We start from the raw sequence: 55,914 nt of genomic DNA, 5'->3' as shown, positions 1-55,914 counted from the left end.
CAGGGCTTTGCCGAGCCGCTGCCCGCAACCGGCTTCGGCCCGGTCTCTTGGGCGACGATGGCCAGGAGCATCGATGCTTTCGATGTGGACGGCTTGTCCGCCGCCATTGCCGGGATGCGCTCCGGGCTCGAGCAACTGAACGATGGGGCCGGCTTGCTGATCGATGGCGATGCGTCGAGCAGCCGTTTGCTGGGTGTGCTCACCGGCTACTACGGTTCGCTCGTCCATGCGACCGGCGTTACCGCCGAAATAGGGGCGATGACGCTGAGCAGGAAAAGTCTGCGCGGCAGCCGTCGCAGCGAACTGACGATGCAGCGCGGCAACTTCAATGTGCTGGTGCAGTGGAGCATGGAGGCCTTGCAGAAGGTCGGGCAGGAGCATCCCGCGCAGGCGGCGATCCTGGAAAAAGCCGGTGGCCGCCTGAACACCGCGTACCTGGCGATCCAGGAAGCGCTGACGACGAAGATGCTCGATACGACCGATTTCGGCATGGAGCCGGCGGCCTTCCTCGCGCTGACCGAGGCGGCCTTCGATGAAACCCTGGGCATCGGCAGCGAGATCGTCGCCGCAACCGACCGGCTGCTCGCCGACCGCCTCGCCGCCAGGCAACTGCAGCGCAACGGCCTCATCCTCGCCATGTTGGCGATCTTCGCGCTCGTCGTGGCGGGCTTCGTCGCCGCCTACATCTCGATCATGCGGGCGGTGAACGGTCTGTCCGATGCGGTCAACACGATGGCGGCCGGCGATCTCGGCGCGCGTGTCGAGGTCACGACCCGGGACGAGCTCGGCAATGTCGGCGAGCAGTTCAACGCCATGGCCAAGAGCCTTGCCGAGCGTAGCGCCCAGTTGCGCGAGAAGACCAACGATATCCACACCATGCTGCAGAACATGCCGCAGGGGGTGTTGACGGTGGTCGATGGCGGCCTGATCCATCCTGAATACTCGGTGTATCTCGAAACGATTTTCGAGACCGACGAGGTGGCCGGGCAACGCGCCATGAGCTTCCTGCTCGGTCACGATGGCATCGGCTCCGACGTCTTGTCGCAGGTCGAAGCAACGCTGGCCGCCTGCATCGGCGAAGAGCGGATGAACTTCGAGTTCAACGCTCACCTGCTGGTCGGCGAAATCAAGCGGACCTTGGCGAACGGGCGGGTAAAGACGCTCGAATTGGGCTGGTCGCCGATCTGCGACGAGAACGATGTGGTCGAAAAAATCATGGTCTGCGTGCGCGATGTGACCGAACTGCGCGAGCTTGAAGCCGAGGCCGGGCAGCAGAAGCGCGAACTTGAAATGATCGGCCAGATTCTCGGGGTCCAGCAGGAAAAGTTCACCGAATTCGTCGATAGCGCGCGGAATTTCGTCGGTGAAAACGAAGCCTTGCTGCTTTCGGCCGATGCGGCGGACGATTCCCATCCGGAACTGGTGACGCAGCTCTTCCGCAACATGCATACGATCAAGGGTAACGCCCGGACCTACGGTCTGTTGCACCTGGCCAACATCGTGCATGAGGCCGAGCAGGCTTACGATGAATTGCGCAGGAACGCGACCGTGATCCTGGACAAGGAAAAACTGCTCGAGCAGCTGCAGGCGGTGATGGGCAGTATCGAGCAGTACGTGTCGTTGAACGACGTCAAGCTCGGTCGCCGCGGGCCGGGTCGCCGGGGACGTGAAGACAAATACCTGATGGTGCCGCGTGCCCGGATCGAGCAGATCGGCGCCGGCCTGGAGGGGCTCGATCTGGCGTCGATCCCGCAGGAAACGCTGGCGGCGATCCTGCAGGGAATCCGTCACGACCTGCGCCTGATCGGCACCGCGCCGATGCGCGAGGTGCTCGCCGGCGTCTTCGCCTCGCTGCCGTCGCTGGCCGCGGAACTCGGCAAGGAGGCACCGACGCTGGTATTGAACGACCACGGAATCCATGTCCGCAACCAGGCTTGTGATCTGCTGCGCAACGTGTTCATGCACCTGTACCGGAATTCGCTCGATCACGGCATCGAGCCGATGGCCGAACGCCTGGTCAATGGCAAGTCGGCCGCGGGCCGGATTGTGCTCGATATGGCGCTCGCCGGCGGTCGTCTGTCGATGCGTCTGCGCGATGACGGCAAGGGGCTGGCGCTCGCTCATATTCGCCGGAAGGGGCTGGAAAAAGGGCTGCTTACGGAGGGCGCACCGGTTTCGGATGAGGACATCGCCAAGCTCGTTTTTGCCCCCGGTTTCTCCACCGCCAGCGCCGTGACCGAGGTGTCGGGGCGCGGCGTCGGCATGGATGCGGTGCGCGATTTCGTCAAGCGCGAAGGGGGCGAGATCGAGTTGCGCTTTACCGACGGCAAGGTCGGCGCCGGCTTCCGCGCCTTCGAGACGCTCATCACGCTACCGGGAACATGCGCGGTGCAGGTGAGCGCCGCCCGCATCCCGGTGCAGGCCAGGCTTTCGCCTGGCAGCGAATCGACGCCGGCCCCTTGCGGAATCATGGGGACGCTGCTCAATCTCGAAGGCAAACTTTCGGCGACCTGATCGATGATCCCAACCGAATTCATGATGATGGCCGGCGTGCTGTCGATGGTCGTCTGGCTGGCCGAATATTTCCGCGCAGGGCGTGTTTCGCGCCGGGCCGTGGCGACAATCAAGGCTGCGCATCGTGAAGAGTTGCATCTGTTGCGCTCCGACCATCATCTGGCGGTGGGCGAAAAGGCGGTGCTGGAAGGCTCGCTGGTCCGGCTCGCCGCTGAAAACGCCGGCCTGGAGGTGGAGCGCGAGGCCCTGGCGCAGCGCCTGGAAAGCCTCGAGCAGGAACTTCGCCAAATACGGGGCGTGGCCAGTGGTGGAGAGGACGCGTCGCGGCGGGAGCGCCGCAGCTTGAAAGCCGATTTGTCGGAGCAGGTCGAACAGCTGGCCGGCGAGGCGGCGCAGCTGCGGAAGCTGGCCGTGACCTTCGAGCACTGGCACGACGAGATGAACTCGCTGATGGCGCAGAACCGGGAGATGCACCGGCAGAACGACGAATTTTCGTCGATCGTCAGGCAGGTGGTCATCCTCTCCCTGAATGCGGCGATCGAAGCGGCGCGGGCGGGCGAATCCGGACGCGGCTTCGCCGTCGTCGCCAACGAAGTGCGGGCACTGGCGATCCGTTCCGAGGCGCTTTCGAAGGACTACAGCCTGAGCCTGCACAAGAATGATCTGACGACGACGGCGACCTTTCAGGAAATCCAGGCCGACGGCAAGATGATCATGTCCGCGATCAGCAGCCTGGATGCACTGATCGGCCGGCTGCAGAAGCGCCTCGGGGAGATCGCATGATCAGCGAGCAGGCCCGGCAGGGTGTCGACCTGCTGTTTACCCGGGCGGTGCGCGCCAATCTCGTCATGAATCCGTCCGATACGATCGATATTGCGCTGCTGCCGCCCTCGCATCGATTCGAGCCGCCGGAAAGCCGGATCGTCGTGTTCACCATCGCGTCCTACCTTTTTCGCCTGCTGACGATCTTTCATGTCGATGCCGGCAAGGCGAGCGTGGATTACTTCGCGCGGGGCGACTCGGGCCGCCCGTTTTTCGAGGTCTTCGGTGAAATCGGCAACATGTGCTGCGGCGCGATGAATCGCGAGCTCGGCCGGTTTTTCCCCCACATGGGCATGTCCACGCCTTCCGTCCTCGACCGGAAATGCCTGCCGTTCATTGCGGCGCTCGACCCGGCCTACCTGGCGCACTACCGGATCGAAATCAACCGCACGGCCTCGCTGCACGCCACGCTGTGCCTGTGCGCGTATGGGGATATCGATTTCCGCATCGATCCGGCGCTCGCCGAGGAAGAGGGCGGGGCGCTCGAATTGTTCTGAGCGAACGTATCAAGGACATCCATATGGCGAAAATTCTGGTGGTGGACGATTCGCGCACCGTCCGCGAGGACGTGGCGGCTTTCCTGAAAGGCAACGGGCTCGACGTCGCAACGGCGGTCGATGGCAAGGACGGGCTGGCCAGGATGAAGTCCGACCCCGGCATCCGGCTGGTCCTGAGCGACGTCAACATGCCGAACATGGACGGGCTGACAATGGTCGAAAAGATCCGCGGCGAGCTGGGCAACACGTCGGTCAACGTCATCATGCTGACGACCGAAAGCAGTCCGGGGATGAAGGAACGCGGCAAGGCGGCCGGGATCAAGGGCTGGATCGTCAAACCGTTCAACGGTGCGGCGGTGCTCGAAACCTTGAAGAAGCTGGTGGCTTGAGGCCATCCCGAGAGGCACTGGCGCCGTATCCGGCGGTGCCGGCGCCCCTCGGGGGCCCCGATGCGGCGCGTCCTGCCCGGCCCGCGGGCGGTGCCGGGAGGCGTGCCCTGCCGCGCCCTTGTCGGGTATGCTCGCGGCAATGTCGGCGTTCACCTCCACGTTTTCCGATGCGCTGTCGCTGCTGTCCGGCTTCGATGCCGCAGTGGCGGAGATCGTCTTGCTGTCGCTGCAGGTCAGCGGCGGCGCGGTCGTGCTCGGCACCCTGATCGGACTGCCGCTGGGCGCGTGCATCGCGGTCGGGCGTTTTCCCGGCAAGAACCTGCTGTCGGTGCTGGTCAATGCGCTGATGGGGCTGCCCTCGGTGGTGGTGGGGGTGGTCGTGTATCTGCTGCTGTCGCGCTCCGGGCCTTTCGGCAGCGCCGGCCTGCTGTACACGCCGGCGGCGATGGTCGTCGCCCAGACCCTGCTGGTGGTGCCGCTGATGGCGGCGATCACCCGCCAGGTGGTCGAGGACAGCTGGCAGCGCTATGCCGAGGAGCTGGAGGTGATGGGCTTTTCGTGGTGGGACAGCGTCACCACCTTGCTCCACGACTGCCGCCATTCCCTGGTGGTGGCCCTGCTCGCCGGCCTGGGGCGGGCGATGAGCGAGGTCGGGGCGGTGATGATCGTCGGCGGCAACATCGACCGCGCCACCCGGGTCATGACCACGGCGATCGCCCTCGAAACCAGCAAGGGCGATCTGCCGCTGGCGATCGCGCTCGGCATCGTGCTGATCGTGATCATCCTCCTGCTCAACGCCTTCGCCGCTGCGCTGCGCCACTGGGCGATGCGCCGTTTCGGCTAGCGCAGTGGCGATGCTGACCATGGCGGACGACATCCTTCCCTTGCGCATCCGCGACCTGCGCTATGCGCCCGGTGGCCGCGAAGTCCTGGCCGGCGTCGATCTGGAACTCGGTCCGGAAGGGATCACCCTGGTGCTGGGGCCGAACGGCGCCGGCAAGTCGGTGCTGCTGCGCACGATTTGCGGCCTGATCCGGCCCGGTGGCGGGGACATCGAGTGGGGCGGTGCGGGACAGGTGGGGGGCGTTCCGCCCGGGCACCGGGTGAAGATGGTGTTCCAGCACCCGATGGTGCTGCGCGCCAGCGTGCTCGACAACGTCGCCCTCGGCCTGAAGCCGCTCGGGGTGATGCGGGGCGAGCGCCGGCGGCGGGCGCAGGCGGTGCTGGCGCGGGTGGGGCTGGCGCACCGCGCCGAAGACAGCGCGCGCCAGCTCTCCGGTGGCGAGCAGCAGCGCCTGGCGCTGGCGCGCGCGTGGCTGACCCGGCCCCGGCTGCTGCTGCTCGACGAACCCACCGCCAGCCTCGACCCCTCGGCCAGCGCCGAGGTCGAGCGCATCATCCGCGAGATCCGTACCGATGGCACGCGTATCCTGATGGTCACCCACAACCTCGGCCAGGCCACCCGCCTCGGCGACGACATCGTCTTCATGGCGGCCGGCCGGGTGTGCGAGCAGACCCCGGTGCAGCGCTTTTTCGCCCGCCCGCAGTCGGAGGCGGCACGGCTTTTCATCCAGGGAGAGTTGCCATGGAAGCTGGCGTTCTGATCCGACCCGCGTGGGGGACGGCATGGTGCCGCGTTTGCGCGGCGTGTGCCGCGCTGCTTGTGCTACTACTGCTCCCGGTGTCGGCGGTGGCCGACCACAGCCTGCGGGTCGGGGTCTACCAGAACAGCCCGAAAGTGGGGCTCAACGCGGAGGGCGAGGCCGAAGGCATCTTCGTCGATGTGCTCGAGGCGATCGCCCGCGCCGAAGGCTGGCGCATCGAATATGTCCCCGGTTCGTGGAACGAGGGGCTGACCCGGCTGGCCGCGGGCGAGATCGATCTGATGCCGGATGTGGCGCCGAGCGCCGAGCGCGAACGATTGTTCGACTTTCACGATGAACCGGTGCTGTCGAGCTGGAGCCAGGTCTATGCGCGGCCGGACAGCGGCATTCGGACCTTGCTCGATCTCGATGGCCGGCGTGTCGCGGTGCTCGAGGGTTCGGTGCAGGAAGACAGCTTCCGGCAGATGATGGCCAGCTTCAGCCTCACCGTCGAGCTGCTGCCCGCGCCCGATTTTTTCGCCGCGTTCGCCGCGGTTGCCGAAGGTCGCGCCGATGCGGTGGTGACCAACCGGTTTTTCGGCATGCGCCATGCCGGCGCTTTCGCGCTCGAGGACACGGCGGTGATCTTCAGTCCTGCGCGGCTTTATTTTGCTGCACGCCAGGGGAGCGATCCGGCGCTGCTCGCGGCCATCGACCGGCAGCTGGTGGCGTTCAAGAAGGATCATGACTCGGCTTACTTCCGCTCGCTGCGGCACTGGTCGGTGGAGGCGCCGCGCGTGGTTCTGCCGCCGTGGCTGTCCGGCGCGGTGGCGCTGGCCGTGGCGCTGCTGCTCGCGGCCGTGGCCTGGGTGTGGCTGCTGCGCCGGCAGGTGGCGCTGAAGACCGATGAAATCGTTCGCCGCAATGTCGAAGTCAACATGCTCGCTCAGCGCCATACGCAGGAGCTCGAACAACGGGTAGTCGAACGGACCGAGGCCCTTGCCCGCGCCAATGCCGAGCTGCTGACCGCGAAGCAGGCGGCGGAGTCGGCTGATCACCTGAAATCGGCCTTCCTCGCCACCATGAGCCACGAACTGCGCACGCCGCTCAATTCGATCATCGGTTTTACCGGCATCCTGCTGCAGGGGCTGGCCGGGCCGCTGAACGCCGAGCAGGGCAAGCAGCTCGGCATGGTGCGCGATAGCGCCCGCCATCTGCTTGCGCTGATCAACGACGTGCTCGATATTTCCCGTATCGAGGCCGGCGAGCTGCGGATGGCCTGCGACGTGTTCGATCCGGTCGCGGCGGTGGCCAAGGTGGTCGGGATCGTTCGCCCGCTGGCCGACAAGAAGGCTCTGGCCCTCGACGTGGAAATCGCCGACGGAATCGGTACGATGAAAGGAGATGAGCGCCGGCTCGAACAGATCTTGCTCAACCTGCTGAGCAATGCGATCAAGTTCACCGAGCAGGGAGGGGTGCGCTTGCAGGTCGATGCCGTCGCCGGCCCGCCTCGCTCGGCCGGTGCTGCGGCCGCGTCGAAACTGCGGATGACGGTGAGCGACACGGGGATCGGCATCCGCGCGGAAGACGTCGCCGTGTTGTTTCAGCCTTTCCGCCAGATCGATACGGCGCTCTCGCGCAAGCATGAGGGCACCGGCCTCGGCCTGGCCATCTGCCGCCGCCTGGCAGAGTTGATGGGGGGCGAGATCACGGTGAGCAGCCGCTGGCAGGAGGGCAGCACGTTCACGGTCGTCCTGCCGCTGCGGCCGGATGGCCCGGAAGAGGAGGCTTGCGCATGAACCGCCACATTTTGATGATCGAAGACAATGAGCAGAACCGCTATCTGGCCGGGTTTCTGCTTCAGGCGCGAGGCTGGGAAGTGGTTCATGCCGAGGACGGGCCGAGCGGCCTGCGCATGGCCGAAGAGCGCGTGCCGGCGCTGATCCTGCTCGACATCCAGCTGCCGGGGATGGATGGCTACGCGGTGGCGCGGAGCTTGCGGACCAATGCGCTGCTGGCCAGCGTGCCGGTGGTGGCGGTAACCTCCTACGCGATGCCGGGAGACCGTGAGCAGTGCCTGGCGGCAGGCTGCAACGGCTATATCGAAAAACCGATCGATCCGGACAGCTTCGTGCTCGAAGTGGAGCGTTTCCTGGGGGCGGACTCATGAAACACATCCTGGTCGTCGACGACAGGGAAGAAAACCGCTACGTGCTGCGGGCGCTGATGCAAGGGCACGGCTTTACCGTCAGCGAAGCGGAACACGGGGTGGATGCCCTCGAGCAGGCGCGCACGCGCAAACCCGACCTGGCGGTGAGCGACCTGCTGATGCCGACGATGGATGGGTACACCCTGTTGCGCGAGTGGAAGGCCGACCCGGTCCTGCGCACCGTCCCTTTCATCGTCTATACCGCGACCTATACCGGGCCGAAGGACGAGAAGCTGGCGCGCGACATGGGCGCTGACGCCTTCATCATCAAGCCGGCCGAACCCGAGGCGCTGATCCGGGAGGTGCAGTCCGTGCTGGCGCAGGCGGTGGCAGGCCGCCTGTCCGTGCACCAGCCGCAAGCTGCGGAAACGGTGATGCTGAAGGACTACAATGCGGTGCTCGTCGCCAAGCTCGAGCAGCGCACCGCCGAGCTCGAAGCCCATGTCGCCGAGCTCGACCGCGCCCGCCACCAGATCCTGCGCCTGAACCGGCTCTATCGCGCGCTCAGCGAAACCAACCAGGCGATCATCCACACCGCCGACCCCGCTACGCTGTACGAGACGCTGTGCCGGATCGCCGTCGACCGCGGCGGCCTGGCGATGGCCTGGATCGGCCTGCTCGATGGCGACAGCGGGGCGCTGATGCCGGTGGGCTGCTACGGTGCGCTCCCGCCCTGGCTGGAGCGTCTGGCGCCGCTGTCCGGGCACGGCGAGCTGCGCACTCCGGCGGAAATCGTGGTGGGCGAAGGGCGTGCCTACCTGTGTAACGACCTGCTCGCCGATCCCGCCCTGGCCGCCATCCACGGTGAATTGAGGGCGAAAGGATTGGCAGCGGCAGCGGCCTTCCCGCTCGTCGCCGACGGCCGGATGCTCGGCAGCATGGCGCTGTTTTCGGACGAAAAAGGGTTTTTCGACCTCGAGCTGACCGAGCTCGTGCGGGAAATGGCCGATGATGTCGCCTTCGCGGTCGACCACTTCGGGCGCGAGGCGCGGCGACGGCGGGCCGAGGAGGCCTCGCGCCTGATGGGGCGCGCAGTGGAGGCTTCGGTCAACGGCATCGCGCTCACCGATCCGCTGCAGCCGGGTAATCCGCTGGTCTACGTCAACCCGGCGTTCGAGCGCATCACCGGCTATGCCGCAGGGGAAGTGGTGGGGCTCGATCCGTGCTTTCTGATCGGGGTCGACCACGACCAGCTCGGGGTCGGCGAGCTTGAGCGCGCGATCGCGGAGGGCACCGAGGCGGCCGCGGTGCTGCGTGCGCACCGCAAGGATGGCAGCCTGTTCTGGAGCGAGCTGAGCGTCGCGCCGGTGCGCGATGGCGATGGCCGGCTCACCCATTTCGTCTGCGTCATCAACGACGTCACCGAACGCAAGATCTATGAAGAGGCTCTCGAGCGCCAGTACAACGAGGACGCGCTGACCGGGCTCGCCAGCCGCAACCTGCTGCGCGACCGCTGCGGGCAGGTGCTCGCTTTTTCACGCCAGCGTCGACGAGTGATGGCGCTGATGATGATCGATCTCGATCACTTTAAGCGCATCAACGACAGTCTGGGGCACGAGGCCGGCGATATCCTGCTGCGAACGGTGGCGCAGCGGATCACGGCGGTCCTGCGCGAGCGCGACACGGTTGCCCGGCTGGGCGGCGATGAATTCGTCGTGCTGCTGGCCGATCTGGGGGACGCGGGCAGCGTGCCGCTGGTTGCCGACAAGATCCTGCGCGTCTTCGATACGCCGGTGAGGGTGGGCGAGCGCGAAATCGACGTTACCGCGAGTCTCGGGGTCAGCGTCTATCCGCAGGACGGCGAGGACTACGACACTTTGCTGCGCAACGCCGAGACGGCGATGTACCGTGCCAAGCAGGCGGGGCGGAACGCCTTCCGTTTCTATACTGCGGACATGAACGCGGAGGCGCTGAAAAAGCTCGAACTCGAAGCGCAACTGCGGCGGGCGCTGGCCCGCGGCGATCTTCTGCTGCACTACCAGCCGATCTGCGAAGCGGCCAGCGGGCGCGTGATCGGCGTCGAGGCGCTGCTGCGCTGTCGCGACGATGGCGGGCGGCTGATGGCGCCGGGCGAATTCATTCCGCTCGCCGAGGAGAGCGGGTTGATCATGGTGCTCGGTGAGTGGGCGCTGCTCACCGCCTGCCGCCAGGCGTGCCGCTGGCAGCAGGCCGGATGGACGCTGCGCGTGGCGGTGAACTTGTCTACGCGCCAGTTCCGCGATGCGCAGCTGGCCGAACGGGTGCGCGAATGCCTTGCCGGCAGTGGCCTGCCGGCGGCGCTGCTGAAGCTCGAGATCACCGAGAGTGCGGTCATGGAGGACGCCGAACGCGCGGCGCAGACCCTGGCCGAGTTGAAGGCACTGGGAGTGGCGATCTCGGTCGATGACTTCGGCACCGGCTATTCTTCGCTTGCCTACCTGAGGCGCTTCCCGATCGACCAGCTCAAGATCGACCGTTCCTTCGTCAGCGAGGCGACCCGCCATCCGGACAGCGCCTCCATCGTGCGCGGCATCATCGACCTCGCCCACAGCCTGCGCCTGCAGACGGTGGCCGAGGGGGTCGAAACCGAGGAAGAGCAGATGTTCCTGCGCGAGGCCGGCTGCGATCTGGTGCAGGGCTACCTCCACGCCCGGCCGATGGAAGCCGAAGCGCTGGAACGCTGGCTCGCCACCCGCGAGGCGGGCGGTGCCGGCTAGCCTGCTTGCGGCCACTGCGCTGGAACACGGCCTGGTTCGGGTAACCCGCAGCATCAAAGACTTCACCGGCCTGCCCGTTCACATCTTCAACCCCTGGTCACACTGAACACTCGCAGTTCGATGAAATGGTGATGCGCCGACGGCGCGGCGGGCGGTCATCGCTGCCGTAACCGTGGTGTTTTTGCTCCGGCGGGCAGTCGGCACCGGCCGCGGCGCCGCGATCCGCTCGATCGTCCGCCTACGCTTTCCAGTGCCCGGACTTTCCTCCCAGCTTTTCCAGCAACTGGATGCCGTCGATCCTCATGCCGCGATCGACCGCCTTGCACATGTCGTAGATGGTGAGGAGGGCGACGTTGACCGCGGTGAGCGCTTCCATCTCGACGCCGGTGCGGCCGACGGTTTCGGCGGTGACGGTGCAGCGCACGGCGGATTCGGCTTCATCGAGGGCGAACTCGACCGCGACCCGGGTGAGCGGGATCGGATGGCACAGCGGGATCAGTTCGCTGGTGCGCTTGGAGGCCTGGATCGCGGCGATGCGGGCGATGCCGATGACGTCGCCTTTCTTCGCCGTGCCGGACTCGATCATCGCGAAAGTGTCGGGCTGCATCAGGATGCGGCCGCTGGCGACGGCGACGCGGCGGGTCTCGGCCTTGGCGCCGACGTCGACCATGTGGGCCTGGCCGTCGGCATCGAAATGGGTCAGCGGGTTCGGAGTGCTTGTGGTCATGGTGGGCTGGGGTGAGAGCGTGGCGGTGGGCAGCGTTCAGTGCCCGCGCAGCGGCGGGCTACAGATGGATACAGGCGCATGGGAACGTGCGCGGGCGGGCGGGTATCATAGCACTCCATGATGCGCCGACCTCTTGCCCTGCTGCTCAGCCTCGTGCTGGCCTTCCCCGTCCACGCCCTCGATCTGCCCGATCTGGGCGACGTCGCCGCCGCCGAGCTGTCGCCCGCCGCCGAGCGCAGCATCGGCGAGCAGATCATCCGCGAGATCCGGCAGGATGCGGCCTATCTGGACGATCCCGAGATCGAGGAGTATGTCGGCCGGCTCGGCCACCGCCTGGCGACGGCCAGCGGCAGCCTGGCGCAGGACTTCGAGTTTTTCGTCGTGCGCGACGCCACGCTCAACGCCTTCGCCCTGCCCGGAGGCTACATCGGCGTCCATACCGGCCTGCTGCTGGCGGCGCAAAGCGAATCGGAACTGGCTTCGGTGCTCGGCCACGAGATTGCCCACGTCACCCAGCGCCATATCGCCCAGATCGTCGGCAAGCAGAGCCAGTCGGCGATGCTGATGGTGGCTTCACTGCTGGTGGCGGTGCTCGCCGCGCGCAGCAACTCCCAGGTGAGCGAGGCCGCGATCGCCGCCGGCCAGGCCGGGGCGATCCAGTCCCAGCTCGGTTACACCCGCGCCTTCGAGCGCGACGCCGACCGCGTCGGCCTCGAGACGCTGGAGGCCGCCGGCTTCGACGTGCGCGGCATGCCCGGCTTTTTCGAGCGCCTGCAGCGGGCGATCCGGGTGTACGAAAATAACGCGCCGGCCTATCTGCGCACCCACCCGCTGACCACCGAGCGCATCGCCGACATGGAGAACCGCGTGGCCTCGATGCGTTACCGGCAGGTACCCGACTCGCCCGGGTTCGCCTACGCGCGCGCCAAGCTGCGCGCCGGCAACGGCTCCGCCACGGATGTGGTGCGCGAACTCGAAGACCAGGTCGCGCGCCATGCGCAGGACTCTGCGCTCGCCTACGGGCTGGCGCGCGCGCTGTTGCGCGCGGGGCGGGCGGAAGAGGCGGCGCAGCGCCTGGAGGCGGCGCGCACCCTCGCTGAGCCCTCGCCCTGGCTGGAAACGCTCGCGGGCGAAATCCGCCTCGCGCGCGGGGAGGGGGGCGCCGCGATCCGCGGGCTGGAGGCCGCGCGCGAGCGCTTTCCCGATAGCCGCAGCCTGATCTATGCGCTCGCCGAAGCGCGTATCGTCGGCGGCGAGCCGGCGCAGGCCGAGCGCGAACTGCGCCAAAGGGTTGCCCGCCGCAGCGACGATGCACGGCTGTGGCGCTTGCTGTCGCGTGCCAACGCGGCGTTGGGTCAGCGCACCGCGCAGCATCGGGCGCAGGCCGAGCTCTATCTGCTGCAAGGCAGCCTGCCGGCGGCGATCGAGCAACTCGAAATCGCCCGCCGCGCCGGTGACGGTGATTTTTATGCGCAGTCGGCGGTCGATGCGCGCCTGCGCGAACTGCAGCAGCGCCTGCGCGAAGAGCGCCGCGAGCGCCTGCGCTGAACCGCTGCCGCCGGCCGCGGCTTTCGGTTGCCGTCGGCATCCATTAGAATTTCGCCCTCGACGACTGTGGCCGACAAGGACGAAGGATGAATTTCGACAAGGATGTGGACGCCCGCGGCCTGAACTGTCCGCTGCCGATCCTGCGCGCGAAGAAGGCGCTGGCCGAGCTCAAGGCCGGGCAGGTTCTGCGCGTGGTGGCGACCGACCCCGGCTCGGTGAAGGATTTCCAGGCGTTTGCCCGCCAGACCGGCAATGAGCTGGTCGCTCAGGGCGAGACCGAGGACGCTGCGTTCGAGTTCTTCCTCAAGCGTAAGTAAGGCGTCGCGCGTCCGGGCAGGCCGCGCAGTGCGGCCGGGTCCGGCCGCCGCGCACGCTGCGGGCGGGGGGAAGGGAAGGCGGTGGCCCCGGCCTTTCCCCCCGCCCTTACCCTCCCGCTTTCAGCCGCCGAGCTTCGCCAGCTGCGGACGCAGTTTGTCCAGCGTCGCCTTGAAGCCCGCCAGACGCTCGCGCTCCTGAGCCACCACCGCCGCCGGGGCGCGGTCGACGAAACTGGCGTTGGCAAGCTTGGCTTCGGCTTTGGCCGCTTCGCCTTCGAGGCGGGCGATTTCCTTCCTCAGGCGTTCGCGTTCGGCGGCGACGTCGATCTCCACCTTCAGCATCAGGCGGGTCTCGCCGGCCACTGCGACCGGAGCGATTTCTTCGCTGCCGATCTCGTCGACGATGTGCACTTCGGCGAGCTTGGCCAGGCCGGCGAGGTAGGGCGCATAGGTCCGCAGGGTGTCGGCGTCGCCGGCGGCGAGCAGGGGCAGGCGCTGGGCGGGAGAGATGTTCATCTCGCCGCGCAGGTTGCGGCAGGCGTAGATCATCGCCTTCAGTTCGGCGACTTTCGCTTCGGCGGCTTCGTCGATGCGTTTCAGGTCGGCCTGCGGGTAGCGCGCCAGCATGATGCTGGCGCCGTCCTTGCGCGCGGCGAGCGGGGCGACGGTTTGCCACAGCTCCTCGGTGATGAAGGGAATCAGCGGGTGGGCCAGGCGCAGCACGGCCTCGAGCACGCGCAGCAGGGTGCGGCGGGTGGCGCGCTGCTGCGCCGGGGTGCCGCTCTGGATCTGCACTTTGGCCAGTTCCAGGTACCAGTCGCAGTACTCGTCCCAGACAAACTCGTAGACGGCGCGGGCGACGAGGTCGAAGCGGTAGGCGGCGAACTGGGTGGCGACCTCCATCTCGGTGCGCTGCAGGCGGGAGACGATCCAGCGATCGGCGAAGGAGAAGTCGAGCGTCTCCGCCGAGCACGCCGTCGGCGCGCCCGCGCCCAGGCCGCAGTCCTGGCCTTCGCAGTTCATCAGCACGAAGCGGGTGGCGTTCCACAGCTTGTTGCAGAAGTTGCGGTAGCCCTCGCAGCGGGCGAGGTCGAACTTGATGTCGCGCCCCGGGCTGGCGAGGCTGGCGAAGGTGAAGCGCAGCGCGTCGGTGCCGAAAGCGGGGATGCCGTCGGGGAATTCCTTGCGCGTCTTCTTCTCGATGCTCTGCGCCTGCTTGGGGTTCATCAGGCCGAAGGTACGCTTCTTGACCAGCTCGTCGAGCGCGATGCCGTCGATGAGGTCGATCGGGTCGAGCACGTTGCCCTTCGACTTGCTCATCTTCTGCCCTTCGGCATCGCGGATCAGGCCGTGCACGTACACATGCTTGAAGGGGATCTTGCCGGTGATGTGTTTGGTCATCATCACCATGCGCGCGACCCAGAAGAAGATGATGTCGAAGCCGGTGACGAGCACGGTGGAAGGCAGGTAGAGGTCGAGTGCGTCGTTGCTCTTGCCCGGCCACTCGGCGGTCCAGTCCAGGGTCGAGAACGGCCACAGCGCGGAGGAGTACCAGGTGTCGAGGACGTCTTCTTCCTGGCGCAGGCGGCCTTCCTCGTAGCGGGCGTGCAGCACCGATAGGTGCTCGGCGAGTTCGGGATAATCGACAGCGGTCTGGCCCTGGCTCTGGCGCGCGGCGACTTCGGCCTGTAGCGTGCCGATCTCGGCTTCGAGCCCGGCCTTCCAGGCGCGGATCGCCTCTTCCTCGCTGCTGGCGACGTAGATCTTGCCTTCCTCGTCGTACCACGCCGGGATGCGGTGGCCCCACCACAGCTGGCGCGAGATGCACCAGTCCTGGATGTTGTTGAGCCACTGGTTGTAGGTGTTGACCCAGTTCTCGGGGTAGAAGCGGATCTCGCCCGAAGCGACCACCTCGAGCGCCTTCTGGGTGATCGACTTGCCGTCCGCCCCCGGCTTGGACATGGCGACGAACCACTGGTCGGTGAGCATCGGTTCGATGACGACGCTGGTGCGGTCGCCGCGCGGCACCTGCAGCTTGTGGGCCTTGATCTCGACCATCAGGCCGAGCGCTTCGAGTTCGGCGACCACCTTGTCGCGTGCCGGCACGCGGTCCAGTCCGGTGATGGTCGCGGGCATCGCCACACCTTCGAGCGCCCGGCCGTCGGTGGTGTAGCGCTCGGCCACGGGCGGCACGCGGCCGTCGAGGGTCAGCACCACGATCATGTCGAGGCGGTGGCGCTGGCCCACCGCGTAGTCGTTGAAGTCGTGCGCCGGGGTGACCTTGACGCAGCCGGTGCCGAACTCGCGGTCGACGTAGTCGTCGGCGATGATCGGGATGTGGCGGCCGGTGAGCGGCAGCTCGACGGTGTTGCCGATCAGGTGGGCATAGCGTTCGTCTTCCGGGTGCACCATCACCGCGACGTCGCCGAGCAGGGTCTCGGGGCGGGTGGTGGCGACGGTCAGCCCCTTCAGACCCGCGATCGGGCCGTCGGAGAAGGGGTAGAGGATGTGGTAGAGCCTGCCGTCTTCTTCCTCGGACACCACTTCGAGGTCGGACACCGCGGTGCCGAGCTTCGGGTCCCAGTTCACCAGGCGTTTGCCGCGGTAGATCAGGCCTTCGTTGTAGAGCCGCACGAAGGTCTCGGTGACCGTCTTCGACAGGCCCTCGTCCATCGTGAAGCGCTCGCGCTTCCAGTCCGGGCTGGTACCGAGGCGGCGCATCTGGCGGGTGATGGTGCCGCCGGAGTATTCCTTCCACTCCCACACCATTTCCAGGAACTTCTCCCGCCCGAGGTCGTGGCGGCTGATGCCCTGGGCGTCGAGCTGGCGTTCGACGACAATCTGGGTGGCGATGCCGGCGTGATCGGTGCCCGGCTGCCACAGCGTGTTATGGCCGCGCATCCGGTGGTAGCGGGTGAGCGCGTCCATGATCGTCTGGTTGAAGCCGTGCCCCATGTGCAGCGTGCCGGTGACGTTGGGCGGCGGCAGCAGGATGCAGAAGGCGTCGGGGTTCGACGTGTCGAGGCCGGCGTCGAAGTACGCGCGGGATTCCCATTCCGGGTACCAGCGACGTTCGATGTCTGCCGGTTCGAAGCTCTTGGCGAGTTCCATGGTGTTCTTAGCGTCTGCGCGTGAAGGCAAAGGGCGGATTATAGCGGATGGCCGCGCCGTGCCCGGCGCGGTGTTCTCGGTACTGCGCCGCCGATGAAATATGCCTGCGATGACGTCGAGTCGTTCGCCGGGGACCGCCCGCAAGGGACGGACGCAGCCGCCTTCAGCCGGTGTCGTCGCCGGCCCGGCGTGCGAGCCGGGCGGACAGCGCGGGCAGCAGGGTGGCGTGCATCCGGGCGCGGGTTTCGGCACGGATGCGGGCGGCGAGGGCGTCCAGCTCGGCGGTGACGATCCGCGGCAGTTCGCGCTCGAGCCAGGCGTCGACGCTGCGGGCGAGCTCGTCGGCGAGCGCGGCGGCGGGGGTGTCGGATACGGGCGCGCCGCTTGCCGTGTCGGGGGCCGGCGGCGGTGCATCGGGGCGCCGGGGGATGCCGAGGCGATCGAGTTCGGCCGCTTCGAGCGCGTCGGTCAGGAGCGGGAGATCGTCCCCCGCGAGGGACAGGGACGGAGGCTGGAGGGCGGCGCCGTGCTCGCGGAGGGTGCCGAGCAGCAGGGGGTCATCGCCCGCGTCGGCGTCGCGGGGCCGCGAAGGCAGTCCGTTCGTCATAAGGCGGTCCGTGATGCGGCGTCGAAGGCCTTCGGTTCGAGTCCGCGGCGGCGGTACTCGGTCCACCGTGCACGCGCCGGCAGGGCATGCGCTTCGCCCTGGCCGACGATTTCGACCAGCGTGCGGAAATGCTCGTGGCCGGGCGGAAGATCGTCGGCGAGGTTGAGCAGCAGGTCGGTGTGGGGCCAGCCCGCGTCCTCGCCCGCCGCCGCCAGGACCACCGGCGTTTCGCCCGCGAGGGCGGAGGCGAGGGTGACGTGGGGGACGAAGGCGAGCGGTTCGGACGTCCACAGCGCCTGATCGAAGCGGCGCAGCTCTTCGGCGTCGGCCAGGCGCACCGCGACCTTGCGCCCGCTGGCGTAGGCACGTCCGACCAGCTCGAGCGCGAGGGCGAGGCGGTCGGGGGCGTTGTGATAGAAACGGACGCGCGGCGGCATGATGGCCCGAGCGGCGCTCAGGCGGCCTTCGCCCGGCTGCGGGCGATCAGGAACTCGGCCAGCAGCGGCACCGGCCGCCCGGTGGCGCCCTTGGCGTCGCCCGACACCCAGGCAGTGCCGGCGATGTCCAGGTGCGCCCACTTGTAGGCCTTGGTGAAGCGCGACAGGAAGCAGGCGGCAGTGATGGTGCCGGCGTAGCGCCCGCCGATGTTGCCCATGTCGGCGAAGTTGCTCTTGAGCAGCTCCTGGTATTCGTCCCACAGCGGCAGCTGCCAGGCGCGGTCGCCCGACTCGGTGCCGCGCCGCAGCAGCTCGGCGGCGAGTTCTTCGTCGTTGGCGAGCAGGCCGCTCGGGATCTTGCCCAGGGCGACGACGCAGGCGCCGGTGAGAGTGGCGATGTCGATCACGCACTCGGGCTTGAAGCGCTCGGCGTAGGTCAGCGCGTCGCACAGGATCAGGCGGCCCTCGGCGTCGGTGTTGAGGACCTCGATGGTCTGCCCCGACATCGAGGTGACGACGTCGCCGGGCTTGGTGGCGCCGCCGCCGGGCATGTTCTCGGTGGCAGGGATGAGGCCGACAAGGTTGATCGGCAAGCCCATCTGCGCGACCGCCTTGAAGGTGCCGAGCACGCTCGCCGCGCCGCACATGTCGAACTTCATCTCGTCCATCTCGGCCGCGGGCTTGAGCGAGATGCCGCCGGTGTCGAAGGTGATGCCCTTGCCGACGAGCACGACCGGCCTGGCCTTCGCCTTGGCGCCCTTGTATTCCATGACGATGAGCTTGGGCGGCTGGTGCGAGCCGCGCGCCACCGACAGCAGCGCGCCCATGCCGAGCTTTTCCATGTCGGCGCGCTCGAGCACTTCGACGCCGAACTTGTACTGTTTGCCGAGCGCCTGGGCGGTGTCGGCGAGGTGGGTGGGGGTGCAGAGATTGCCGGGCAGGTTGCCCAGATCCTTCGCTAGCGCCATGCCGGCGGCCACCGCATGCCCTTGCTGCACGGCACGCTCGAGTTCGGCGCCGAGCTTGTCGCCGACGAGCAGGCACAGTTTCTTCGCGCCGCGTGCCTTCCCGCCTTTCTTGTCCTGGTCCGACTTCAGCGCGTCGAAGCGGTAGGCGCCGTCGGCGAGGATGCGGGCGGCTTGCTGCAGCCGCCAGGGGAGGGCACGGCCGTCGAGCTCGACGTCGGCCAGGGCGACGGCGGCATCTCGGCCCGGGCTGCCGGCCAGGGCCTTGGCGGCGGCGGCGAGGGCGTCGCGGTAGGCTTTGTCGGTGAACTCTTCGGCCTTGCCCAAGCTCACCAGCAGCACACGCTCGGCATGGATGCCGGGCAGCTCGTGCAGGAGAAGGGTGGCGCCGGCCTTGCCCTCGAGGTCGCCGTGCTTGACCAGGCGGGTGATGCGGCCTTCGCTGGCGGCATCGACGATCGCGCTCGGAGCGGGCAGGCGGCCGTCGGCAAAGGCGCCCAGCACCAGGGTGGCGGCCTTGAGCTTCGCCGGGTCGGCGGTCTTTATGGTAAATTCCATCAGCTTTTTCCTTGCATGAACCCATCGTCCGAAGTGCCGAAGATTATGGCCCGTTCGCGGCGAGGGCGTCAAAAACCCTTCCCTCCGATCTCATTTTTCCAGGCTTTCCGATTCGCGCGATGATCTTCCGGCGCGCCCTGCAACGGGAATTCGCCCAGACGGCGGCTGCGGTGTTCGTGGCCCTGTTCGCGATCCTGATTTCTTCCGTGCTGATCCGCCTCCTCGGCCAGGCGGCAGGGGGGCGCGTGCCGGCCGACGCGGTGCTGGCGCTGATCGGCTTCGGCGCGCTCGCGCAGTTGCCGACGGTGCTGACGCTGACGCTGTTCATCGCGATCCTGTTGTCGCTGTCGCGCAGCTACCGGGACTCCGAAATGGTGGTCTGGTTCGCCTCCGGCGTGCCGCTGACGGCGTGGATCGCGCCGGTGCTGCTGTTTACCCTGCCGCTGGTGCTCGTGGTCGGTGCCGGTTCGCTGTTCCTGGCGCCGTGGTCGCAGCAAAAGAGCGCCGAATACCGGGAGGCGCTCGACAGCCGCGACGACACCCAGCGGGTGGCGCCCGGCGTGTTCCGCGAGTCGGCGGGCGCGCAGCGCGTGTTCTTCGTCGAGGTCGGTGCCGGCGAGGACGGACGGGTGGGCAACGTTTTCGTCAGCGAGGAGACGGCCGGCGGCGAGCTCGTGGTCATTGCCTCAGCCGAAGGCTACCTGCGCACAGACGACGAAGGGCGGCGTTTCGTGGTGCTGGAAAAGGGGCGCCGTTACGACGGTCGTGCGGGCACGCCGCAGTACCGGGTGATGGAGTTCGAACGCTACGAAGTCCAGGTCGAACAGAAGGCGGCGGCCAGCCCGCCCGCGCGCGCCCGCGCCCTGCCGACTGCGGCGCTGATGGCGCAGGCGGACGCGCGCAGCCTGGGCGAATTGCTCGGGCGTGTCGGCGCACCGATCACGGCGCTGCTGCTCGGGTTGATGGCGATTCCGCTGTCGTTCGTCAATCCGCGCGCCGGACGGGCGAGCAACCTGCTGGTGGCGGTGCTGGTGTACCTGCTGTACAGCAATGCGATTTCGATCTTCCAGTCCTGGGTGTCCCAGGGCAAGGTCGGGTTCGCCGCCGGCCTGCTGCTGCCGCACATGGCGGTGCTCGGGGCGCTCGCGCTGATGTTCCACACGCGGCTGGCGGTGTCGCCGTTCTGGCGGAGGCGGGTATGAGCGCGTCCGCACGGCCGCCCGAAGGAAAGCGCTCCCCCTCCCCCGGGGAGGAGGTCGCGCCGCGACAGGAGGGCCGTCCAACGAGCGCGTCCGCACGGCCGCCCGAAGGAACGCGCTCACCTCCCCCGGGGAGGGGGTCGCGCAGCGACAGGAGGGGGGGCCAGTGAGCGCGGTGCTGCTGCGCTACCTCGCGCGCGAAATCCTGGCGGCGACGGCGCTGGTGCTGTTCGCTGTCCTCGGCCTGTTCGCGTTCTTCGATTTCATCAACGAGATCGAGGATGTGGGCAAGGGGGGCTATTCCCTGTACCAGGCATTCGTCTATGTGCTGCTGACGCTGCCGGCGCGGGCCTATGAGCTGTTGCCGGTGGCGGTGCTGGTGGGCACGCTGTACGCCCTGGCGACGCTGGCGCGACATTCCGAAATCACCGTGATGCGGGCTGCGGGCATGTCCACGCTCGCGCTGGCGCGCTCGCTCGGGCTGATCGGGCTGGTCCTCGTCGCCGCGACCTTCGTCCTCGGCGAGTATGTCGCGCCGCCCGCCGAGAATGCCGCGCAGGAATGGAAGCTCACCGCGACCAAGGCGACGGTATCGCAGCAGCTGCGCTCCGGATTGTGGGTCAAGGACGGCCGGCTGGTGATCAACGTGCGCACCCTGATGCCCGACCGCACGATGCGCACGGCCCGCGTATACGCCTTCAGCGACGATTATCAGCTGCTCTCGATCAGCGAGGCCGAGCGTGGCGTCCATGACGGCGGGAGCGAGTGGAAGCTGCTCGACGTGGTGCGCACGAACTTTCGCGGGACGCATACCGAAGTCGAGCGCCTGGCCGAGATCGGCTGGCGCTCGGATCTGACGCCGGAAGTGCTGGGAGTGCTGATGGTGTCGCCCGAGCACATGCCTTTCGCCAGGCTGTGGACCTACATCCGCCACCTGCGCGACAACAACCAGAATGCGGACCGCTTCGAGATCGCGCTGTGGAAAAAGCTGATCTATCCGTTCGCGGTGCTGGTGATGATGGCGCTCGCCCTGCCGTTCGGCTTCACCCACGACCGCATGGGCGGCGCGAGTGCGCGCATCTTCATGGGCGTGATGCTGGGGGTGGGGTTCCACCTGCTCAACGGCCTGTTCTCCAACCTCGGCATGATCAACGCCTGGCCGCCGGTTCTGGCGGCGCTGACGCCGAGCCTGATCTTCCTCGCCGCCGCCGCCGCCTTGTTGCGCTACGTCGAGCGGCGCTGAAGGCGGGCGCATCCCGGCGAAATGAACGGAGCGAAAAAAACGGGCCCGCAGGCCCGTTTCAGCATCAAGCGGGGCGCCGGAACGGCGCTCAGCCCTGCTGCTGTTGCTGCGCAGCGGCCTTCTTGGCGGCGGCGGCCTTGTAGTCGAGCTTTTCCTTGATCCGTGCGGACTTGCCCGAACGCTGGCGCAGGTAGTACAGCTTGGCGCGACGGACGTCGCCGCGGCGCTTGACTTCGACTCCGGCCACCAGCGGCGAGTAGGTCTGGAAAGTACGCTCCACGCCTTCGCCCGAAGAGATCTTGCGGACGATGAAGGACGAGTTGAGGCCGCGGTTGCGCTTGGCGATGACCACGCCTTCGTAGGCCTGCAGCCGTTCGCGGTTGCCTTCCTTCACCTTGACCTGGACGATCACCGTGTCGCCCGGGGCGAACGCGGGGAGCGTCTTGCCCTGGGTGAGGCGGGCGATTTCTTCCTGTTCGAGTTGCTGAATCAGGTTCATTGCGGATGCTCCATCAATGTTGTCGGCCTTTGTCGTTCGCATCGGCCTGGCCGCAGAGCAGGTCGCCACCTGGTGCGTGCCGTTTGTGATCGGGCGTTCAGGCGCTACTGCCGCCTTTGGCCCCGGCTTGCTCCTGCCTGAATTCCTCAAGCAGTTTCAATTCGGTCTTGCTCAGCTGGCGCGCCGCCAGCAGATCGGGGCGGCGCAGCCAGGTGCGGCCGAGGGACTGCTTCAGCCGCCAGCGGCGGATGGCCGCGTGGTTGCCCGACAACAGCACGTCGGGCACCCGGTCATTCTCGTACAACTCAGGCCGCGTGTAATGCGGACAATCGAGCAGGCCGTCGACGAAGGAATCTTCCTGCGCCGAATCGGCCGTGTTCAGTGCGCCCGGCAACTGGCGCACGATCGCATCGAGCAGCACCATCGCCGGCAGTTCACCGCCCGACAGCACGAAGTCGCCGAGCGACACTTCCTCATCGACTGCGCGCTCGATCAGGCGCTGGTCGACGCCCTCGTAGCGCCCGCACAGCAGCACCAGGCCGGGCTCCGCGGCCAGTTCCAGCACCGCCGCCTGGTCCAGCCGGCGACCCTGCGGCGACAGATAGACGACCTTGCCGCAGTGCCCGCTCGCTGCCCGCTGGGCACTGCGCGCCGCGGCGATCGACTGCATCAGCGGTTCGATCAGCATCACCATCCCCGGCCCGCCGCCGTACGGGCGGTCGTCCACCGTGCGGTGCGGATCGTGGGTGAAGTCGCGTGGGTTGTGGAACGCCAGTTCGTAGAGCCCGCGTTCCTTCGCCCGCCGGGTGATGCCGCTGCCGGTGAGAGCGGCGAACATCTCCGGGAACAGGGTGATCACATCGTAGCGGCGCGGCCCTCCCGCGATCGCATGCCTGCTCTCTCCGCTTTCCCCGTCTTTGCCCTGTGCGGCCGCCTGCGCGTTCACCGCGGGCCTACCAGTCCTTTGCCCAGCTCACCCGGATGCGCCGGGCGGCGAGGTCTACGTCCAGAATGTAGGCGGCGACGAAGGGGATGAGCCGTTCGGCGGCGTCCTTGTCCGTCCCGTCCCGAACCTGCAATACGTCGTGCGCACCGGTCGACAGCAGCCCGCTGACCGTGCCGAGGGCTTCGCCCGCTTCGTTTTCGACCGCCAGGCCGATGAGATCGCCCCAGTAGTATTCGTTTTCGGCGGGTTGGGGCAGTGCCTCCCGCGGCGCGGCGACGTAATAGCCGTCGAGCGCCTCGGCTGCGTTGCGATCGACAACTTCGGCAAAGCTGGCAACCAGCCCCTTGCCATGCATGCGGCAGGCTTTCAGGGTGAAACGCTGCCATTGTCCTTCCGCAGCATGGTCGTCGGCGCACAGCCACCAGTGCGGCATTGTGCGCCACGCCAGCGGGTCGTCACCGAAAGGGTGGACCTTGACCCAGCCCTGAACGCCAAAAGGGGCGACAATGCGCCCCAGTACGATCATGCGCGGTTCCGCCGAAGCAGGGTGGCGCTGATCAGCCAGCAGCCTTGGCGGCCTGCTTGACCAGGCGGGCGACGGTCGGCGACAGCTGAGCGCCGTTCTGTTCCCAGTAGCTCAGGCGCTCGGTGTTGACCACCAGACCTTTTTCGGCACCGGAGGCGATCGGGTTGTAATAGCCGACGCGCTCGATGAAGCGGCCGTCGCAGCGATTGCGGGAATCGGCGGCAACGATGTTGAAGAACGGGCGCTTCTTGGCGCCACCACGGGCAAGGCGAATGACGACCATGTGATTTTCCTGATCGGTGAGTGCGAAAAACGGCGAATTATAAGGGAAGGATCGCTTCGGGGCAAGGCGGGTGTGCGTCGGCGGGTGTGTCCCGGCGCCTCTCCGCGTCCGTGTTCGAGGAAGGTGGAAGCTATAATCGGAGCCCGGCCGATTGCGCGCTTCTCTGGGAAGTCCGTCCATGCAGGAAATCCTCGTCCTTTATTACAGCCACCGCGGCTCGGTGCGGGCGCTCGCCGAGCAGATCGCCGCCGGCATCCACGAAGTGCCGGGCGCGGCGGCGCGCGTGCGCACGGTGCCGAAGGTTTCGGCCGTGTGCGAGGCGACGGAGGACGACATCCCCGCCGCAGGGCCGCCCTACGCCGAGTTGCGGGATCTGGAAGAGTGCATCGGTCTGGCGCTCGGAAGCCCGACCCGGTTCGGCAACATGGCCGCGCCGCTGAAGTATTTTGTCGATGGCCTGGGCGGAGCCTGGGCCAACGGCGCGCTCGAGGGCAAGCCGGCGTGCGTGTTCACGTCCAGCGGCAGCATGCACGGCGGTCAGGAGACCACTTTGCTGAGCATGATGCTGCCTTTGCTGCACCACGGCATGCTGCTGCTCGGCATCCCGTACAGCGAGCTTGCGCTCGATGCGACACGCAGCGGGGGCACGCCTTACGGTGCGAGCCACGTCGCCGGGCGCGACGGCCAGGCCGTGCTCAGCCCCGAAGAACTCGTACTCGCGCGGGCGCAGGGCCGGCGCCTGGCGGATACGGCACTGCGCCTGGCGAGGCGGCGATGAGCCCGCAGCGGCTGGCGAGCGTGTCGAGCGTAAGCCTGCTCGCGCTGATCGCGCTGTGCGTGCTGTGGGAGGGTTGGCTGGCGCCGCTGCGTCCGGGCGGCTCGTGGCTGATCCTGAAAGCGCTGCCCCTGCTGGCGGCGGTGTTCGGCATCCTGCGCGGCAGGCGGTATACCTCGCAGTGGATGTCGATGCTGGCTCTGCTGTATGTCACCGAAGGCGTGCTGCGGGTCGGCGACCCGGGGGCGACGGGCGTGCTCGCTGCCTTCGAGATCGTGCTCGCGGCGACGCTGTTCGCCAGCACGACCTTGCATGCGCGCAACACCGCGCCGTCCCGCCTGAAGCGGGATTGAGCGCGCGGTGCATTCGCCGTGGTGCCGGGCAAGGCCGGGCGGCAGCGCATGCGCCGCCGCCCGGTGCGGCGGACGTGATACTGGCGGCCGGTGACAGCGCCGCTCAGACTTGGGGGTTGAGCTTTTCCGCGCCGGTCTGCAGCTTGTTGAGTGCGTTGAGGTAGGCCTTGGCCGAGGCGACGATGATGTCGGTGTCGGCGCCCTGGCCGTCCATCACACGGCCGCTGCGCGACAGGCGCACGGTGACTTCGCCCTGGGCGTCGGTGCCGGTGGTGATCGCATTGACCGAGTAGAGCAGCAGTTCGCTGCCGCTCGCGGCGACCGCCTCGATGGCCTTGAACGCAGCATCGACCGGGCCCGAGCCTTCGGCCTGGGTGCGGCGCTCGACGCCGTCGATCGCCAGCGTGATCTCGGCGCGCGGCTTCTCGCCGGTTTCGGAATGGAAGCAGCTCGACACCAGCCGGTAGCGTTCGGTTTCGGGGGTGACCTCCTCGTCGCTCATCAGGGCGTGGAGATCTTCGTCGAAGATCTCGAGTTTCTTGTCGGCGAGTTCCTTGAAGCGGGTGAAGGCGTGGTTGAGGTGCTCTTCGCCGCCGATGTCGATGCCCAGTTCCTGCAGCCGCGCGCGGAACGCGTTGCGCCCGGAGTGCTTGCCGAGCACGAGCTTGTTGGCACCCCAGCCGACGTCTTCGGCGCGCATGATTTCGTAGGTCTCGCGGTGCTTGAGCACCCCGTCCTGGTGGATGCCGGACTCGTGGGCGAAAGCATTGGCGCCGACGATGGCCTTGTTCGGCTGCACCGGGTAGCCGGTGATCTGCGACACCAGCTTGGAGGCGGGCACAATCTGGGTGGTGTCGATGCGGGTTTCGACCGGGAAGACGTCGGCGCGGGTGCGCACCGCCATCACGATCTCCTCAAGCGAGGCGTTGCCGGCGCGCTCGCCGAGGCCGTTGATCGTGCATTCGACCTGGCGCGCGCCGGCGCGCACTGCGGCGAGCGAGTTGGCCACGGCGAGGCCGAGATCGTTGTGGCAATGCACCGACCACACCACCCGGTCGGCATTGGGGACGCGCTCGATCAGGGTCCGGATCGTCGCTGCGTACTGCTCGGGGACGTTGTAGCCGACGGTGTCGGGGACGTTGATCGTCTTCGCGCCCGCCCGGATCACGGCCTCGAAGATGCGCACGAGGAAGTCGATTTCGGAGCGGCCGGCGTCCTCGGCGGAAAACTCGACGTCGTCGGTGTATTCGCGTGCCCAGCCGATCGCCTTCACGGCCTGCTCGACGACCTGATCGGGTGTCATCCGCAGCTTCTTCTCCATGTGGATCGGGCTGGTGGCGATGAAGGTGTGGATGCGGCCGCGGGCGGCAGGGCGGATGGCCTCGCCCGAGCGCCGGATGTCGTTCTCGTTGGCGCGCGCGAGCGAGCACACGGTGGATTCCCTGACCGCCTCGGCGATGGTGCGCACGGCTTCGAAATCGCCGTTGGAAGCGGCGGCGAAGCCGGCCTCGATGACATCGACACGCATGCGCTCGAGCTGGCGGGCGATGCGCAGTTTCTCTTCGCGCGTCATCGATGCGCCCGGGCTTTGTTCGCCGTCGCGCAGGGTGGTGTCGAAAATGATCAACGGGTCTTTCATGGCTTGCTCCCGGGGTCGGATGCCGCGTCCGCGCCGGATTCGGCGGACGCATCGTTGTTCTGGGGGGACGGAGGCTCGGTGGTGGCTGCGGCTCCCGCTCGATGTAGACGGCGCTTGCGCCAGCGCAGTGCCCACAACAGGTAGCCCGAACCGGCGTAGATCAGGAACAGCCCGAACAGCACGCCCGGCGGGTAGCTGGAGACCAGCGCGAACGCCAGCACCAGGGCGATCAGCACGATGAAGGGCACGCTCCTGCGCAGGTTGATGTCCTTGCCGCTCCAGAACAACACGTTGCTCACCATCGAGACGCCGGCGAAGATCGTCAACGCGCAGGCGTACCAGCGCAGCTCGTCGCCACTGAAGCCGTTGTCCAGGCCGACCCAGACCATGCCGGCGATCAGCGCGGCGGCGGCCGGGCTGGGCAGGCCCTGGAAGTAGCGTCGGTCGACGACGTCGATGTTGGTATTGAAGCGCGCCAGGCGCAGCGCGGCGCCGGCGCAGTAGATGAAGGCGGCGATCCAGCCCAGCTTGCCCAGGCCCTGCAGCGCCCATTCGTACATCACCAGGGCGGGCGCGGCGCCGAACGACACCATGTCGGAGAGCGAGTCGTATTCGGCGCCGAATTCGCTCTGGGTGTGGGTGAGGCGGGCGATGCGCCCGTCGAGGCCGTCGAGCACCATGGCGATGAAGATCGCCACCGCGGCGGCCTCGAAGCGGTTGTTCATCGCCTGGACGATGGCGTAGAAGCCGGCGAAGAGTGCGGCCGTGGTGAACAGGTTGGGCAGGATGTAGATGCCGCGGCGGCGCTTGTCGAGCATCGGCAGCGGAGTACGGTCGGGATGGCTCACGTTCGGTGTCGCTTCCTGGGATTCCGAGAGATCGATTTTATCCCCGATCGCTCGGGCATTCGTGCCTTGGTGTGGCATGGACGGAGCGTGGCCAGCAAAAAGGCCGGTGCCGCAGTGGGCGGCACCGGCCTGTCGCACGGGGCGAGGCGGATTGAAGATCAGTTCTTCGACTTGTCCACCAGGGCCTTGGCCTTGATCCACGGCATCATCTCGCGCAGCTGGCCGCCGACCTGCTCGATCGGGTGTTCGGCGTTGAGGCGACGGCGGGCGGTCATGCTCGGATAGTTGGTCTTGCCTTCGAGAATGAACATCTTGGCGTATTCGCCGGTCTGGATGCGCTTCAGGGCATTGCGCATCGCTTCGCGCGACTGAGCGTTGATGACTTCCGGCCCGGTCACGTACTCGCCGTATTCGGCGTTGTTCGAGATCGAGTAGTTCATGTTGGCGATGCCGCCTTCGTACATCAGGTCGACGATCAGCTTGAGCTCGTGGAGGCACTCGAAGTAGGCCATTTCGGGGGCGTAGCCGGCTTCGGTCAGGGTCTCGAAACCCATCTTCACCAGCTCGACGGCGCCGCCGCAGAGCACGGCCTGCTCGCCGAAGAGGTCGGTCTCGGTTTCTTCCTTGAAGTTGGTTTCGATGACGCCGCCCTTGGTGCCGCCGTTGGCTGCCGCGTAGGACAGGGCGATGTCCTTGGCCTTGCCCGACTTGTCCTGGTAGACCGCGATCAGGCTGGGCACGCCACCGCCGCGCAGGTATTCGGAACGCACGGTGTGGCCGGGGCCCTTGGGCGCGACCATGATGACGTCGAGGTCGTCGCGCGGCACGACCTGGTTGTAATGGACGTTGAAGCCGTGGGCGAAGGCCAGCACCGCGCCTTTCTTGATGTTGGGTTCGACTTCGTCCTTGTACACCTGCGGAATGTTCTCGTCCGGCAGCAGGATCATGACGACGTCGGCGGTCTTCACCGCCTTGGCGATTTCCTCGACCTTCAGGCCGGCGTTCTTGGCCTTGTCCCAGGAGGCGCCGCCCTTGCGCAGGCCGACGGTGACCTTGACGCCGGAGTCGGACAGGTTCTGGGCGTGGGCGTGGCCCTGCGAGCCGTAACCGACGATGGTGACCTTCTTGCCCTTGATCAGGGAGAGGTCGGCGTCCTTGTCGTAATAAACCTTCATGTCTTTCCTTTTTTGCTTTGCGGTTCGGGGTGGGGAGCGGCGATTTCAGACCTTGAGCACGCGGTCGCCGCGGCCGATGCCGCAGACGCCGGAGCGCACGGTTTCAAGAATCAGGGCCGGGTCGATGGCGCCGAGGAACGCGTCGAGCTTGCTCTGGTTGCCGGTCAGCTCGACGACGTAGGAGGCGTCGGTGACATCGATGATGCGGGCGCGGAAGATGTCGGCGGTGCGCTTCACTTCTTCGCGGTCCTTGCCGGTGGCGCGGATCTTGACCAGCATCAGTTCGCGTTCGATGTGGGCGGCTTCGGAGATGTCGACGACCTTGACGATCTCGACGAGCTTGTTCAGCTGCTTGGTGATCTGCTCGATGATGTCGTCCGAGCCGCTGGTGACGATGGTCATCCGCGACATCGAGAAGTCTTCGGTCGGGGCTACGGTGAGCGACTCGATGTTGTAGCCGCGCGCGGAGAACAGCCCGGAGACGCGCGACAGCGCGCCGGATTCGTTTTCGATCAGGAGGGAAATGACGTGACGCATGATGGTATTCGGTCCCGGATGCGGAGAAGGGGCGCTCAGAGGTCTTCGGCGGAGAGGATCATTTCGGTCAGACCCTTGCCGCCCTGCACCATCGGATAGACGTTCTCGGTGGCGTCGATCTGGAAGTCGAGGAACACCAGCTCGTTCTTGTGCGTGGTGAAGGCCTCGCGCAGCGCGCCCTCGACGTCGGCCGGGCGCTCGATGCGCAAGCCGACGTGACCGTAGGCCGCGGCGAGCTTGGCGAAGTCGGGCAGGGAATCCATGTAGGACTCGGAGTAGCGGCCGCCGTGGAACAGCTGCTGCCACTGGCGCACCATGCCGAGGTAGCGGTTGTTGAGGTTGCAGATCTTGATCGGCAGGCGGAACTGCTTGCAGGTGGACAGCTCCTGGATGTTCATCTGGATCGAGGCTTCCCCCGTCACGCACGCCACCGGCATGTGCGGGTTGGCGAGCTGGGCGCCCATCGCGTAGGGCATGCCCACTCCCATCGTGCCCAGGCCGCCCGAGTTGAGCCAGCGCCGGGGCTTGTCGAAGCCGTAATACTGCGCCGCCCACATCTGGTGCTGGCCGACGTCGGAGGTGACGATCGCCTCGCCGCCGGTGACTTCCCACAGCTTCTGGATCACGAACTGGGGCTTGATGATCTCGTCCGAGTTCTTGAACGCCATGCACTTGCGGCTGCGCCATTCCTCGACCTGCTTCCACCACGCCGCGAGTGCGTCGGGGTTGGGGCGGGCCTCGCCGGCTTCGAGCTGACGGATCATCTCGTCGAGCACGTCCCTGACGTCGCCGACGATCGGCACGTCCACCCGGACGCGCTTGGAGATCGACGACGGGTCGATGTCGACGTGGATGATCTTGCGCGGCTCTTCGGCGAAGTGCTCGGGGCTGCCGATGACGCGGTCGTCGAAGCGGGCGCCGACGGCGAGCAGCACGTCGCTGTAGTGCATCGCCATGTTGGCTTCGAACGTGCCGTGCATGCCGGGCATGCCGAGGTACTGGCGGTCGCTGAAGGGGTAGCCGCCCAGGCCCATCAGAGTGTTGGTGATCGGGTAGCCGAGCAGGCGGGTGAGCCGGGTGAGCTGCTCGGCGGCGTTGGCGAGCACCACACCGCCGCCGGTGTAGATCATCGGCCGTTTGGCCTCGAGCAGCAGCTGAACCGCTTTCTTGATCTGGCCGGAGTGACCCTTCAGCACCGGGTTGTACGAGCGCATCGAGATCTCCTGCGGATACTCGAACTCGCACTTCTGCATCGACACGTCCTTGGGAATGTCGACCAGCACCGGACCGGGGCGCCCGGTTTTTGCCAGGTAGAAGGCCTTCTTCATCGTCAAGGCGATGTCGCGCACGTCCTTGACAAGGAAGTTGTGCTTCACGCACGGGCGGGTGATGCCCACGGTGTCGACTTCCTGGAAGGCGTCCTGGCCGATCGCCGCGGTGGGCACCTGGCCGGAGATGATCACCATCGGGATCGAATCGCAGTAGGCGGTGGCGATGCCGGTGACGGCGTTGGTGGCGCCCGGGCCGGAGGTCACCAGCGCGACGCCGACCTTCTCGGTGCTGCGCGCGAAGCCGTCGGCGGCGTGTACCGCGGCCTGCTCATGGCGCACCAGCACGTGACGCACCTGATCCTGCTGGAACAGCGCATCGTAAATGAACAGGACCGAGCCGCCGGGGTATCCGAAGACATATTCGACCTTTTCTTCCTGCAGGCACCTGATTAGAATTTCGGCTCCGGACAGCACCATCGCAAACTCGCTCGACTATAGGGGTTTGAATAAACGCAGAACGTTACCGGCCGCTTGCGGTTTGGTCAAGGCTGGATACTTCCCGTCCCGGTCCCTTCCTTCCATTGCGGCGCCGTTCCGGCGCACGCCTTTGCGGATGATTCGATGACGCACGACAAAGGCAGGGATGCGGCGGCACCCCGGCACTGCCCCGAACCGGGCACGCGCACCGTGGTCGAGCTCGCCGGCCTGCGCCGCCGTCTCGCCTCGATGCTCTACGAATCGATGCTGATGCTCGGCGTGCTCGCCCTCGTTTTTCTCGTTCCCTACCTGATTCTCGGCATCGGCTTCGGCATCGCACCACCGGGCGGGCTTGCCTGGCTGCACATTTTCGTCGTGCTCGGGATGTATTTCGTGTGGTACTGGCACCGCCACGGGCAAACGCTGGCGATGCAGACCTGGCGGCTGAAGATCGTCGGCGAAGACGGGCGTGTCGCCGGAGTGGGACGGAGCTGGGTACGTTACGCCCTTGCCTGGCCGTCGGTGCTGCTCGGCGGAGTCGGCCTGCTGTGGGCGCTCGTCGACCGCGACCGCCAGTTCCTGCACGACCGTCTGGCCGGAACCCGGATCGTGCTGCTGCCTCCGCAGCGGCCGTCCTGAGTGCGGCGACGGCAGCGGAGGCGATTGCAGTGGAGCGGTGTTAGCATCGCATTCATCATCATCCCGACGAAGGGGCGGAGGCATCGCCTGCACCGCGACCGCACTTCGGCCAAGGCCATGAGCACCTGCATCGATGCCGCCGCGACGGACGAGGACCTGCGGCGCATTTCCCATCACGCGCTGTCGATCGACGACAGCCTGATCCGGCTCGATACGCGCCGCCACGAAGGTCTGAGCGCGGCCGAAGTGCAGGCGCGCCTGGCCGGGCACGGGCGCAACGCCCTGCCGCCGCCGCCCCGGCGCGGTCCACTGCTGCGCTTCCTGCTGCAGTTCCACAACGTGCTGATCCACGTCCTGCTGGTCGCCGGTGCGATCACGCTGCTGCTCGGCCACCTGGTCGATGCCGGCGTCATTTTCGGCGTCGTCGTCATCAATGCGTACATCGGCTTCCTCCAGGAAGGCAAGGCCGAACGCGCGCTCGACGCCATCCGCGACATGCTGTCGCCGCGCGCCCAGGTGCTGCGCGACGGCCATCGCCAGGAGATTGACGCCGAGGAACTGGTGCCGGGCGACATCGTGTTCCTCGCCTCCGGCGACAAGGTGCCGGCCGACTTGCGCCTGATCGAGGTCCGCAGCCTGCGCATCGAGGAGGCGGTGCTCACCGGCGAGTCGCTCGCAGTGACCAAGGCGACGGCCGCAGTCGAGGCCGGGGCCGCACTCGGCGACCGCCGTTCGATGGCCTATTCGGGGACCCTGGTGGCCTATGGTCAGGGGGTCGGCGTGGTCGTCGCCACCGGCACCCGGACCGAAATCGGGCGCATCAGCACGATGCTCGGCGCGGTCCGGACCCTGAGCACGCCGCTGCTGCGCCAGATGGAAGGTTTCAGCCGGGCGCTGACCTGGATCATCCTCGGCGTCGCCGCAGCGGCCTTCGTCTTCGGCATCGCGCTGCGCGGCTACGGCACGGCCGAAATGTTCCTCGCCGCGGTCGGCCTCGCGGTGGCGGCGATTCCCGAGGGGCTGCCGGCGATCATCACGATCACGCTGGCGATCGGGGTGCAGCGCATGGCGCGGCGGCGGGCGATCATCCGCCGCCTGCCTGCGGTCGAGGCGCTCGGTTCGGTTACCGTGATCTGTTCGGACAAGACCGGGACCCTGACCCGCAACGAAATGGCCGTGCAGCGGGTGCTCACGGGCGATGGCCGGATCGACGTCTCGGGCGCAGGCTATGCGCCGCACGGCGGTTTCGAGCGTGGCGGCCGTGATCTCGAGCCGGCCGAGGCGCCCTTGCTCACCGACATTGGTCGCGTTGCGTTGCTGTGCAACGATGCCGAACTGCGCCTGGACGACGGGGAATGGCGCGTGCTCGGCGACCCGACCGAAGGGGCATTGCTGACGCTTGCGCTGAAGGCCGGTGTCGACCCCAAACTGTGCCGGGAAGAATGGCCTCGCGACGACGTCATTCCCTTCGAGTCCGAGCACCGCTTCATGGCCACGCTGCATCACGACCATGCCGGCCGCGCCCGGGTGTTGGTCAAGGGCGCGCCGGAGCGCGTGCTGGCGCTGTGCGTCGACGCCGGTGCGCTCGACGGCGAGGCTCGGCCGCTGGATGTCGAGGCCTGGGAGCGGGCGATGGCCGAGGCCGCCGGAGAAGGCATGCGCCTGCTCGCGCTGGCTGTGCGTAGCGCCGGCGGGCCGCTCGCGGCGCTGAGCTTCGACGACATCGAGCGCGGCGGTTTCACCTTGCTCGCGGTGCTCGGCATCTCCGATCCGCCTCGCGCGGAGGCCGTGCAGGCGGTGGCGAACTGCCTTGCGGCCGGCATCCGGGTGAAGATGATTACCGGCGACCATGCCGCGACGGCACAAGCGATCGGCGAGCAACTCGGCCTTGCGCGGGACGTCCAGACGATCACCGGGGCCGAGATCGAGGCCATGGATGACGCCCGTCTCGCCGAGATCGTGTGCGACACTGAAATCTTCGCCCGCGCCAGCCCCGAGCACAAGCTGCGCCTGGTCGAGGCGCTGCAGGCGCGCGGCGAGGTGGTGGCGATGACCGGCGATGGCGTCAATGATGCGCCGGCGCTGAAGCGCGCCGATGTCGGCGTGGCGATGGGGCGCAAAGGGACCGAGGCGGCCAAGGAGGCGGCCGAGATGGTGCTCGCCGACGACAATTTCGCCTCGGTTGCGGCCGCGGTCGAGGAGGGCCGCATCGTCTATGACAACCTGAAGAAGACGGTGGCCTACATCCTGCCGACCAATATCGGCCAGGCCGGGATCGTCTTCTTCGCCGTGCTGTTCGGCGTGACCATGCCGATCACGCCACCGCAGATCCTGTGGGTGAACATGATCACCGCGGTGACGCTGGCGCTGGCGCTGGCGTTCGAGGACGGCGAGCACGACCTGATGCGCCGCCCGCCGCGCGATCCGCGCGAGCCCCTGCTGACCCGCTTCCTGCTCTGGCGCATCGTTTTCGTCGGCCTGCTCCTGGTCGCCGGCGGGATGGGGGCGTTCCTGTGGGAACAGGCCCACGGCGCGAGCGTTGCGGCAGCGCGCACCGCGGCGGTGAATGCGGTCCTCGCCGGCGAGGTGTTCTACCTGTTCAACATGCGCAGCTTGACCGCCTCGGTGCTGAACCGGGACGGTTTCTGCGGCAACCGCTACGTGCTCGGGGCGATCGCCCTGCTGGTGCTGTGCCAGATCCTGTTCACCCATCTTCCGGCGATGCAGCGCCTGTTCGGTACCGAGGCGCTGGATCCGGCAGCGTGGCTGCGCATCCTCGCCTTCGGTGTGGCCGTGCTGCTCATCGTCGAGGCCGAGAAGGCCTTGCTGCGCGTTCGCGCCCGCTCTCCGGACAGGGGCGATCATTGATGGAACTGCTCCTCAGCCACGGGCCATATGCCGAATTCGCGCTGCTGTTGCTCATCTCGGCGGTGGCCGGGGCGATCGCGGTGCGCCTGCGCCAGCCGGTACTGATCGCCTACATCGTCGTCGGCATTCTGGTCGGGCCGGCGGTGTTCGGTCTGGTGAGGGCGCACGAGCAGATCGCGCTGCTGGCCGAAATCGGCGTCACCGTGCTGCTGTTCGTGGTCGGCCTCAAGCTCGATCTGCACCATATCCGCCATATCGGCCCGGTGGCGCTGGCGACCGGGCTGGGCCAACTCGGTTTCACCATCGTCTTCGGCTTCGCCCTGATCGTGGCGATGGGCAAGGAGCTGATGGAGGCGCTCTACGTCGCCGTGGCGCTGACCTTCTCGAGCACGATCATCGTCGTCAAGCTGCTGTCGGACAAGCGCGAACTCGACGCCCTGCACGGGCGCATCGCGGTCGGCTTCCTGATCGTGCAGGATGTCGCCGTGGTGCTGGCGATGATGGCGATGAGCACCCTGCGCGGCGCCGGCGAGGCCGCGATCGTCGACGTCGCCGCCTCGCTGGCCTTGCGCCTGGGGGCTGCGGCGGTGCTGATGTACGTGCTGATGCGCTCGGTGTTGCCCCGGCTGGTGGATGCGATGGCGCGCTCGCAGGAGCTGCTGCTGATCTTCGCCGTCGCCTGGGGAACCGGGCTCGCCGCGCTGGGGGAGTGGGCCGGGTTCAGCAAGGAGGCCGGCGCCTTCCTCGCCGGTTTCTCGCTGGCGTCCACGAGCTATCGCGAAGCGATGAACGCGCGCCTCACCGGGATCCGCGATTTCATGCTGCTGTTCTTTTTCATCGATCTCGGCGCGAAGCTCGATTTTTCCACCCTGGGTGGCGAGCTGTGGCCGGCGGTGGTGCTGTCCTTGTTCGTGCTGATCGGCAACCCCTTGATCGTGATGGCGATCATGGGCTACATGGGGTACCGCAAGCGTACCGGCTTTCTCGCCGGGCTGACCGTGGCCCAGATCAGCGAGTTCTCAATCGTGTTCGTCGCGATGGGGATCAGCCTCGGCCATGTCGGTGTCGAGGCGCTCGGCCTGACCACCCTGGTGGGGCTGGTGACGATCATGATGTCCACCTACATGATCCTGCTCTCGCATCCGCTCTACGAGCGGCTCGCCCCGTGGCTGGGGGTTTTCGAGCGCAAACGTCCGTTCCGCGAGCTCGCGGTCGAGCGCCCGGGCCGTCCCGCCGGCCAGCCCGACATCATCGTGTTCGGCCTCGGGCGCTACGGCGCGCGCCTGATGCAGCAGCTGCGCGGCGCGGGGATCGAAGTCCTCGGCGTCGATTTCGACCCCGAAACCGTCCGCAGCCTGCGCAAGCGGCGCCTGCCGGTGCGCTTCGGCGACGGCGAGGATCCGGGCTTCCTCGAGACCCTGCCGCTGCGCCATGCGCGCTGGGCGGTCACCACCTTCCCGCAATGGGACTCGAACCGCGCCTTCCTCCACGCCCTCAAGGAAGCGGGGTTCGGCGGGCGGGTGGCCGGGGTGGTGCGGGACGACATCCACGGTGAGGCGCTCGGCGCTGCCGGGGTCGAGCGCGTGTTGAACCCCTTCAACGACGCCGCGGACTATGCCGCGCGCAGCTTTGCCGCCGAGATCGCGTTCGCCAAGGTGCATGGCGAAGGCCCGGCTCCCGATCCCGACCAGGAGACAGAACGATGAATCCGTTGCGGACTTTGCTCGCCGCCACCGACCTTTCCGCGCTCGCCCGCCATGCGGTGATGCGCGCCGCGCTGATCGCTGCCGAATCGGGGGGGCAGCTGTCGCTGCAGCATGTGGTCAGCGTTGGCGCGCTCGATGCGCTGCGCCACCTGCTCGATGCCGGGACGGCCGGCATGCAGCAGCAGCTGCTCGAGGAGGTGCGTGGAGAAGTGCAGGCGCTTGCCGCCGAAGTGGCCGCGCGCCATGGCGTCGCCGCGGCGGTTCGGGTCGATGTGGGCGCGGTGCTGGCGGAAATCGCCAGCCATGCCGATGCGATCGATGCCGATCTGCTCGTGCTCGGCGCCCGTGGCGCCGGCTTCATGCGCGAACTGCTGATCGGCTCCACCACCGAACGTGCGCTGCGCAAGATCAGCCGGCCGCTGCTGGTGGTCAAGCAGATGGCGCATGAGTCCTATCGCAGAGTGCTGGTGCCGGTGGATTTTTCGGCGCGTTCGCGCGAAGCGCTGAGGGTGGTGCAGCGCGTCGCACCCGCGGCCGAGATCGTGCTGCTGCACGCCTTCGAGGTGCCCTTCGAAGGCAAGCTGCGCTTTGCCGGCGTCGACGAGCAGGCCCTGTCCACGCTGCGGGTCAATGCCCGGCGCGAGGCGAGTGCACAGATGAACGAGCTCGTCGAGCAGGCCGCCCTCGATCCTACCCGGGTGCGCCGGATCGTGCTCCACGGCGAAGCCAGCACCCAGATTCTGGAACAGGAGCAGGCGCAGGATTGCGACCTGATCGTGATCGGCAAGCGCGGCCAGGGCGTGCTCGAGGAAATGCTGCTGGGCAGTGTCACCCGGCACGTCCTCGCCCAGTCCGCGGCCGATGTGCTGGTGGCTGACCGCCGGGCGGGCTGAGCGCTCCTGGCCGAGCGCCCGTGCCCGGTTCCCGGGGGCCGCGGGATGGCTGGCGCGCCGGTGCGGCTGCGGTGCCGCCGGCGCCGGCCGGGCCGGGCTGGGCGGCAGCGGCCGGGCGGCGTACACTTCCGTTTTGACCGCGCCTGCGCGCGGCCGACGGAGAGACGATGAAAACCGAACACGCCCCAACGATCCAGCGCGCCGACTACCGGCCGCTGCCCTGGACGGTCGAGACCGTCGACCTGCATTTCAGTCTCGATGCCGAGGCGACCCTCGTCACCAACCGCATGCTGTGCGTGCGCAATCCGGATGTCGAAGACGGCCCGATCCGGTTGTGGGGCGAAGCGCTCGAGCGCCTGGCGCTGACCGTCGACGGCCAGCCTCCGGCGGCCTTGCGCGAAGACGGCACGCTGCTCGAGATCGGCGCCAGCGGCGAGCGCGTCGTCGTCGAAGTGCGCACCCGCATCGATCCGCGCGCCAACACCACGCTGTCCGGCCTCTACCGGTCGAACGGCGGTTTCTTCACCCAGTGCGAGGCGGAAGGTTTTCGCCGCATCACCTGTTTCCCCGATCGTCCGGACGTGATGGCGCGGTACACGGTGACGCTCGAAGCCGACCGCGCCGCCTGCCCGGTGCTGCTGTCCAACGGCAATCTGGTCGAAGAGGGCGCGCTGCCCGGCGGCCGTCACTACGCGAAGTGGGAGGACCCTTTTCCCAAGCCGTCCTACCTCTTCGCCCTGGTCGCGGCGAGGCTGGTCGCGCTCGAGCGTCGGGTGAGGACGATGTCGGGGCGCGAGGTGCTGCTTCAGGTGTGGGTGGAAGAAGGCAATCTCGACCGCTGCGGGCACGCGATGGATTCCCTTGTGCACGCGATGCGCTGGGACGAGGAGACTTTCGGCCTCGAGCTCGACCTCGACCGCTTCATGATCGTCGCCGTGGCCGACTTCAACATGGGGGCGATGGAGAACAAGGGGCTGAACATCTTCAACACCAAGTTCGTGCTCGCCAAGCCGGACACCGCCACCGACCTCGATTACGAAAACATCGAGAGCGTGGTCGCGCACGAATACTTCCATAACTGGACCGGCAACCGCGTCACCTGCCGCGACTGGTTCCAGCTCACCCTCAAGGAAGGGCTGACCGTCTTTCGCGACCAGCAGTTCTCCGCCGACATGCTGGCGAGAGTGGCCAGCGAGGCCGCCGGCCCCGAAGGCGCGGCTTCCGCGCGCGCGGTCAAGCGCATCGACGATGTGCGCGTGCTGCGCGCGGCGCAGTTCCCCGAGGATGCGGGGCCGATGGCGCACCCGATCCGCCCCGACCGCTACCAGGAGATCAACAATTTCTACACCGCCACGGTGTACGAGAAGGGCGCCGAAGTCATCCGCATGCTCCATACCCTGCTCGGGCAGGAAGGGTTTCGCAACGGGATGGACCTCTACTTCAGCTACCACGACGGCCAGGCGGTGACCTGCGACGACTTCGTCGAAGCGATGTCGGAGGCCAACAACGGTTTCGATCTCGACCCCTTCATGCGCTGGTACGGTCAGGCCGGGACGCCGCGGGTGAAGGCCAGTGGGGCTTGGGATGCTGCCGCCGGCAGCTACACTCTGACCCTTGCCCAGGACACCCCGCCGACGCCGGGCCAGGCGCTCAAGCTGCCGCTGGTGATTCCGGTCGCGCTCGGCCTGATCGGGCCGGATGGCCGCGACCGGCCGCTGCGGCTGGAGGGCGAGAGCCAGGCCGGAGCGACGACGCGCGTGCTGCGTCTCACCGTGGCGGAGCAGACGTTCCGCTTCGTCGGCCTCGATGCCGAGCCGGTGCCTTCGCTGCTGCGCGGCTTTTCCGCGCCGGTGATCCTCGAACTGGACGAGGATGATGCCCGGCTCGCCTTCCGCATGGCCCACGACGCCGATCCCTGCAACCGCTGGGACGCCGCCCAGCGCTACGCCGAGCGTGTGGTGCTGGCGCTGGCCGCGGACCCGGCCGGGGAGGTGGCGCCGGGCTTTGTCGAGGCATTTTGCATCCTGCTCGAAGACAACCGGCTCGACCCCGCCTTCCGCGCCCAGGCCCTCGCCCTGCCGGGCGAGGCTTACCTGCTCGAGCGCATGGCGGCGGCCGACCCCGCAGCGCTGCGCGGCGCGCTGATGAAAGTGATGCGCACCCTTGGCCGTGCCCTGGCTGCGTCCTGGCTGGCCGTGCTCGAGACGACGGCGCCGGCGCCGGTTTACCGCTACCACCCGGGCGACGCCGGCCGCCGTGCGCTTGCCAACCTTGCCCTGCGCTACCTCGCCGCCGCCGGCGATGAGCGCGGGCTGGCGTGCGCGCAGGCCCGCTTCGAGGGCGCCACCAACATGACCGAGCGTTTCGGTGCACTCGCCGCCCTGGTGCAGAGCGCGAGTCCGGCGCGCGGGACGGCGCTGGCCGCGTTCCATGCGCGCTACCGCGACGATGCCCTGGCGCTGGACAAGTGGTTCGCGCTGCAGGCCGGTGCCTGGCGCTGGGATGCGGCGGCAGCGCCGACCCTGGAGCGGGTGCGCAGCCTGCTCGACGACCCGGCGTTCAGCCTGGCGAACCCGAACAAGGTGTATGCCCTGCTCGGCACTTTCTTCCGCGCCAACCCCGGTGAGTTCCATGCCGCCGACGGCAGCGGCCATGCCTTCTGGGCCGAGCAGGTGATGGCGCTGGACGCGAAGAATCCCCAGGTTGCGGCGCGCATGGCGCGCACGTTGGAGAACTGGCGCCATCTCACTGCCGCGCTGCAGGCGAGCATCCGCCCGCAACTCGAACGGGTGCTGGCGAGCGAGGGGTGCTCGCCGGACGTCGCGGAGGTCATCGGCAAGGCCCTGGAACCGGGGGGCTGACCGCGGCGAGCGCCCGCCGGACGATCCGCTGGGTGAACACAAAAACGCCGGGATTCCCCGGCGTTTTCAGCGGTGTGCGACCCGCTCGGGTTGCTTCGGAACCTTCCCGCTCACTCCGCGGCAAGGTCGCCGGCGATGTAGCTCTCCAGGTGCTTGATCGTCTTCTCCTGCTGGCTGACGATGGATTTCACCATGTCACCGATGGTGACAATACCGAGCACTTTGTTGTTTTCCACCACCGGGATGTGGCGGAAGCGCTTTTCGGTCATCGTTTCCATGACTTCATCCACGGTGTGCGCCCGCGTCACGGTAAATGGGGCAGGCGTCATCAGGTCGCCGACCTTGACGTTGCGCGACATGAGCCCCTTGAGCACTACTTTGCGGGCATAGTCGCGTTCGGTGAAGATGCCGACCAGACGATCGCCGTCGGTCACGAGCACGCAACCGATATCGAACTGGGCCATCACCGACAGCGCATCGAACACCGAATCGGTCGGGCGCACGGCGTGAAAGGTATGGCCTTTCTGGTCGAGAATTTGTTTTACGCTGATCGTCATTGTCTTGATCCCCCCACGGTTGTTGACGCTCGGGCTGCATGTCGCGGCCGGTTTTGTTACAGATTGGCTCCAAGCCTTTCGGGATGCAAGCAGGGAACAACCCTACTTTGCAGTGCAGTCCCGATTTCCCCTTGTCTCATCCGGCTCGCACTTACCCCACGGCGCATGGGCCTGAGTGGCGTTCCTGTCGGGCGCCGCCGGCAGGCTGACCCGGGTTTGCCGACCTCACCCGCGGAGGAAACGACGATGCTTGCTCAGATTTCGAGGTTGTCGATCAGCCGGGTACGTCCCAGTCTGGCCGCGGCCAGCACGACCAGCGCATCGTCCTCGCGGGTCGGCGGCTGCAGGTCGGCGCGGCGGCGCACGGCGACGTAGTCGGGCTGCCAGCCGGCCCCCTCCAGTTGCGCCACCGCCTCGGCTTCGAGCTTCGTCAAGTCGCGCTCGCCGCCTGCCACGGCGCTGCGGATGTGGCACAGCAGACGGTACAGCAGGGGCGCGCGGGCGCGCTCTTCCTCGCTCAGGTAGCCGTTGCGCGAGGACAGCGCGAGGCCATCTCCGGCACGCACCGTCTCGCCTTCTAGGACTTCCACCGGGAGCGCGAGTTCGCACACCATGTTGCGCAGCACCATCAGCTGCTGGTAGTCCTTTTTGCCGAACAGCGCGAGTTCGGGCTGGACGATGTTGAGCAGCTTCAGCACGACGGTGGCGACGCCGCGGAAATGGCCGGGGCGGCACGCGCCTTCGAGGACAGAGACGTGGGCCGGCGCCGGATCGACGTGATAGGACTGCGGTTGCGGGTACATCACGGCCTCGTCGGGGGCGAACAGGTGCGCCACGCCGGCGGCGGCGAGCTTTTCGCAATCGGCGGCGAAGGTGCGCGGATAGCGCTCGAAGTCTTCGCCCTGGCCGAACTGGAGGCGGTTCACGAAGATGCTCGCGACCACGCTGTCGGCATGGCTCGCGGCCTGGCGCATGAGCGCGATGTGGCCGTCGTGGAGATTGCCCATGGTGGGAACGAAGGCCGTCCTGCCGGCGCCGGCGCGGGCGGCGCGCAGGCTTTCGATGGTATGGTGGATCTGCATGCGGAATCGTTTTCGGGGCGGTGGCAGGGGGGTCAGTAGCAGTGCTCGGCGGCGGGGAAGCTGCCGTCCTTGACCGCGGCGACGTAACGTGCGACGGCATCTTCGATGCTGGCGGCGCCGTCCATGAAGTTGCGCACGAAGCGTGCGGTCTTGCCCGGGAAAATGCCGAGCATGTCGTGCAGCACCAGGACCTGGCCGTCGCAGCCGGGGCCGGCGCCGATGCCGATCGTGGCCATGGTGCGCAGGCTGGCGGTGATTCCGGCGGCGAGCGCGGCGGGCACCATTTCCATCACCATCAGCGCGGCGCCGGCCTGTTCCAGTGCCAGGGCGTCGGCTTTCAGCCGCGCCGCGCCTTCGTCGCTGCGGCCCTGCACCCGGTAGCCGCCGAGCTGATGCACCGACTGCGGGGTGAGGCCGATGTGGGCGCACACCGGTACCCCGCGCTCGACCAGGAAATGCACGGTGTCGGCCATGAATTCGCCGCCTTCGAGCTTCACCATCTGCGCCCCGGCCGCCATCAGGCGTGCGGCATTGCGCATCGCCTGCTCGCGGTTTTCGTGGTAGCTGCCGAACGGCATGTCGGCGAGGATGAAGGCGCGGCTTTCGGCACGGGCCACGCACTCGGTGTGGTAGGCCATCTGTTCGAGCGTCACCGGCAGGGTCGATTTCTGTCCTTGCAGCACGTTGCCCAGTGAGTCGCCGATCAGTGCGACGTCCACTCCGCTGCGACCGAGCACCGCGGCGAAGCTCGCGTCATAACAGGTGAGCATCGCGATCTTCTCGCCTGCGGCGCGCATCCTGCCCAGTTCGAACAGGGTCACGGGTTTCTGGTCCTGGAGATAACTCATACATCGCTCCTGATGGGAGGACGGAGTTTTCACCAAACGGGTGCGATGCACAAGTGCATTGCCGCCGTGGATCAGCTGCGGAACACGAAATAGACCGCGCCGAGCATGCACAGGCCCGCCCACAGGTAGTCGAGCTTGAGCGGCTGTTTCATGTAGATCACGACGAAGGGAACGAACACCAGCAGGGTGATCACTTCCTGCAGGATCTTCAGTTGCGCCAGGCTCAGCGTGGTGGCGCCGATGCGGTTGGCCGGGACCTGGAGCAGGTATTCGAACAGCGCGATCCCCCAGCTCACGATCGCCGCGACGTACCAGGCCCGGGCCTGCATCGTCCTGAGGTGGCCGTACCAGGCGAAGGTCATGAACACGTTGGATGCGGCAAGCAGCACGGTGGTCTGCAGCCAGACGGGGCTGGCGCTGACGGTAGCGGTGGCGGACTGGAGCCAGGCGGGCATGGCGGCGGCGCAGGAGGGGGCGGCGGATCTTATCCGAGGCGGGTGATAGCCTGGTTGTCGACGGCGGCGAGCAGCCCGGCGAGGCTGCCGTGGCCGGGAATGACGGTCTCCGGCGCGATCTCGGCGAGTGGCAGCAAGGCGAAGGCGCGCAGGTGCATGCGCGGGTGCGGCACCTGCAGCGCCGGCGTATCGATGACCGCGTCGCCGTAGAGCAGCAGGTCGAGGTCGATCGTGCGCGGCGCCATCGGATAGTCGCGGGTGCGGCCGCTGTCGCGCTCGATGCCGTGCAGGGCATCGAGCAGGGCGTGGGCGTCGAGCGCAGTGTCGAGCGCGATGACGGCGTTGATGTAGTCGGGTTGGCCGTCCACGCCGATCGGTGCGCTGCGGTAGAGCGCGGAGTGTGCTGCGACCGCGCTCGCGGGCAGGGCGCCGAGGCGTTGCAGCGAAAGGGCGAATGCCATCGCCGGATCGCCGAGGTTGGCACCGAAGGCGATGTAGGCGCGCACGCGCGCCGCCGCGTTCACTGGACGGCCCTCCAGTCGCTACGCGATTTCGACCTCGGGGAAGGTGAACGCATCCCTTCGGGCGGCCGTGCAGGGTGTCTCATGCGCTGTCCGTGGAGGCGACGGCCTCGCCATCGACCGGCTTGCGCCGGCGGCGGCGGCGCTTCTTCGCCGGCGCCGCTTCGGCCGGCGCCTGGCGGACCAGTGCATCGCGCTCGTCGTGGCCGGCATGGGCGAAGCGGTCCCACCAGTCGACGATTTCCAGTGGGATCTCTCCGGCCTGCGCACGCAGGCGCAGGAAGTCCCACCCTGCGCGGTAGCGGGGCTGCTCGATGAGGCGGTAAGGGGTTTTCCCCGAGCGCTTGTCGAAACGCGGCTGCAGCGCCCAGATGTCCTTGATGTCGCCGACGATGCGGCGGGTGATCGCGAGCTTGCCGGCCTGGGCGTCGAGGACCTCGTCCATCGCTTCGAACAGCGCCGGCTGGGCGTGCTCGCCGGCGGCCTTCTTCCTTTCCCATGCCGCGAGCACTTCGTGCCACAGCAGGGTGGCGAACAGGAAGCCGGGCGATACGGATTTGTCCTCGCGCACGCGCTCGTCGGTGTTCTCGAGCGACAACCAGACGAAGCGCTCGCCCAGGGGTTGTTCGAGGATGACATCGAGCAGCGGCAGCAGGCCGTGGTGCAGGCCTTCTGCGCGCAGCTGCTGCAGGCACTTCACCGCATAGCCGGAGAACAGCAGCTTGAGCATCTCGTCGAACAGACGCGCGGCGGGCACGTTTTCCAGCAGGGTGGCCATGTCGCGGATCGGATGGCGCGCCGCGGGGTCGATGCTGAGCCCCAGTTTCGCCGCCAGGCGCACCGCGCGCAGCATGCGCACCGGGTCTTCGCGGTAGCGCGTGCGCGGGTCGCCGATCATGCGCAGGGTCTTCTGCTGGATGTCGGCGACGCCGTGGTGGTAGTCGACGATGGTCTCGGTGCCCGGGTCGTAGTACAGCGCATTGACAGTGAAGTCGCGCCGGGTGGCGTCTTCGGCCTGGTTGCCGTAGACGTTGTCGCGCAGCACGCGGCCGTGCTCGTCGGTCTCGGCCGTATCGGCGTCCTGCCCGGCGCGGAACGTGGAGACCTCGATCGTCTCCGGCCCGCTCATCACGTGCACGATCTTGAAGCGGCGGCCGATGATGCGCGAGCGGCGGAACAGCGCGCGCACTTCTTCCGGAGTGGCGCTGGTGGCGACGTCGTAGTCCTTGGGCGGATGGCCGATCAGCAGGTCGCGCACCGCGCCGCCGACGACGAAGGCCTTGAAGCCGGCCTCCTGCAGCACGGCGCAGGTCTTGCGCGCAGCCGGTGACAGCTGCTCGCGGCGGATGCCGTGGCGTTCGACGGGAATGAGGGCGGGTTCGTGGCGTGCGGAGTGCGCCGGGCGCTTGAAAACCTTGCGCAGCAGCTTGCGGATCATCGGGAAAGGCGTTGTCCTTGCATAAGCGCGCAATCATAACCGATCGCATTGCCGGTTCGGCGAGCGTGTGTGCGACGGTGTCGCCCGCGAGCGCGGACAGACACCCCGCGCCGGGGGGAGCCGGGCACGGGGCGGGGCGCGCTCAGCGCAGCGAGATCACCGGCCAGCCTTGCGTTCGGGCGTGAGTGCGCAGCGTGTCGTCGGGGTCGACGGCCACCGGGTTGGAGACCCGCTGCATCAGCGGCAGGTCGTTGTGCGAATCGCTGTAGAACCAGCTCCGGTCGAAGCTGCCCAGGTGCAGGCCGAGCGACTCCAGCCAGTTGTCGACGCGCTCGATCTTGCCTGCCTTGAACGCCGGCAGGCCGCGCGGCTTGCCGGTGAACGCGCCGCCTTCCTGCGCCGGGATGGTGGCGACCAGGTGGGGGATGCCGAACTCGCGCACGATCGGGCCGGTGACGAAGGCGTTGGTCGCCGTCACCACCGCGACCAGCGCGCCGCTGTCCAGGTGTTCCTGGACCAGCGCGCGCGCCTTGGCGGTGATCATCGGCCGCACCGCCAGCTCCATGAACTCGCGGTGCCAGGCGTCGAGCTCGGCGCGCGGGTGGCGGGCGAGCGGGGCGAGCTGGAAGTCGAGGAACTCGAAGATGTCGAGGGTGCCGGCCTTGTACTGTTCGAGGAAGGCGAGATTCTTCGCCTCCTGCACTTCGCGGTCGAGCACGCCTTTGCCGATCAGGAACTGCGCCCAGGCGAAGTCGGAGTCGCCGGCGAGCAGGGTGTTGTCGAGGTCGAAGAGGACGAGGTTCACGGTGAGGCTCCGTTGTTCAGATTTCCAGGCCCTGCTGCATCATCTCGCGCAGCAGCGGCAGGGTGATCGGGCGTTTGCGTTCGAGCGAGGCCGCATCGAGGGCGTCGAGCACCCTGCGCAGGCTGGCGAGGTCGCGACGGCCATGGCGCAGCAGGAAGTCGACCACCTCGTCGGCCAGGCGCAAGCCGCGACGTTCGGCGAGGGTGGCGAGAAGGGTGGCGCGGGCGTCGTCGTCGAGCGGCCGGACCTCGAACACCAGGCTCTGCCCGATGCGGGTGCGCAGGTCTTCGCGCAGCGCCAGCCCGAGCGGCGCTGCCGGCCCGGACAGGAGCAGCGACTGGCGGTTGCCGCGGGCGCGGTTGAAGGCATTGAACAGCGCGATCTGGGCGTCGGCGGACAACTGCTCGACATCGTCCACCGCAAGCAAGGCATCGACCGTTTCCGGCAGACTGTCGTCCACGTCGGCCGCGGCGAGCAGATGGGTGGGGCGGCCGGCCGCACGGGCCATGCCGAGGGTGGCGCGGAGCAGGTGGCTGCGGCCGCTGCCCGGTCCGCCCCAGAGGTAGAGATGGCGTGCCGGCAACTGCGCCGCGGTTGCCGGCGAGGCCAGCAGCGACAGCGCCGCCACCAGCTCGGCGTTGGCGCCGGCGACGAAGTTTTCCAGCGTCGGCGGCGTGTCGGGGCGGATGTCGAGGACGAGCTGCTTCATTGCGGGGAGGCGTCCTTCGTGCCGGCCGGCGCTTCGCTCCCCAGATAGACCGGACTGGCGAACCAGGCGTGGCGCACTTCGCGCAAGCCCACGAGCAGTGCCGCGCTCACCGGCAGCGCCACGAGCACGCCGACGAAGCCGAACAGCTGGCCGAAGGCCATCAGCGCGAAGATCACCGCAAGCGGATGCAGGCCGATCCGTTCGCCCACCAGGTAGGGCGTGAGCAGGAAGCTCTCCAGCAGCTGGCCGAAGCCGTAGACCGCGGCGACACCGATCAGCGGCGGCCAGCCTTCGCCTTGCAGCAGTGCGGCCATGATCGCCAGAAGCAGGCCGCCACCGAAGCCGACATAGGGAATGAACACCAGCAGGCCGGTCAGCACGCCCACGGGGAGGGCGAATTTCAGTCCGGCGAGCCACAGCCCCAGACTGTAGAACAGGGCCAGCAGCAACATCACCGACAGCTGGCCGCGGAGGAATTCGGACATCACCGAGTCGATGTCGTTGAGGATACGCATCGTCCGGGCCAGCCAGGGGCGGGGGACGATGCGTTCCAGCTCGGCGAGGATGCGCGGCCATTCCTGCAGCAGGTAGAACATCACCAGCGGAATCAGGAACAGGTTGACGAGGAACCCGGCGAGCGCCATGCCGCCGGTCTTGAGATGGCCGATCAGGACCGGCAGGATGTCCTGGGCGCTGCTCCAGTTGTCGGCGATCAGCTGGCGGAACTGGGCGGCGTCGAGCTGCAGGTCGATTCCCAGCCGCGCCTGCAGCAGCGGCGACAGCTGGGCGTTGAACATTTCGATCAGGTCGGGCAGGCGGCTGACCAGCAGCACGCCTTCGCGATACACCATCGGCAGCAGGATCAGCGCCAGCGTCACCAGTGCGAGACCGGCCGCGATGATCACCAGCAGCACGGCGAACGCACGCGGCACGCGCCGGGCCACCATCCAGCTCACCGCCGGGTCGCAGATGTAGGCGAACACCGCGGCGATCACGAACGGGGCGAGGATCGGCCCCAGGGCCCAGAACAGGCCGACCAGCGCGAGGCCCGCCGCGGTCCAGGCCAGGGTTTGCAGACGATCGGCGCGGGGAGGGCTCATTTCTAGTAAAATCGCGGACTTGGTGCGGGGCATCCTACCCGCGAAACCCGTAAATGTAGCCACTTGGCAGCGCGGTCTCAAGTTCGATCCGCCGCCGGGCGGCGCCAGCCCAGTATCCTGCAAGTCCAAAGGAACGATCTTGAGCGCACACCATCCCGCCCCTCCCGCCGAGCCCCAGGCCTCCCTTTCTTATCGTGACGCCGGCGTGGATATCGATGCCGGCGACGCCCTGGTCGATCGCATCAAGCCGCTCGCCAAGCGCACCCTGCGTCCGGAAGTGCTCGGCGGCATCGGCGGCTTCGGCGCGCTGTTCGAGCTGTCGAAGAAGTACAAGGAGCCGGTGCTGGTGTCCGGCACCGACGGCGTCGGCACCAAGCTCAAGCTCGCCTTCCAGTTGAACAAGCACGACACCGTCGGCCAGGACCTGGTGGCGATGAGCGTCAACGACATCCTCGTCCAGGGCGCCGAGCCGCTGTTCTTTCTCGACTACTTCGCCTGCGGCAAGCTCGACGTCGACACCGCCGCCGACGTCGTCAAGGGCATCGCCCACGGCTGCGAACTGGCCGGCTGCGCGCTGATCGGCGGCGAGACCGCGGAGATGCCCGGCATGTACCCGGCGGGTGAATACGATCTCGCCGGCTTCGCCGTCGGCGCGGTGGAGAAGGCCGACATCATCGACGGCAGCCGCATCGTGCCGGGCGACGTGGTCCTGGGGCTGGCCTCCAGCGGCGCGCATTCGAACGGCTACTCGCTGATCCGCAAGATCGCCGAGCGCGCCAAGGTCGATTTCGATGCCCCGTTCCATGGCCGCGCCTTCCGCGACGTGGTGATGGCGCCGACCCGGATCTATGTCAAGCCGCTGCTCGCGCTGATGCAGGCGATGCCGGGCACGATCAAAGGCATGGCCCACATCACCGGCGGCGGCATCACCGAGAACGTGCCGCGCATTCTGCGCGACGAACTCGTCGCCCGCATCGACGGCGGCGCATGGACGCTGCCGCCGCTGTTCCAGTGGCTGCAGATGGCGGGCAACGTCGATGGCGACGAGATGCTGCGCGTGTTCAACTGCGGCATCGGTATGGTGGTGGTGGTCTCGGCCGAAGACGCCGATGCCGCGGCCGAAAAACTCACTGCAGCGGGCGAGACGGTGTACCGCATCGGCCGCATCGACAGCCGCAAGGAGGGCGAGGCGCAGACCATCGTCGAGTGACCGATGGTGCGCCCGCTGGCGCTTGACCGCCGGTCGCAGCGGCAATGATTTTCCGTCTCGCCGCCGATCTCGTCCTGCTGCTGCACCTGGCGTTCATCGTCTTCGTGCTCGCCGGCGGGCTGCTTGCCCTGCGCTGGCGGTGGGCGCCGCTGCTGCATCTTCCCGCGGCCGCCTGGGGGGTGTTCATCGAGCTCAGCGGGCGGATCTGCCCGCTCACTCCGCTGGAAAACCTGCTGCGCGCCCGGGCGGGCGAGGCCGGTTATGCAGGGGGCTTCGTCGAGCACTACCTGCTCGCGCTGATCTATCCGGAAGGCATGACGCAGGGCGTCCAGGCCGTACTCGCCGGGATCGTGCTGGGCGTCAATGCCGGCGTCTATGTGTGGGTGTGGCGGCGGCGGAGCCGATCGAGCCGGTGAGTTGCCGACAGTTCGTATTGCCCCTGCATGGCCGTGGACGACTTGCGGCGGGGCTTGCACACAGGCGCGCGCCTGTGGCGGGCCTGAGGCCCGAGGTCGGCAAAGGCCGAGTCGCGGGGGTAGGCTGTCCAGCCGGTTGCCGAGTGAAGCAGTCCCTTTAACGTCGATCTGCGGAAAAAACGACGGGCAGCCGCCGGGCGATTGCTCTGGCCAAGCGCGCATGTCAGGCTGCGGAAAGTGCTTGAATCAGGTGCGGGTTGATGAAGAGCTTCTCCCGTCCGGCCTTCATTTCGCGAAGGAGACCGATGTCCACGAGTTGCTTCAGATAGACCGATGCCGTCTGGCGTTGGGCAATGCCGGCGTCAACGACGTTGGCGATGCGGCAATAGGGTTGTACGAAGATCAGCTCGGTCAGCTCGCGGGAGTAGATGCCGGGTGCGTCACGCTTCATCCGCTCGGCGGTTTCGTCGATGAGCGCCCTGGTGGCCTTGATGCAGGACGTCGTCCAGTGCGCGGTACTGCGAACTGCGTCGAGCATGAACAGGATCCAGGGCTCCCAGGCGGCATCCCGGCTGACGTTCAACAGGAGCCGATAGTAGTCCTGCTTGGCTTCGATGATGGCCTTGGAAAGGTAGAGCACTGGGATGTCGAGCAAGCCCTGCTCGACCAGGTACAACAGGTTGAGCACCCGGCCGGTTCGGCCGTTGCCATCGACGAAAGGGTGGATGGCCTCGAACTGGTAGTGGCTGATGGCCATGCGCACCAGCGGGTCGATGTGCTCGGCCTCGTGCAAGAAGTGCTCCCAGTTGGAGAGCTTGTCGCGAATGTGTGCCTCACCTTCGGGCGGGGTGTAGACCACCTCGCCGCTGCGGCCGTTCATCAGCGCCGTGCCGGGTGTCTTGCGGATGTCGATGTCGACGCCCTTGATGGTGCGGCAGATGTCGACCGCGGTACGGGTTGTGAGTGGATGACGACGCAGCGATTCGAACCCCTCGCGCAGCGCTGTTCGATAGCGGAGCGCCTCCTTCGTCGCCGGGTCGGCCAAGGATTCGCGGTCGTCGGCAAACTGGAAGAGGCGATCCGTCGTGGTGACGATGTTCTCGATTTCCGAGCTTGCCTGCGCTTCCAGCAAGGGAATGCTGTTGATTAGCACGGCCTGGTTGGGGATCAGTTCACCGGCCTGCTTGAGTTCGGCGACGGCTGCACGCGCCTCGATGCAAGCCTTCAGGATGGTCCGCGACTCGACTTCCGCCTGAGGGGGAAGGGCAGGGAGGTCGTTGTATGGCTTCTGCGGGTCGAAGGGCATGTGTCGATGGTTGCTTGAATAATCGACGTGTGAGCAGAACGTGTCGATGGGTTCGACATGATATCTTCTCGTGTCGAAAAATAACGATTTTCTCTACAAATTGGGTTCGGTTGAGCGGTGTCCAGGGGAGTGACGTGGAGACAGTGGAACGGGCGGTAGAGGCGGGAATGCGCCGCTTGTGGGGGGCGGGGATGCCGCTCGCGGCGGTGCCGGCGACCAGGGAAGGGGGCTGTCGCCTGACATGAAAAGGGGCTTAGGATTTCTCCTAAGCCCCTGATTCTATTGGTGGGCCCCCTGGGAGTCGAACCCAGCACCAACGGATTATGAGTCCGAGGGAAAGCGTATTTTTCGGGGTTGAGCGATATGCAGAAAAACGCGCAAATGCATTGAAAAACAAGGAAAAGATGATTTTTTGTGTTGCTCGACGTTGAACCGGATTGCTAGAATTTGGCTACATGGTGGCTACATGGTGGCTACATGGAACCGCCGTGTAGCCAACCTGAGCCGGAGCCGACACCATGCAACGCGAGCGCCTGACCCCTGACCGCATCCGCCGCTTCATCATCCCGACCGGCAAGGCCCAAGCCTTCTTGTGGGACACCGAAGCGCCCCGCCTTGCCGTGCGTGCGACCGCTGGCGCAAAGGCGTACATCTTCGAGTCCAAGTTGAACCGCCGCACCCTGCGCGTGACCATCGGGGACGTGCGCGCCTGGAACCTCGACGACGCCCGCGCCGAAGCGCGCCGCCTGCAAACCTTGATTGACCAGGGCACCGACCCGCGCGAACAGAAGCGCGAGCGCATCGCCGCCAGCGAAGCCAAGCGCGAGGAAGCCCGCCGCATCGAAGCGCCCGCCCTCGACGCCTGGAGCGCCTACATCGAGGCCCGCCGCCCGAAGTGGGGAGAGCGCAGCTACCGGGACCACCTGACCCTGAGCAAAGAGGGGGGCGAGGCCATCACCCGAGGCCGCAAGACGACCGAGGACGGCAAGACCCAGCCCGGAGCCCTGCGCGCCCTGCTGGCGCTGCCGCTGAGCAAGATTGACGCGCCGACCGTGCGCGCCTTCCTGAAGGACGACGCCGCCAAGCGCCCGACGCAAGCCGCACTCGCCTTTCGTCTGCTGCGCGCCTTCCTGAACTGGTGCGCCGACCGCCCCGAGTACCAGGGGCAGATTCACGCCGACGCCTGCGCCGGCCGCATCGCCCGCGATGAACTGCCCAAGCGCCAAGCCAAGCAGGACGCGCTAGAGCGCGAAATGCTGCGCCCTTGGTTCCGCGAGGTGCGCGCCATCGCCAACCCGGTGCAGTCCGCTTACCTGCAAGTGGCCCTGCTGACCGGAGCGCGCCGGGAGGAGGTGGCCGAAATGCGATGGGAAGACGTGGATTTCCGCTGGCGTAAAATCATCATCCGCGACAAGGTGGAAGGCGAACGCACCATTCCGCTGACGCCCTATGTGGCCGGCCTGCTGCTGGAGCTGAAGCGCCGCAACGACACCCCGCCGCCGCCGCATCGCATCCTGCACGGCAAGCGTGTCCGCAACGACCTGGAAGCCTGGGAGCCTTCGCCCTGGGTGTTCAGCAGCAAGACCGCCGCATCGGGCCGCCTGCAAGAACCCCGCATCGCCCACAACCGCGCCTTGAGGGATGCCGGTCTGCCCAGCATCACAATTCACGGCCTGCGGCGCAGCTTCGGCAGCCTGTCCGAATGGTGTGAAGTGCCCGCCGGCATCGTGGCGCAAATCCAAGGCCACAAGCCGAGTGCGACCGCTGAGAAGCATTACCGCGTCCGCCCCATCGACCTGCTGCGCCAGTGGCATGAGCGCATCGAGGCGTGGATTCTGACCGAGGCCGGCATCGAACAGCCGCACCAGGATGAGGCCGCACCCGCGCTGCGGGTGGTGGCCTGACTGGCATTGCTTTCATATAGCACGTAGGCTATATTCACCCCCATGAGCTACCGTATCGAGTTCTTCAACGAAGCCGTGCAAGCTGAGGTGACGAAATGGCCCGGCGGCATCCTTGCCAGCTTCACCAGGATTGCCGAGCGCATCGCAGAGCATGGCCCGAACCTGGGTATGCCCTACACCCGCGCAATGGGGGACGGCCTGTTCGAGATTCGCGCCAAGGGGCAGGAAGGCATCGGACGCGCCCTGTTCTGCACTGTCGTGGGCAGGCGCGTTGTCATCCTGCACGGCTTCATCAAAAAGACCGAGCAAACCCCGCAGCGCGCATTGGATACCGCACGCCGCCGCATGAAGGAGGTCCGCCCATGAGCGAGCAATACAACCCTGTCGCCTTCAACCCGCGCGCCTTCGCAGAGGAGGCCGGCAAGCGCGACCCGGCATTCCGTGAAGCCTACGACGGCATGGCCGATGAGTTCGCCGCCCTGGCCGAGCTGCTGCGCGCCCGTCAGCGTGCCGGCCTGACGCAGACGGAGTTGGCCGAGCGCATGGGCGTGTCGCAGCCTGTCGTGGCCCGCATCGAGGGCAGCATCGGCAGCCGCAAGCACGCCCCGTCCCTGGCGACCCTGCGCAAGTACGCCGACGCCTGCGGGCAAAGGCTGGTGATTCGCTTCGAGCCGAAGCAAGAGCACAGCGCCTGACCGAGCAATGCCGCCGCCGGCCGGATGCCGGCAAGAAGCGGGGAGGCGTGGCGATACCAGCGCCAGCGCCGCCCCTGACCACAACGCAATTCAGGAGATTGCATCATGGCTACCGCAAATTGTACTTTGGTACCCGAAGCGCCTATCGCCGTTGAACCGGGGCGCTACTTCGTGAAGGCAATCACGGCCATCCTCGCCCCGCGCGGCGAGGTTCAGGCGGGAGATCTATTGCTAATCGATTCCGCCAAGTCCCCAGAGGATGGCGACCTTGTGCTGGTCGACGGCGCGCGATTGGAGGCGTTCGCGCATCAAGTGGGCGTGACGGGTATCGCTATACAGGTGCATCGCTTTTATTGCTGACCGAGCATGCCGCCCCTACCTCGACGGAGGGAAGAGCCGGACACCATCGCCGGCCTGGGGCGGCACCTTCCCCGATGGTGCGCACGATGGAGCGCAGACCGAGATATGACCGTAGACCTTGCGTGGGAAAAAGTTTTGCGCGTGCCTGGATTCGCCGTTACCCCCGAGGTGCGCGCCGCCGGATGGCCCGACGCCTTCGCCGTTGGGCACATTGCTTGCTTGCAATACCCTGTTGAGGGGACAGACGCAGACAAGAGCAAGGCACGTAGAAACCGCAGCGCTCTGTGCGCAGCCATCGGCCATGCAATCGAAGCCGGAGACTTGGAGGCCGAGCAGCACAGCCGAACAGTCGAGGTGCGCGATGATTCGGACCTCTTCCGGCCTATTGTGAGGTCACAATACCTCTCTCCTCGCGAATGGTATGAGCGAGTCCGACCGGAGCGCCGGCCGGCGCGGCCTGCACGACAGAAGGTGGAGACTTGGTATACCGTCACGCGCGCAGCCTTCCGCGACTGGCTGGCACGTCAGGGAGAAGAGCCGAGTGTGCACATCCGCGCATGGCTTCGCCCAATGGAACACGCCGAGGCATGCCAGGAAGACGCCGCGCCGAACAAGGCGAAGCTGAAGCGCGACTTCGTGGCCGAGGTGGTGGAGCGCATTCGTGCGTTCCATGCCGAAAACGGAAAGCTGTTCGATAGCAACTGCATGCCTGGGGACGCGGGAGACCTTCTTTGGTTGATGAAGAGGCGGCACCCGGACCAGTTCGAGGAAATGGAACTCAAGGCGTTCCGAGAGCATTACAGGGCTATATGCAAGTGGCCTAGAGCTGCCGGCCAGCAGGCTGGAGCGCGAAGCCTGTACCTGGAGATTTTCCCGGAAGCGAAGGCTCCGCTTGCCGCCGTCGCGTCACTTTTCAAGTAACTGTTTTTCAACGCCTCTTGGTACGGGGTGATACCGAGTCCGGTATCGCCGGGTATCTGATGATTGAAATGTAGTGTTCAGTATTCGTGTCGTCTTCAACGCAAGGACGGCACAACATGAACAAGCAATTTCGCGTCATTCTCAATCCCCGCAAGCTGGACACGGCCGAAGCGGCCGCAGTCCTTCGGGTTCGCCCCCAAACGCTGCGCCGCGCCCTGTGCCTGAACGGGCACTACCTGGGCTTGCGTCCGACGAAGCTGCCGAACGGCCGCCTTCTGTGGGACGCCGCTGACCTCGACCGCCTGACCGCTGGCGAGGTGGCGGCATGAAAAACGCTCGGCCCGCCGAAGCAGTACCGAGCGCCAAGAGCAGCGCCCATTCTACCCCGCAGAAAACCGGCCTGCCCGGTATTAAGCGCGCCAGCGAAGCGCCGCCGACGCTGCCCCGCCCGAACACCCGACCGGCCGAAGCCCTGGCGCTGCTGCAGCGGCATGGGCACCTCGACCAGCGCCAATTTCTCGACGACGCCGGAGGCTGGCGACTGGCTGCCGCCGTGCACGTCTTGCGTGGCCTGGGCTGGCGCATCGAGACCGTGCGCGTACCTGTCACCCTCGCCAATGGCGAAGCCGCCCACATCGCCCGCTATCGCCTCGACCACACCACCGGCACCCTGCACCGGCACCAGGCCGGAGGCATTGCGCCCGAGCTGGTCGCCTGGCTGGCGCTGGCTGTGGTCGCCTTCCTGCTGCCGCTGTCGGCCCGGTGGTTCGCGTGATGAAGCCGCGCAACTTCGACCCGGCGCACGAGGCCGGGCGTGCCCGCTCTGCGCTGCGGAGCCTTGACGCCGGCTGCCCGCGCCCGGAATGGGTGCGCCTGGGCATGGCCGCGAAAGCCGCCGGCATCACCTTCGAAGACTGGCACGACTGGAGCGCAACCGCCGGCAACTACCGCAACGAGGCCGATTGCCGCGCGACCTGGACCAGCATGAAGGGCGAGGGCATCGGAGCGGGGACGCTGTTTGCCGCTGCCCGCGCCGCCGGCTGGCAGGACGAGTCCGGCGGGAGCCCGCCGCCCCTGAAACCTCTGTCTGACAGTCGACCGGTCAACCGACAGACAGAAGACTGTGCAGAACGCGCCAGAACGGCGCAGGAGCCGCGAACCCCCTGCCGGGAGGGCAAGAGCATGTCCGCCGCCCCTGCCGCCCTATGGGGCCGCTGTGCGCCCGCCCCCGCTGACCACGGCTACCTGACCCGCAAGGGCATGGCCCCTGACGGCCTGCGCATCGCCCCCGCCGGCCTGACCATCGCCGGGCACGACTGCGCCGGCTGGCTGGCGCTGCCCGTCTGGAACCTCTCGACCGGCGAGCTGCAAAGCGTGCAACTGGCGAGCCCCGAGGCTGGCCCGCCGAAACTGAGCCTGCCCGGCTGCCGGATTGCCGGTGGTGCGCTGGCGGTGCACCAGGATGCGCCAGAAGGCCGCCCCAGCCCCGAAGCGTTCGCGGGTGGTGTGGCGTACCTGGCCGAAGGCGCAGCGACCGCCGCGAGCCTGTACCAAGCGACCGGCCGCGCCGCCGTGGCCTGCTTCGGCAAGGGCAACGTCGACACCATCGCCCGCGCCCTGCGCCAGCACTACCCCGGCCTGCGGCTGGTGCTGGTGCCCGATGCGGGAGCCGAACACCAGGCCGCAGCGATTGCCGCCGGCATCGGTGGCCCGGTGGCCTGGGTGGCGCTGCCCGAGGATTGCCCGCCGAACTTCGATGCCAACGACTACGCCGCCGCGCACGGCCTCGACGCCCTGGCCGAGCTGCTGAAGCACGAGCGCACCCCGCCGCAGCGCTTCCGCCTGCTTTCCCCCGCCGAACTGGCAAGC

53 protein-coding genes and 1 pseudogene (1 of these 54 only partly in view) are annotated in these 55,914 nt (G+C 67.4%); 30 read left to right on the top strand and 24 right to left on the bottom strand.

What is annotated here, in order from left to right; genetic code table 11:
• The 9 genes from MXC99_RS11520 to MXC99_RS11480 form a co-directional block, all read left to right on the top strand.
• Positions 1-2,514 carry the 3' portion of a HAMP domain-containing protein gene (locus MXC99_RS11520; RefSeq protein ID WP_247725596.1) on the top strand. 339 nt of this gene lie to the left of the window's left edge, so the window shows 2,514 of its 2,853 coding nt (coding positions 340-2,853); its start codon lies beyond the left edge, outside the window; it ends in the stop codon at positions 2,512-2,514.
• Between the two features lie 21 nt (positions 2,515-2,535).
• Complete coding sequence (locus MXC99_RS16960; protein ID WP_282100152.1) at positions 2,536-3,297, top strand: methyl-accepting chemotaxis protein; 762 nt, start codon at positions 2,536-2,538, stop codon at positions 3,295-3,297.
• Positions 3,294-3,833, top strand: coding sequence for a hypothetical protein (locus MXC99_RS11510; RefSeq protein WP_247725595.1), 540 nt, complete (start codon positions 3,294-3,296; stop codon positions 3,831-3,833). The genes MXC99_RS16960 and MXC99_RS11510 overlap by 4 nt, the downstream gene beginning before the upstream one ends.
• A 23-nt stretch (positions 3,834-3,856) precedes the next feature.
• Complete coding sequence (locus MXC99_RS11505; protein WP_247725594.1) at positions 3,857-4,222, top strand: response regulator; 366 nt, start codon at positions 3,857-3,859, stop codon at positions 4,220-4,222.
• A gap of 139 nt (positions 4,223-4,361) precedes the next feature.
• Entirely contained in the window at positions 4,362-5,066 is a 705-nt protein-coding gene (locus MXC99_RS11500) for an ABC transporter permease (RefSeq protein WP_247725593.1), read from the top strand.
• Between the two features lie 10 nt (positions 5,067-5,076).
• Entirely contained in the window at positions 5,077-5,826 is a 750-nt protein-coding gene (locus tag MXC99_RS11495; RefSeq protein WP_432654249.1) for an ABC transporter ATP-binding protein, read from the top strand.
• Between the two features lie 59 nt (positions 5,827-5,885).
• Complete coding sequence (locus MXC99_RS11490; protein ID WP_247725592.1) at positions 5,886-7,604, top strand: ATP-binding protein; 1,719 nt, start codon at positions 5,886-5,888, stop codon at positions 7,602-7,604.
• A complete protein-coding gene (locus tag MXC99_RS11485; protein ID WP_247725591.1) occupies positions 7,601-7,975 on the top strand; it encodes a response regulator in 375 nt (124 codons plus the stop codon). Before MXC99_RS11490 ends, MXC99_RS11485 begins: the two co-directional genes overlap by 4 nt.
• A complete protein-coding gene (locus tag MXC99_RS11480) occupies positions 7,972-10,710 on the top strand; it encodes a two-component system response regulator (RefSeq protein ID WP_247725590.1) in 2,739 nt (912 codons plus the stop codon). Before MXC99_RS11485 ends, MXC99_RS11480 begins: the two co-directional genes overlap by 4 nt.
• A gap of 238 nt (positions 10,711-10,948) precedes the next feature.
• On the opposite strand, the gene moaC is transcribed toward MXC99_RS11480, so the two are convergent.
• A complete protein-coding gene (moaC, locus tag MXC99_RS11475) occupies positions 10,949-11,437 on the bottom strand; it encodes a cyclic pyranopterin monophosphate synthase MoaC (RefSeq protein ID WP_247725589.1) in 489 nt (162 codons plus the stop codon).
• 117 nt (positions 11,438-11,554) lie between these two features.
• On the opposite strand from moaC, the gene MXC99_RS11470 reads away from it, so the two are divergent.
• Positions 11,555-12,985, top strand: a complete 1,431-nt coding sequence (locus MXC99_RS11470; protein ID WP_247725588.1) for a beta-barrel assembly-enhancing protease — start codon at positions 11,555-11,557, stop codon at positions 12,983-12,985.
• Between the two features lie 86 nt (positions 12,986-13,071).
• A complete protein-coding gene (locus MXC99_RS11465) occupies positions 13,072-13,302 on the top strand; it encodes a sulfurtransferase TusA family protein (RefSeq protein WP_247725587.1) in 231 nt (76 codons plus the stop codon).
• Positions 13,303-13,422: 120 nt separating this feature from the next.
• Here the strand turns inward: MXC99_RS11465 and MXC99_RS11460 are convergent, their stop codons facing one another.
• The 4 genes from MXC99_RS11460 to MXC99_RS11445 form a co-directional block, all read right to left on the bottom strand.
• Entirely contained in the window at positions 13,423-16,413 is a 2,991-nt protein-coding gene (locus MXC99_RS11460; RefSeq protein ID WP_247725586.1) for a valine--tRNA ligase, read from the bottom strand.
• A gap of 163 nt (positions 16,414-16,576) precedes the next feature.
• Entirely contained in the window at positions 16,577-17,020 is a 444-nt protein-coding gene (locus tag MXC99_RS11455; protein WP_247725585.1) for a hypothetical protein, read from the bottom strand.
• Complete coding sequence (locus tag MXC99_RS11450) at positions 17,017-17,457, bottom strand: DNA polymerase III subunit chi (RefSeq protein ID WP_247725584.1); 441 nt, start codon at positions 17,455-17,457, stop codon at positions 17,017-17,019. Before MXC99_RS11450 ends, MXC99_RS11455 begins: the two co-directional genes overlap by 4 nt.
• 17 nt (positions 17,458-17,474) lie before the next feature.
• Positions 17,475-18,980, bottom strand: coding sequence for a leucyl aminopeptidase (locus MXC99_RS11445; protein WP_247725583.1), 1,506 nt, complete (start codon positions 18,978-18,980; stop codon positions 17,475-17,477).
• A gap of 119 nt (positions 18,981-19,099) precedes the next feature.
• On the opposite strand from MXC99_RS11445, the gene lptF reads away from it, so the two are divergent.
• Positions 19,100-20,182 (top strand): LPS export ABC transporter permease LptF, encoded by a 1,083-nt coding sequence (gene lptF / locus MXC99_RS11440; protein WP_247725582.1) that lies wholly within the window; start codon positions 19,100-19,102, stop codon positions 20,180-20,182.
• Positions 20,183-20,345: 163 nt separating this feature from the next.
• On the top strand, positions 20,346-21,422 hold the full coding sequence (gene lptG / locus MXC99_RS11435) for an LPS export ABC transporter permease LptG (RefSeq protein WP_247725581.1): 1,077 nt from the start codon (positions 20,346-20,348) through the stop codon (positions 21,420-21,422).
• 88 nt (positions 21,423-21,510) lie between these two features.
• Here lptG and rplS read toward each other — a convergent pair whose 3' ends face one another.
• From rplS to rpsP, 4 genes are all read right to left on the bottom strand, one after another.
• A complete protein-coding gene (rplS, locus tag MXC99_RS11430) occupies positions 21,511-21,921 on the bottom strand; it encodes a 50S ribosomal protein L19 (protein WP_107221539.1) in 411 nt (136 codons plus the stop codon).
• 97 nt (positions 21,922-22,018) lie between these two features.
• Positions 22,019-22,780, bottom strand: coding sequence for a tRNA (guanosine(37)-N1)-methyltransferase TrmD (gene trmD / locus MXC99_RS11425; protein ID WP_432654251.1), 762 nt, complete (start codon positions 22,778-22,780; stop codon positions 22,019-22,021).
• A gap of 94 nt (positions 22,781-22,874) precedes the next feature.
• Positions 22,875-23,393 carry a ribosome maturation factor RimM gene (rimM, locus tag MXC99_RS11420; protein ID WP_247725579.1) on the bottom strand — a complete coding sequence of 173 codons (519 nt, stop codon included), beginning with the start codon at positions 23,391-23,393 and terminating at the stop codon, positions 22,875-22,877.
• Positions 23,394-23,424: 31 nt separating this feature from the next.
• The gene (gene rpsP, locus MXC99_RS11415) at positions 23,425-23,676 is read right to left on the bottom strand and encodes a 30S ribosomal protein S16 (RefSeq protein ID WP_247725578.1); all 252 of its coding nucleotides are present in this window, start codon (positions 23,674-23,676) and stop codon (positions 23,425-23,427) included.
• 178 nt (positions 23,677-23,854) lie between these two features.
• Between rpsP and wrbA the strand changes: the two genes are divergently transcribed.
• Positions 23,855-24,454, top strand: coding sequence for an NAD(P)H:quinone oxidoreductase (wrbA, locus tag MXC99_RS11410; protein ID WP_247725577.1), 600 nt, complete (start codon positions 23,855-23,857; stop codon positions 24,452-24,454).
• Complete coding sequence (locus MXC99_RS11405; RefSeq protein WP_247725576.1) at positions 24,451-24,804, top strand: DUF2069 domain-containing protein; 354 nt, start codon at positions 24,451-24,453, stop codon at positions 24,802-24,804. The genes wrbA and MXC99_RS11405 overlap by 4 nt, the downstream gene beginning before the upstream one ends.
• Positions 24,805-24,907: 103 nt before the next feature.
• On the opposite strand, the gene MXC99_RS11400 is transcribed toward MXC99_RS11405, so the two are convergent.
• From MXC99_RS11400 to MXC99_RS11380, 5 genes and pseudogenes are all read right to left on the bottom strand, one after another.
• A complete protein-coding gene (locus tag MXC99_RS11400) occupies positions 24,908-26,443 on the bottom strand; it encodes a 2-isopropylmalate synthase (RefSeq protein ID WP_247725575.1) in 1,536 nt (511 codons plus the stop codon).
• Positions 26,440-27,261, bottom strand: a complete 822-nt coding sequence (pssA, locus tag MXC99_RS11395) for a CDP-diacylglycerol--serine O-phosphatidyltransferase (RefSeq protein ID WP_247725664.1) — start codon at positions 27,259-27,261, stop codon at positions 26,440-26,442. The genes MXC99_RS11400 and pssA overlap by 4 nt, the downstream gene beginning before the upstream one ends.
• A 188-nt stretch (positions 27,262-27,449) precedes the next feature.
• A pseudogene (gene ilvC / locus MXC99_RS11390) lies at positions 27,450-28,478 on the bottom strand (ketol-acid reductoisomerase); the annotation flags it as partial.
• Positions 28,479-28,511: 33 nt separating this feature from the next.
• A complete protein-coding gene (ilvN, locus tag MXC99_RS11385) occupies positions 28,512-29,003 on the bottom strand; it encodes an acetolactate synthase small subunit (protein ID WP_107221531.1) in 492 nt (163 codons plus the stop codon).
• 35 nt (positions 29,004-29,038) lie between these two features.
• Positions 29,039-30,751, bottom strand: a complete 1,713-nt coding sequence (locus MXC99_RS11380; protein ID WP_247725573.1) for an acetolactate synthase 3 catalytic subunit — start codon at positions 30,749-30,751, stop codon at positions 29,039-29,041.
• A gap of 144 nt (positions 30,752-30,895) precedes the next feature.
• On the opposite strand from MXC99_RS11380, the gene MXC99_RS11375 reads away from it, so the two are divergent.
• The 5 genes from MXC99_RS11375 to pepN all read left to right on the top strand — a co-directional run bounded on the left by MXC99_RS11375 (position 30,896) and on the right by pepN (position 39,718).
• On the top strand, positions 30,896-31,390 hold the full coding sequence (locus MXC99_RS11375; protein WP_247725572.1) for an RDD family protein: 495 nt from the start codon (positions 30,896-30,898) through the stop codon (positions 31,388-31,390).
• A 117-nt stretch (positions 31,391-31,507) separates the two neighbouring features.
• Positions 31,508-34,258 (top strand): HAD-IC family P-type ATPase, encoded by a 2,751-nt coding sequence (locus tag MXC99_RS11370; RefSeq protein WP_247725571.1) that lies wholly within the window; start codon positions 31,508-31,510, stop codon positions 34,256-34,258.
• Complete coding sequence (locus MXC99_RS11365) at positions 34,258-35,964, top strand: cation:proton antiporter (protein WP_247725570.1); 1,707 nt, start codon at positions 34,258-34,260, stop codon at positions 35,962-35,964. Before MXC99_RS11370 ends, MXC99_RS11365 begins: the two co-directional genes overlap by 1 nt.
• On the top strand, positions 35,961-36,857 hold the full coding sequence (locus tag MXC99_RS11360; protein WP_247725569.1) for a universal stress protein: 897 nt from the start codon (positions 35,961-35,963) through the stop codon (positions 36,855-36,857). The genes MXC99_RS11365 and MXC99_RS11360 overlap by 4 nt, the downstream gene beginning before the upstream one ends.
• Before the next feature lie 167 nt (positions 36,858-37,024).
• Positions 37,025-39,718 (top strand): aminopeptidase N, encoded by a 2,694-nt coding sequence (gene pepN, locus MXC99_RS11355; RefSeq protein ID WP_247725568.1) that lies wholly within the window; start codon positions 37,025-37,027, stop codon positions 39,716-39,718.
• A gap of 110 nt (positions 39,719-39,828) precedes the next feature.
• Here the strand turns inward: pepN and MXC99_RS11350 are convergent, their stop codons facing one another.
• The 9 genes from MXC99_RS11350 to MXC99_RS11310 all read right to left on the bottom strand — a co-directional run bounded on the left by MXC99_RS11350 (position 39,829) and on the right by MXC99_RS11310 (position 47,233).
• Positions 39,829-40,275: a CBS domain-containing protein gene (locus MXC99_RS11350; RefSeq protein ID WP_247725567.1), complete on the bottom strand. Its 447-nt coding sequence runs from the start codon at positions 40,273-40,275 to the stop codon at positions 39,829-39,831.
• 254 nt (positions 40,276-40,529) lie between these two features.
• Positions 40,530-41,357 (bottom strand): pantoate--beta-alanine ligase, encoded by an 828-nt coding sequence (gene panC, locus MXC99_RS11345; RefSeq protein WP_247725566.1) that lies wholly within the window; start codon positions 41,355-41,357, stop codon positions 40,530-40,532.
• A 32-nt stretch (positions 41,358-41,389) separates the two neighbouring features.
• Positions 41,390-42,205: a 3-methyl-2-oxobutanoate hydroxymethyltransferase gene (panB, locus tag MXC99_RS11340; protein ID WP_247725565.1), complete on the bottom strand. Its 816-nt coding sequence runs from the start codon at positions 42,203-42,205 to the stop codon at positions 41,390-41,392.
• Between the two features lie 71 nt (positions 42,206-42,276).
• Positions 42,277-42,660: a DMT family protein gene (locus MXC99_RS11335; protein WP_247725564.1), complete on the bottom strand. Its 384-nt coding sequence runs from the start codon at positions 42,658-42,660 to the stop codon at positions 42,277-42,279.
• 29 nt (positions 42,661-42,689) lie between these two features.
• The gene (folK, locus tag MXC99_RS11330; RefSeq protein ID WP_282100151.1) at positions 42,690-43,184 is read right to left on the bottom strand and encodes a 2-amino-4-hydroxy-6-hydroxymethyldihydropteridine diphosphokinase; all 495 of its coding nucleotides are present in this window, start codon (positions 43,182-43,184) and stop codon (positions 42,690-42,692) included.
• A 79-nt stretch (positions 43,185-43,263) separates the two neighbouring features.
• A complete protein-coding gene (gene pcnB, locus MXC99_RS11325) occupies positions 43,264-44,619 on the bottom strand; it encodes a polynucleotide adenylyltransferase PcnB (protein WP_247725563.1) in 1,356 nt (451 codons plus the stop codon).
• 142 nt (positions 44,620-44,761) lie between these two features.
• The gene (locus tag MXC99_RS11320; RefSeq protein ID WP_247725562.1) at positions 44,762-45,424 is read right to left on the bottom strand and encodes an HAD family hydrolase; all 663 of its coding nucleotides are present in this window, start codon (positions 45,422-45,424) and stop codon (positions 44,762-44,764) included.
• A gap of 16 nt (positions 45,425-45,440) precedes the next feature.
• A complete protein-coding gene (gene hda, locus MXC99_RS11315) occupies positions 45,441-46,133 on the bottom strand; it encodes a DnaA regulatory inactivator Hda (protein WP_247725561.1) in 693 nt (230 codons plus the stop codon).
• Positions 46,130-47,233 carry an AI-2E family transporter gene (locus MXC99_RS11310; RefSeq protein WP_247725560.1) on the bottom strand — a complete coding sequence of 368 codons (1,104 nt, stop codon included), beginning with the start codon at positions 47,231-47,233 and terminating at the stop codon, positions 46,130-46,132. Before MXC99_RS11310 ends, hda begins: the two co-directional genes overlap by 4 nt.
• A gap of 139 nt (positions 47,234-47,372) precedes the next feature.
• On the opposite strand from MXC99_RS11310, the gene purM reads away from it, so the two are divergent.
• Both purM and MXC99_RS11300 read left to right on the top strand, forming a co-directional pair.
• A complete protein-coding gene (gene purM, locus MXC99_RS11305; protein ID WP_247725559.1) occupies positions 47,373-48,443 on the top strand; it encodes a phosphoribosylformylglycinamidine cyclo-ligase in 1,071 nt (356 codons plus the stop codon).
• Between the two features lie 44 nt (positions 48,444-48,487).
• Positions 48,488-48,859 carry a DUF2784 domain-containing protein gene (locus MXC99_RS11300; protein WP_247725558.1) on the top strand — a complete coding sequence of 124 codons (372 nt, stop codon included), beginning with the start codon at positions 48,488-48,490 and terminating at the stop codon, positions 48,857-48,859.
• Positions 48,860-49,082: 223 nt separating this feature from the next.
• Here MXC99_RS11300 and fic read toward each other — a convergent pair whose 3' ends face one another.
• Positions 49,083-50,165, bottom strand: coding sequence for a protein adenylyltransferase Fic (gene fic, locus MXC99_RS11295; RefSeq protein WP_247725557.1), 1,083 nt, complete (start codon positions 50,163-50,165; stop codon positions 49,083-49,085).
• 518 nt (positions 50,166-50,683) lie between these two features.
• On the opposite strand from fic, the gene MXC99_RS11290 reads away from it, so the two are divergent.
• From MXC99_RS11290 to MXC99_RS11255, 8 genes are all read left to right on the top strand, one after another.
• Positions 50,684-52,069 carry a tyrosine-type recombinase/integrase gene (locus MXC99_RS11290; protein ID WP_247725556.1) on the top strand — a complete coding sequence of 462 codons (1,386 nt, stop codon included), beginning with the start codon at positions 50,684-50,686 and terminating at the stop codon, positions 52,067-52,069.
• A gap of 42 nt (positions 52,070-52,111) precedes the next feature.
• On the top strand, positions 52,112-52,435 hold the full coding sequence (locus tag MXC99_RS11285; RefSeq protein ID WP_247725555.1) for a type II toxin-antitoxin system RelE/ParE family toxin: 324 nt from the start codon (positions 52,112-52,114) through the stop codon (positions 52,433-52,435).
• Positions 52,432-52,764 carry a helix-turn-helix domain-containing protein gene (locus MXC99_RS11280; protein WP_247725554.1) on the top strand — a complete coding sequence of 111 codons (333 nt, stop codon included), beginning with the start codon at positions 52,432-52,434 and terminating at the stop codon, positions 52,762-52,764. Before MXC99_RS11285 ends, MXC99_RS11280 begins: the two co-directional genes overlap by 4 nt.
• Positions 52,765-52,869: 105 nt before the next feature.
• A complete protein-coding gene (locus MXC99_RS11275) occupies positions 52,870-53,124 on the top strand; it encodes a hypothetical protein (protein WP_247725553.1) in 255 nt (84 codons plus the stop codon).
• A gap of 105 nt (positions 53,125-53,229) precedes the next feature.
• Complete coding sequence (locus MXC99_RS11270; RefSeq protein ID WP_247725552.1) at positions 53,230-54,045, top strand: hypothetical protein; 816 nt, start codon at positions 53,230-53,232, stop codon at positions 54,043-54,045.
• Between the two features lie 116 nt (positions 54,046-54,161).
• Positions 54,162-54,374, top strand: a complete 213-nt coding sequence (locus MXC99_RS11265) for a hypothetical protein (protein ID WP_247725551.1) — start codon at positions 54,162-54,164, stop codon at positions 54,372-54,374.
• Entirely contained in the window at positions 54,371-54,820 is a 450-nt protein-coding gene (locus MXC99_RS11260; RefSeq protein WP_247725550.1) for a helix-turn-helix domain-containing protein, read from the top strand. The genes MXC99_RS11265 and MXC99_RS11260 overlap by 4 nt, the downstream gene beginning before the upstream one ends.
• On the top strand, positions 54,820-55,914 hold a 1,095-nt coding region (locus tag MXC99_RS11255), incomplete at its 3' end, for a PriCT-2 domain-containing protein (RefSeq protein ID WP_247725549.1). The genes MXC99_RS11260 and MXC99_RS11255, both read left to right, overlap by 1 nt.

This window comes from Thauera aromatica, from assembly GCF_023093595.1.
GTDB lineage: Bacteria > Pseudomonadota > Gammaproteobacteria > Burkholderiales > Rhodocyclaceae > Thauera > Thauera aromatica_A.
Note: the sequence above shows the minus strand (reverse complement) of the source record. Positions and strands in the feature narration are given on the sequence as shown.

Excerpts from the sequence above, each read along its gene's own strand:
- MXC99_RS11365 (WP_247725570.1), top strand. The coding sequence starts at position 34,258 with ATGGAACTGCTCCTCAGCCACGGGCCATATGCCGAATTCGCGCTGCTG.
- MXC99_RS11450 (WP_247725584.1), bottom strand. The coding sequence starts at position 17,457 with ATGCCGCCGCGCGTCCGTTTCTATCACAACGCCCCCGACCGCCTCGCC.
- MXC99_RS11480 (WP_247725590.1), top strand. The coding sequence starts at position 7,972 with ATGAAACACATCCTGGTCGTCGACGACAGGGAAGAAAACCGCTACGTG.
- lptF (WP_247725582.1), top strand. The coding sequence starts at position 19,100 with ATGATCTTCCGGCGCGCCCTGCAACGGGAATTCGCCCAGACGGCGGCT.
- panB (WP_247725565.1), bottom strand. The coding sequence starts at position 42,205 with ATGAGTTATCTCCAGGACCAGAAACCCGTGACCCTGTTCGAACTGGGC.
- MXC99_RS11500 (WP_247725593.1), top strand. The coding sequence starts at position 4,362 with ATGTCGGCGTTCACCTCCACGTTTTCCGATGCGCTGTCGCTGCTGTCC.
- MXC99_RS11400 (WP_247725575.1), bottom strand. The coding sequence starts at position 26,443 with ATGAAAGACCCGTTGATCATTTTCGACACCACCCTGCGCGACGGCGAA.
- MXC99_RS11290 (WP_247725556.1), top strand. The coding sequence starts at position 50,684 with ATGCAACGCGAGCGCCTGACCCCTGACCGCATCCGCCGCTTCATCATC.
- MXC99_RS11300 (WP_247725558.1), top strand. The coding sequence starts at position 48,488 with ATGATTTTCCGTCTCGCCGCCGATCTCGTCCTGCTGCTGCACCTGGCG.
- MXC99_RS11495 (WP_432654249.1), top strand. The coding sequence starts at position 5,077 with ATGCTGACCATGGCGGACGACATCCTTCCCTTGCGCATCCGCGACCTG.
- MXC99_RS11455 (WP_247725585.1), bottom strand. The coding sequence starts at position 17,020 with ATGACGAACGGACTGCCTTCGCGGCCCCGCGACGCCGACGCGGGCGAT.
- panC (WP_247725566.1), bottom strand. The coding sequence starts at position 41,357 with ATGCAGATCCACCATACCATCGAAAGCCTGCGCGCCGCCCGCGCCGGC.
- MXC99_RS11510 (WP_247725595.1), top strand. The coding sequence starts at position 3,294 with ATGATCAGCGAGCAGGCCCGGCAGGGTGTCGACCTGCTGTTTACCCGG.
- MXC99_RS11310 (WP_247725560.1), bottom strand. The coding sequence starts at position 47,233 with ATGAGCCCTCCCCGCGCCGATCGTCTGCAAACCCTGGCCTGGACCGCG.
- MXC99_RS11350 (WP_247725567.1), bottom strand. The coding sequence starts at position 40,275 with ATGACGATCAGCGTAAAACAAATTCTCGACCAGAAAGGCCATACCTTT.
- MXC99_RS11335 (WP_247725564.1), bottom strand. The coding sequence starts at position 42,660 with ATGCCCGCCTGGCTCCAGTCCGCCACCGCTACCGTCAGCGCCAGCCCC.
- MXC99_RS11285 (WP_247725555.1), top strand. The coding sequence starts at position 52,112 with ATGAGCTACCGTATCGAGTTCTTCAACGAAGCCGTGCAAGCTGAGGTG.
- MXC99_RS11485 (WP_247725591.1), top strand. The coding sequence starts at position 7,601 with ATGAACCGCCACATTTTGATGATCGAAGACAATGAGCAGAACCGCTAT.
- MXC99_RS11370 (WP_247725571.1), top strand. The coding sequence starts at position 31,508 with ATGAGCACCTGCATCGATGCCGCCGCGACGGACGAGGACCTGCGGCGC.
- pssA (WP_247725664.1), bottom strand. The coding sequence starts at position 27,261 with ATGCTCGACAAGCGCCGCCGCGGCATCTACATCCTGCCCAACCTGTTC.
- rpsP (WP_247725578.1), bottom strand. The coding sequence starts at position 23,676 with ATGGTCGTCATTCGCCTTGCCCGTGGTGGCGCCAAGAAGCGCCCGTTC.
- MXC99_RS11505 (WP_247725594.1), top strand. The coding sequence starts at position 3,857 with ATGGCGAAAATTCTGGTGGTGGACGATTCGCGCACCGTCCGCGAGGAC.
- MXC99_RS11360 (WP_247725569.1), top strand. The coding sequence starts at position 35,961 with ATGAATCCGTTGCGGACTTTGCTCGCCGCCACCGACCTTTCCGCGCTC.
- fic (WP_247725557.1), bottom strand. The coding sequence starts at position 50,165 with ATGCCCTTCGACCCGCAGAAGCCATACAACGACCTCCCTGCCCTTCCC.
- MXC99_RS11405 (WP_247725576.1), top strand. The coding sequence starts at position 24,451 with ATGAGCCCGCAGCGGCTGGCGAGCGTGTCGAGCGTAAGCCTGCTCGCG.
- MXC99_RS11460 (WP_247725586.1), bottom strand. The coding sequence starts at position 16,413 with ATGGAACTCGCCAAGAGCTTCGAACCGGCAGACATCGAACGTCGCTGG.
- MXC99_RS11470 (WP_247725588.1), top strand. The coding sequence starts at position 11,555 with ATGATGCGCCGACCTCTTGCCCTGCTGCTCAGCCTCGTGCTGGCCTTC.
- wrbA (WP_247725577.1), top strand. The coding sequence starts at position 23,855 with ATGCAGGAAATCCTCGTCCTTTATTACAGCCACCGCGGCTCGGTGCGG.
- moaC (WP_247725589.1), bottom strand. The coding sequence starts at position 11,437 with ATGACCACAAGCACTCCGAACCCGCTGACCCATTTCGATGCCGACGGC.
- MXC99_RS11270 (WP_247725552.1), top strand. The coding sequence starts at position 53,230 with ATGACCGTAGACCTTGCGTGGGAAAAAGTTTTGCGCGTGCCTGGATTC.
- MXC99_RS11380 (WP_247725573.1), bottom strand. The coding sequence starts at position 30,751 with ATGGTGCTGTCCGGAGCCGAAATTCTAATCAGGTGCCTGCAGGAAGAA.
- MXC99_RS11465 (WP_247725587.1), top strand. The coding sequence starts at position 13,072 with ATGAATTTCGACAAGGATGTGGACGCCCGCGGCCTGAACTGTCCGCTG.
- MXC99_RS11275 (WP_247725553.1), top strand. The coding sequence starts at position 52,870 with ATGGCTACCGCAAATTGTACTTTGGTACCCGAAGCGCCTATCGCCGTT.
- rplS (WP_107221539.1), bottom strand. The coding sequence starts at position 21,921 with ATGAACCTGATTCAGCAACTCGAACAGGAAGAAATCGCCCGCCTCACC.
- ilvN (WP_107221531.1), bottom strand. The coding sequence starts at position 29,003 with ATGCGTCACGTCATTTCCCTCCTGATCGAAAACGAATCCGGCGCGCTG.
- MXC99_RS11375 (WP_247725572.1), top strand. The coding sequence starts at position 30,896 with ATGACGCACGACAAAGGCAGGGATGCGGCGGCACCCCGGCACTGCCCC.
- rimM (WP_247725579.1), bottom strand. The coding sequence starts at position 23,393 with ATGATCGTACTGGGGCGCATTGTCGCCCCTTTTGGCGTTCAGGGCTGG.
- MXC99_RS11260 (WP_247725550.1), top strand. The coding sequence starts at position 54,371 with ATGAAAAACGCTCGGCCCGCCGAAGCAGTACCGAGCGCCAAGAGCAGC.
- MXC99_RS16960 (WP_282100152.1), top strand. The coding sequence starts at position 2,536 with ATGATGATGGCCGGCGTGCTGTCGATGGTCGTCTGGCTGGCCGAATAT.
- MXC99_RS11265 (WP_247725551.1), top strand. The coding sequence starts at position 54,162 with ATGAACAAGCAATTTCGCGTCATTCTCAATCCCCGCAAGCTGGACACG.
- hda (WP_247725561.1), bottom strand. The coding sequence starts at position 46,133 with ATGAAGCAGCTCGTCCTCGACATCCGCCCCGACACGCCGCCGACGCTG.
- pcnB (WP_247725563.1), bottom strand. The coding sequence starts at position 44,619 with ATGATCCGCAAGCTGCTGCGCAAGGTTTTCAAGCGCCCGGCGCACTCC.
- pepN (WP_247725568.1), top strand. The coding sequence starts at position 37,025 with ATGAAAACCGAACACGCCCCAACGATCCAGCGCGCCGACTACCGGCCG.
- MXC99_RS11280 (WP_247725554.1), top strand. The coding sequence starts at position 52,432 with ATGAGCGAGCAATACAACCCTGTCGCCTTCAACCCGCGCGCCTTCGCA.
- MXC99_RS11445 (WP_247725583.1), bottom strand. The coding sequence starts at position 18,980 with ATGGAATTTACCATAAAGACCGCCGACCCGGCGAAGCTCAAGGCCGCC.